General features: G+C 67.2%; 53 protein-coding genes (1 of these 53 running past the window's edge). 28 read left to right on the plus strand and 25 right to left on the minus strand.

All coding sequences use genetic code 11. From position 1 onward, the window contains the following. The 3 genes from AC5I49_RS08460 to AC5I49_RS08470 form a co-directional block, all read left to right on the plus strand. The coding region (locus AC5I49_RS08460; protein WP_495789177.1) for an RHS repeat-associated core domain-containing protein at positions 1-557 on the plus strand (557 nt) is incomplete at its 5' end. A gap of 1 nt (position 558) precedes the next feature. Further along, positions 559-1,032 carry a hypothetical protein gene (locus AC5I49_RS08465; protein WP_155524707.1) on the plus strand — a complete coding sequence of 158 codons (474 nt, stop codon included), beginning with the start codon at positions 559-561 and terminating at the stop codon, positions 1,030-1,032. A gap of 297 nt (positions 1,033-1,329) precedes the next feature. Further along, entirely contained in the window at positions 1,330-2,193 is an 864-nt protein-coding gene (locus tag AC5I49_RS08470; RefSeq protein WP_016452093.1) for a DUF4034 domain-containing protein, read from the plus strand. A gap of 68 nt (positions 2,194-2,261) precedes the next feature. On the opposite strand, the gene AC5I49_RS08475 is transcribed toward AC5I49_RS08470, so the two are convergent. Next, positions 2,262-3,590 (minus strand): sulfatase family protein, encoded by a 1,329-nt coding sequence (locus AC5I49_RS08475; protein ID WP_016452094.1) that lies wholly within the window; start codon positions 3,588-3,590, stop codon positions 2,262-2,264. 85 nt (positions 3,591-3,675) lie between these two features. After that, the gene (locus tag AC5I49_RS08480; protein ID WP_016448605.1) at positions 3,676-4,653 is read right to left on the minus strand and encodes a tripartite tricarboxylate transporter substrate binding protein; all 978 of its coding nucleotides are present in this window, start codon (positions 4,651-4,653) and stop codon (positions 3,676-3,678) included. Positions 4,654-4,755: 102 nt separating this feature from the next. On the opposite strand from AC5I49_RS08480, the gene AC5I49_RS08485 reads away from it, so the two are divergent. Beyond that, on the plus strand, positions 4,756-5,271 hold the full coding sequence (locus AC5I49_RS08485) for a MarR family winged helix-turn-helix transcriptional regulator (protein WP_016452095.1): 516 nt from the start codon (positions 4,756-4,758) through the stop codon (positions 5,269-5,271). A 58-nt stretch (positions 5,272-5,329) separates the two neighbouring features. Beyond that, positions 5,330-6,313, plus strand: coding sequence for an alpha/beta hydrolase (locus tag AC5I49_RS08490; protein WP_016452096.1), 984 nt, complete (start codon positions 5,330-5,332; stop codon positions 6,311-6,313). A 13-nt stretch (positions 6,314-6,326) separates the two neighbouring features. On the opposite strand, the gene aldA is transcribed toward AC5I49_RS08490, so the two are convergent. Genes aldA through AC5I49_RS08510 form a run of 4 tightly spaced genes read right to left on the minus strand, consistent with a single transcriptional unit; the run spans position 6,327 to position 11,110 of the window. Beyond that, on the minus strand, positions 6,327-7,760 hold the full coding sequence (aldA, locus tag AC5I49_RS08495; protein ID WP_495789178.1) for an aldehyde dehydrogenase: 1,434 nt from the start codon (positions 7,758-7,760) through the stop codon (positions 6,327-6,329). A 16-nt stretch (positions 7,761-7,776) separates the two neighbouring features. Continuing rightward, a complete protein-coding gene (locus AC5I49_RS08500) occupies positions 7,777-8,586 on the minus strand; it encodes an HpcH/HpaI aldolase family protein (RefSeq protein ID WP_495789179.1) in 810 nt (269 codons plus the stop codon). A gap of 11 nt (positions 8,587-8,597) precedes the next feature. Then, positions 8,598-9,785, minus strand: a complete 1,188-nt coding sequence (rhmD, locus tag AC5I49_RS08505) for an L-rhamnonate dehydratase (RefSeq protein ID WP_016452099.1) — start codon at positions 9,783-9,785, stop codon at positions 8,598-8,600. 29 nt (positions 9,786-9,814) lie between these two features. Continuing rightward, positions 9,815-11,110: an MFS transporter gene (locus AC5I49_RS08510; protein ID WP_034368750.1), complete on the minus strand. Its 1,296-nt coding sequence runs from the start codon at positions 11,108-11,110 to the stop codon at positions 9,815-9,817. Positions 11,111-11,315: 205 nt separating this feature from the next. On the opposite strand from AC5I49_RS08510, the gene AC5I49_RS08515 reads away from it, so the two are divergent. The 4 genes from AC5I49_RS08515 to AC5I49_RS08530 all read left to right on the plus strand — a co-directional run bounded on the left by AC5I49_RS08515 (position 11,316) and on the right by AC5I49_RS08530 (position 16,151). Continuing rightward, the gene (locus tag AC5I49_RS08515) at positions 11,316-12,335 is read left to right on the plus strand and encodes a LysR family transcriptional regulator (RefSeq protein WP_133074016.1); all 1,020 of its coding nucleotides are present in this window, start codon (positions 11,316-11,318) and stop codon (positions 12,333-12,335) included. A 336-nt stretch (positions 12,336-12,671) separates the two neighbouring features. Then, positions 12,672-14,312: a YifB family Mg chelatase-like AAA ATPase gene (locus AC5I49_RS08520; protein ID WP_495789180.1), complete on the plus strand. Its 1,641-nt coding sequence runs from the start codon at positions 12,672-12,674 to the stop codon at positions 14,310-14,312. A 170-nt stretch (positions 14,313-14,482) separates the two neighbouring features. After that, positions 14,483-14,782, plus strand: coding sequence for a helix-turn-helix domain-containing protein (locus AC5I49_RS08525; RefSeq protein ID WP_016448653.1), 300 nt, complete (start codon positions 14,483-14,485; stop codon positions 14,780-14,782). A 7-nt stretch (positions 14,783-14,789) separates the two neighbouring features. Further along, a complete protein-coding gene (locus tag AC5I49_RS08530) occupies positions 14,790-16,151 on the plus strand; it encodes a HipA domain-containing protein (protein WP_279493899.1) in 1,362 nt (453 codons plus the stop codon). A gap of 3 nt (positions 16,152-16,154) precedes the next feature. On the opposite strand, the gene AC5I49_RS08535 is transcribed toward AC5I49_RS08530, so the two are convergent. Continuing rightward, positions 16,155-17,078 carry a LysR family transcriptional regulator gene (locus AC5I49_RS08535; RefSeq protein ID WP_074921248.1) on the minus strand — a complete coding sequence of 308 codons (924 nt, stop codon included), beginning with the start codon at positions 17,076-17,078 and terminating at the stop codon, positions 16,155-16,157. 102 nt (positions 17,079-17,180) lie between these two features. Between AC5I49_RS08535 and AC5I49_RS08540 the strand changes: the two genes are divergently transcribed. Both AC5I49_RS08540 and AC5I49_RS08545 read left to right on the plus strand, forming a co-directional pair. Then, on the plus strand, positions 17,181-18,383 hold the full coding sequence (locus tag AC5I49_RS08540; protein WP_016448656.1) for a YbfB/YjiJ family MFS transporter: 1,203 nt from the start codon (positions 17,181-17,183) through the stop codon (positions 18,381-18,383). Positions 18,384-18,417: 34 nt separating this feature from the next. Next, a complete protein-coding gene (locus AC5I49_RS08545; RefSeq protein WP_495789181.1) occupies positions 18,418-19,491 on the plus strand; it encodes an NAD(P)H-dependent flavin oxidoreductase in 1,074 nt (357 codons plus the stop codon). Positions 19,492-19,504: 13 nt separating this feature from the next. Here the strand turns inward: AC5I49_RS08545 and metC are convergent, their stop codons facing one another. The 4 genes from metC to AC5I49_RS08565 form a co-directional block, all read right to left on the minus strand. Beyond that, positions 19,505-20,722, minus strand: a complete 1,218-nt coding sequence (metC, locus tag AC5I49_RS08550) for a cystathionine beta-lyase (RefSeq protein ID WP_495789182.1) — start codon at positions 20,720-20,722, stop codon at positions 19,505-19,507. Further along, positions 20,722-21,720 (minus strand): Bug family tripartite tricarboxylate transporter substrate binding protein, encoded by a 999-nt coding sequence (locus AC5I49_RS08555; RefSeq protein WP_495789183.1) that lies wholly within the window; start codon positions 21,718-21,720, stop codon positions 20,722-20,724. Before AC5I49_RS08555 ends, metC begins: the two co-directional genes overlap by 1 nt. 206 nt (positions 21,721-21,926) lie before the next feature. Further along, positions 21,927-23,498: a rhodanese-like domain-containing protein gene (locus tag AC5I49_RS08560; RefSeq protein ID WP_495789184.1), complete on the minus strand. Its 1,572-nt coding sequence runs from the start codon at positions 23,496-23,498 to the stop codon at positions 21,927-21,929. 131 nt (positions 23,499-23,629) lie between these two features. Then, positions 23,630-24,166 carry a cysteine dioxygenase family protein gene (locus AC5I49_RS08565; protein ID WP_046239474.1) on the minus strand — a complete coding sequence of 179 codons (537 nt, stop codon included), beginning with the start codon at positions 24,164-24,166 and terminating at the stop codon, positions 23,630-23,632. 168 nt (positions 24,167-24,334) lie between these two features. Between AC5I49_RS08565 and AC5I49_RS08570 the strand changes: the two genes are divergently transcribed. The 4 genes from AC5I49_RS08570 (at position 24,335) to AC5I49_RS08585 (ending at position 27,664) form a co-directional block, all read left to right on the plus strand. Further along, complete coding sequence (locus AC5I49_RS08570; RefSeq protein ID WP_016448662.1) at positions 24,335-25,195, plus strand: LysR substrate-binding domain-containing protein; 861 nt, start codon at positions 24,335-24,337, stop codon at positions 25,193-25,195. A gap of 140 nt (positions 25,196-25,335) precedes the next feature. Continuing rightward, complete coding sequence (locus AC5I49_RS08575) at positions 25,336-25,662, plus strand: DUF3649 domain-containing protein (protein ID WP_495789185.1); 327 nt, start codon at positions 25,336-25,338, stop codon at positions 25,660-25,662. Beyond that, on the plus strand, positions 25,659-27,386 hold the full coding sequence (locus tag AC5I49_RS08580; protein WP_495789186.1) for a PepSY-associated TM helix domain-containing protein: 1,728 nt from the start codon (positions 25,659-25,661) through the stop codon (positions 27,384-27,386). Before AC5I49_RS08575 ends, AC5I49_RS08580 begins: the two co-directional genes overlap by 4 nt. Further along, a complete protein-coding gene (locus AC5I49_RS08585) occupies positions 27,383-27,664 on the plus strand; it encodes a DUF3325 domain-containing protein (RefSeq protein ID WP_495789187.1) in 282 nt (93 codons plus the stop codon). Before AC5I49_RS08580 ends, AC5I49_RS08585 begins: the two co-directional genes overlap by 4 nt. 17 nt (positions 27,665-27,681) lie before the next feature. Here AC5I49_RS08585 and AC5I49_RS08590 read toward each other — a convergent pair whose 3' ends face one another. Continuing rightward, positions 27,682-28,473 carry an SDR family NAD(P)-dependent oxidoreductase gene (locus AC5I49_RS08590; RefSeq protein WP_495789188.1) on the minus strand — a complete coding sequence of 264 codons (792 nt, stop codon included), beginning with the start codon at positions 28,471-28,473 and terminating at the stop codon, positions 27,682-27,684. Between the two features lie 93 nt (positions 28,474-28,566). On the opposite strand from AC5I49_RS08590, the gene AC5I49_RS08595 reads away from it, so the two are divergent. From AC5I49_RS08595 to AC5I49_RS08610, 4 genes are all read left to right on the plus strand, one after another. Continuing rightward, positions 28,567-29,502: a LysR family transcriptional regulator gene (locus AC5I49_RS08595; RefSeq protein ID WP_495789189.1), complete on the plus strand. Its 936-nt coding sequence runs from the start codon at positions 28,567-28,569 to the stop codon at positions 29,500-29,502. A 261-nt stretch (positions 29,503-29,763) separates the two neighbouring features. Further along, positions 29,764-30,537 carry a ferredoxin--NADP reductase gene (locus AC5I49_RS08600; protein ID WP_016448667.1) on the plus strand — a complete coding sequence of 258 codons (774 nt, stop codon included), beginning with the start codon at positions 29,764-29,766 and terminating at the stop codon, positions 30,535-30,537. A 44-nt stretch (positions 30,538-30,581) separates the two neighbouring features. Continuing rightward, a complete protein-coding gene (locus tag AC5I49_RS08605) occupies positions 30,582-31,388 on the plus strand; it encodes an IclR family transcriptional regulator (protein ID WP_016448668.1) in 807 nt (268 codons plus the stop codon). Positions 31,389-31,533: 145 nt separating this feature from the next. Next, positions 31,534-32,307 carry an SDR family oxidoreductase gene (locus AC5I49_RS08610; RefSeq protein WP_016448669.1) on the plus strand — a complete coding sequence of 258 codons (774 nt, stop codon included), beginning with the start codon at positions 31,534-31,536 and terminating at the stop codon, positions 32,305-32,307. Positions 32,308-32,399: 92 nt separating this feature from the next. Here AC5I49_RS08610 and AC5I49_RS08615 read toward each other — a convergent pair whose 3' ends face one another. The 12 genes from AC5I49_RS08615 to AC5I49_RS08670 form a co-directional block, all read right to left on the minus strand. Then, entirely contained in the window at positions 32,400-32,699 is a 300-nt protein-coding gene (locus AC5I49_RS08615; protein ID WP_013800141.1) for a HigA family addiction module antitoxin, read from the minus strand. 42 nt (positions 32,700-32,741) lie between these two features. Then, entirely contained in the window at positions 32,742-33,023 is a 282-nt protein-coding gene (locus tag AC5I49_RS08620) for a type II toxin-antitoxin system RelE/ParE family toxin (protein WP_209801422.1), read from the minus strand. 129 nt (positions 33,024-33,152) lie between these two features. Further along, the gene (locus tag AC5I49_RS08625; RefSeq protein WP_013800139.1) at positions 33,153-34,328 is read right to left on the minus strand and encodes an ABC transporter substrate-binding protein; all 1,176 of its coding nucleotides are present in this window, start codon (positions 34,326-34,328) and stop codon (positions 33,153-33,155) included. A gap of 55 nt (positions 34,329-34,383) precedes the next feature. After that, entirely contained in the window at positions 34,384-35,091 is a 708-nt protein-coding gene (locus AC5I49_RS08630; RefSeq protein ID WP_043823207.1) for an ABC transporter ATP-binding protein, read from the minus strand. Then, positions 35,078-35,842, minus strand: coding sequence for an ABC transporter ATP-binding protein (locus AC5I49_RS08635; RefSeq protein ID WP_016452146.1), 765 nt, complete (start codon positions 35,840-35,842; stop codon positions 35,078-35,080). The genes AC5I49_RS08630 and AC5I49_RS08635 overlap by 14 nt, the downstream gene beginning before the upstream one ends. Beyond that, the gene (locus AC5I49_RS08640; protein ID WP_047474980.1) at positions 35,829-36,803 is read right to left on the minus strand and encodes a branched-chain amino acid ABC transporter permease; all 975 of its coding nucleotides are present in this window, start codon (positions 36,801-36,803) and stop codon (positions 35,829-35,831) included. Before AC5I49_RS08640 ends, AC5I49_RS08635 begins: the two co-directional genes overlap by 14 nt. Continuing rightward, entirely contained in the window at positions 36,804-37,667 is an 864-nt protein-coding gene (locus AC5I49_RS08645) for a branched-chain amino acid ABC transporter permease (RefSeq protein ID WP_016448674.1), read from the minus strand. 220 nt (positions 37,668-37,887) lie between these two features. Beyond that, entirely contained in the window at positions 37,888-38,826 is a 939-nt protein-coding gene (locus AC5I49_RS08650; RefSeq protein WP_016448675.1) for a LysR family transcriptional regulator, read from the minus strand. Between the two features lie 123 nt (positions 38,827-38,949). After that, positions 38,950-39,936, minus strand: a complete 987-nt coding sequence (locus AC5I49_RS08655; protein ID WP_046238973.1) for a YihY/virulence factor BrkB family protein — start codon at positions 39,934-39,936, stop codon at positions 38,950-38,952. Between the two features lie 70 nt (positions 39,937-40,006). Continuing rightward, positions 40,007-41,572: a galactarate dehydratase gene (garD, locus tag AC5I49_RS08660; protein WP_016448677.1), complete on the minus strand. Its 1,566-nt coding sequence runs from the start codon at positions 41,570-41,572 to the stop codon at positions 40,007-40,009. A gap of 159 nt (positions 41,573-41,731) precedes the next feature. Next, positions 41,732-42,730 (minus strand): Bug family tripartite tricarboxylate transporter substrate binding protein, encoded by a 999-nt coding sequence (locus AC5I49_RS08665; RefSeq protein WP_495789190.1) that lies wholly within the window; start codon positions 42,728-42,730, stop codon positions 41,732-41,734. 47 nt (positions 42,731-42,777) lie between these two features. After that, positions 42,778-44,094, minus strand: coding sequence for a glucarate dehydratase family protein (locus AC5I49_RS08670; protein WP_016452151.1), 1,317 nt, complete (start codon positions 44,092-44,094; stop codon positions 42,778-42,780). 87 nt (positions 44,095-44,181) lie between these two features. Between AC5I49_RS08670 and AC5I49_RS08675 the strand changes: the two genes are divergently transcribed. From AC5I49_RS08675 to AC5I49_RS08710, 8 genes are all read left to right on the plus strand, one after another. Continuing rightward, positions 44,182-44,970, plus strand: coding sequence for a FadR/GntR family transcriptional regulator (locus tag AC5I49_RS08675; protein WP_034366548.1), 789 nt, complete (start codon positions 44,182-44,184; stop codon positions 44,968-44,970). Between the two features lie 165 nt (positions 44,971-45,135). Then, positions 45,136-46,113, plus strand: a complete 978-nt coding sequence (locus tag AC5I49_RS08680) for a Bug family tripartite tricarboxylate transporter substrate binding protein (RefSeq protein ID WP_026062356.1) — start codon at positions 45,136-45,138, stop codon at positions 46,111-46,113. Between the two features lie 46 nt (positions 46,114-46,159). After that, the gene (gene kdgD / locus AC5I49_RS08685) at positions 46,160-47,071 is read left to right on the plus strand and encodes a 5-dehydro-4-deoxyglucarate dehydratase (protein WP_495789191.1); all 912 of its coding nucleotides are present in this window, start codon (positions 46,160-46,162) and stop codon (positions 47,069-47,071) included. 57 nt (positions 47,072-47,128) lie between these two features. Beyond that, the gene (locus tag AC5I49_RS08690; protein ID WP_047218561.1) at positions 47,129-48,088 is read left to right on the plus strand and encodes a Bug family tripartite tricarboxylate transporter substrate binding protein; all 960 of its coding nucleotides are present in this window, start codon (positions 47,129-47,131) and stop codon (positions 48,086-48,088) included. A 120-nt stretch (positions 48,089-48,208) separates the two neighbouring features. After that, the gene (locus AC5I49_RS08695) at positions 48,209-49,198 is read left to right on the plus strand and encodes a 2-hydroxyacid dehydrogenase (protein WP_495789192.1); all 990 of its coding nucleotides are present in this window, start codon (positions 48,209-48,211) and stop codon (positions 49,196-49,198) included. A gap of 44 nt (positions 49,199-49,242) precedes the next feature. Then, complete coding sequence (locus AC5I49_RS08700) at positions 49,243-50,580, plus strand: enolase C-terminal domain-like protein (RefSeq protein WP_495789193.1); 1,338 nt, start codon at positions 49,243-49,245, stop codon at positions 50,578-50,580. Between the two features lie 36 nt (positions 50,581-50,616). After that, the gene (locus AC5I49_RS08705; protein WP_012202186.1) at positions 50,617-52,065 is read left to right on the plus strand and encodes an aldehyde dehydrogenase family protein; all 1,449 of its coding nucleotides are present in this window, start codon (positions 50,617-50,619) and stop codon (positions 52,063-52,065) included. Positions 52,066-52,291: 226 nt separating this feature from the next. Beyond that, positions 52,292-52,768: a hypothetical protein gene (locus AC5I49_RS08710; protein ID WP_155524845.1), complete on the plus strand. Its 477-nt coding sequence runs from the start codon at positions 52,292-52,294 to the stop codon at positions 52,766-52,768. 924 nt (positions 52,769-53,692) lie between these two features. Here the strand turns inward: AC5I49_RS08710 and AC5I49_RS08715 are convergent. Continuing rightward, a complete protein-coding gene (locus tag AC5I49_RS08715; protein WP_495789194.1) occupies positions 53,693-54,007 on the minus strand; it encodes a hypothetical protein in 315 nt (104 codons plus the stop codon). A gap of 774 nt (positions 54,008-54,781) precedes the next feature. Here AC5I49_RS08715 and AC5I49_RS08720 point away from each other — a divergent pair. Continuing rightward, positions 54,782-55,052, plus strand: partial view of a pseudouridine synthase gene (locus AC5I49_RS08720; protein ID WP_495789195.1) — the 5' portion only. 353 nt of this gene lie beyond the right edge of the window; only the first 271 of its 624 coding nucleotides appear in the window; its start codon is at positions 54,782-54,784; the stop codon falls past the right edge of the window.

Here is a 55,052-nt window from a genome sequence, read left to right on the forward strand (position 1 = left end):
GGGAAACGGGGCTGTATTACAACCGGCATCGGTATTACGATCCGGTGGTGGGGAGCTATATCAATCAGGATCCGATTGGGTTAGCGGGGGGATCTCATAATACTTCATACCCAAAATCACCAACTATCGCTATGGACCCTCTCGGTCTTTTTGATATTGCAGGAGGCGCTTTAGATTTGTGGGGTGTTGTTTCCGGAAGGAAATCCGCAAAAAAGAGATCGTGTAAATGTGATGCAATTTTAAAGAGAAAGCAGGCATATGAAGAGTTGGTAGCAAAACTCTCGCGAGGTACCCCGATGAGTGAATGGGATAACGAGGCACTAAGATATTTAGACAAACAAAGAAAAATAGATGCACTCACGGCCGCAGAGATCGGGTTTGAGTTTGGCTCAGACGCATTGATCGCTGCGGGAACTTCTGGTGGATTATCGGGAGCGAAAGCTGTTGCCGCGGAATACGGCGCAATGGTTAGCGCCACACCCAAAGGTTATGACAATTCAGCTCATGCAGCAGGGCGAGGGAATTGGACCATTTCAACATCTGATGAATGTGAATAAAATGAAAAAATATATTGCTGGTATTTTGCTGACTTCTTTCACGGTCACGGGTGCTATATATTTCTTTTACTCAAATACCAAAACCTCCGAATTCTGCATACCCAATAGCAAAAAATGCATAACCGTAAAAGGCAAATGGACTCTGCCTACTCAATTCGCAGGCAAAGAATCACTACTTATTGTGAGCACACCATTTTTCAGCAAAAAGAATAGAAAAACTCTCGATATATATTTTCCTGCAGGAGAATTTGGCGGGCTTCTTGAAAGAAAAGACGCATTGATTGACTACAAATCCTATGACTGGGGAAGAGTTATGCAGTTCAATTTAAAAAACGAAGCCGTAAAAAATTTTAATTCAAGCGGCTTCTTTGAAGGAAAATTTTATGTGAAAGACAAACACGTAGTATTATCGTGCAACAACAATGACTGCTTGAACGATATAGTCTCTATTCACAATCCGAAATTGACAAAATAATTAATCAGCCTGCCTTCGCTGAACAAGCCCCAAGCATTCCAGGATGAACATGCTAATGCCGCATGAACCTCAGTCATACAGTTGCCCAGCAAAAATTGCTTATCCATAACATACGCAATTGAATTTCTGAATAATTTATTTACCATACTGGTCGATAATTAATCGCATGGAGCCTGATGCTCACCATTCGATGCCGAATTTATCTTGATGGATATATTGTCTTGAGAAAGACAAATATATCTAACATTGATTTTGAAAATTTTTGAATAACACATTCCATTTCCAAGAGGGACGCACATGGCCTCCAACCCCACCCAAACCCTGATCCGCATCCTGCTCGCCACCCTGTCTCTCTCCGCAGCCACTGCCACCTATGCCGCGCAGTGCCCGCTGATTCCCGATGGCAATGCCACTCTGGAAGAGTCCGAGAGGGCTGCACTGCTCAGCGAGTTCAAGTTCGAGGCGCTGGACAAGGAACTGGCCCGCAAGCACAAGAAGAATCTTTCTTCCTCGGGCGGGGACTTGTTGACCATGCGGGATCTGCTGGGACTGCAGCAACTGAGCCTGCAGGAAGAGAACGTGATGCGCATGTGGGCGGATCAGCAGCCCAAGTCGTTCTTTGCCCAGCTCAATGCGGGCCTCTATTACGGCAACAAGGCATTTGGCGCGCGTGGTGAGGCGCCGGCTTCCAGCGTGACGGGCAGCCAGTGGAACAGTGTCAAGCAGCTCAGCGCGAAGGCCCAGCCGTATCTGCAAAAGGCCATGGCGCTGGATGCCCGCTCGGCCTTGCCGCAGACGATGCTGATTGGATTGGCCGCGATGGAAAACCAGGTGGGTGGACGTACTGCGGCGCAGTGGCTGCAGGCGGCCGATCAGGCCGATCCCAAGAACCTGGCCGCCCGCGTCAATGCCCTCAATTACCTGAGCCCGCGCTGGGGCGGGTCCTTGGAGGGCCTGGACCAAATGGTGTCACAGGCCGTGAAGTCGCTGCCATCGGCCAGCGCCGGCTATCTCCAATACAACCTGGTGCTTGCCAAGGCCAGCCATTACGAAGTCGTCGACAAGGACAAGAGCAAGGCCCAGGCCCTCTACAAACAGGCCAAGGACATGTGCGACAACTCGGAGGCCGCACGGGCGGGCATGGTCAGGACGTACCAGTAATCAGGAAACAAGGCAGTCCCAAAGGCCTGCCTTGTTTTATCGCCCACAGCCTGCGGGCACACACACCCTCAAAACGTCGCCGAAGGCAGATCCTGCCGACTGAACACCAGCGACACCTTGGCTTCTTCCGGAATGGGCGGCAGTGAAGCATCCCATTGCTGCCAGGCCGCGCGTAGCTCGGCCAGGCGCTGGGGCTCGCGGTCGCGCAGGTTGGCGCGTTCGCGCGGGTCCTGGGCCACGTTGAACAGGTATTCCACGCCTTCGATCTGCAGGTATTTCCAGTCGCCGCGCACCAGGGCGCGCTGGGCGCGGTGCTTCATGCGCCAGCACAGGTCGCGCTCGGGGTTCCAGGTACCGTCTTCCATCAGGGGCAGCAGGCTGACGCCGTCCAGCGGGTAGTCGGCGTGGCCGTCCACGCCCGCGGCGGCCAGGAAGGTGGCCGACCAGTCCATGGTCAGGTTGGGCGTGTCGCTGACGGCGCCTGCCGGCATGCGCTCGGGCCAGCGCGCCACCAGGGGCACACGGATGCCGCCTTCGAGCAGGTCCATCTTCTGGCCGATGAAGGGCCAGTTGTTGGAGAAGCGTTCGCCGCCGTTGTCGCTGGTGAAGACGATGAGCGTGTTCTCGGCCATGCCCTTTTTCTCGAGCGCATCCAGCACCCAGCCAATGCCTTCGTCCATGTGGTGGATCATGCGCTGGTAGGTCTCGATGGTGCCGCCGTCGGTGTGCTTGCCGAAGCCGCCGATGCGCCGCGATTCCGCCAGGTCGTCGCGCGTGAGCCAGGGCCAGTGCGGAGCGCTGTAGTGCAGGGACAGGTAGAAGGGCTTGTCGGCCGTCTGGCGCTCGACGAAGTCCACGGCGCGGCGGCTCAGCAAGTCGGTGAGATAGCCCTCTTCCTCGTGCGGCTCCTCGTTGATCCAGAAGTCGGGGCGGCCACGCGGGTCGCAGTGGGCGAAGTAGTCGGCGCCGCCTGCGTGAAAGCCGTAGAACTCCTCGTAGCCCGACATGCGCGGGCCGAAATGCGGCGGGTAGCCCAGGTGCCATTTGCCGACCAGGGCGGTGGCGTAGCCGGCGTCGCGCAGCAGCGAGGCCACGGTGGGATGGTCGGGCGGCAGGCCCAGCACCTTGTCGCCGTGGACGCTGGCGATCGGCTCCTCGGCCGCGCCGCGCAGGCGGTACTGCCAGCGGCCCGTGGCCAGGGCAAAGCGTGTGGGCGAGCACACGGCCGAGTTGGAATAGCCGCGCGTGAAGCGCATGCCCTGCGCGGCCATGGCGTCCAGGCGAGGCGAGACATCGGTGGCGCGGCTGTGCGCATCGCGCGCGCCCGTGCAGCCGAGGTCGGCATAGCCGAGGTCATCGGCCAGGATGAAGATCAGATTGGGGCGCTGGGTTGCCATGGGAGCCAGGAGACAGTGGATGCGTTGGGAAAGGGAGTATCGCCAAAACGGCGGTGCCTCAGGGCCACAGGCCCTGGTGGCGGCTTCAGTCGTTGGTCAGGTGGATGCGCTTGACCAGGGCGGCCCACTGCGCGGACTGTCCCTTGGCACGCGCCTGGGCCTCGGCCACGGTGGAGCCGACCATCTCGATGTCCAGGGCCTTGGCGCGTTCCTTTTGCTCGGGTGCGCGGATGGCCTCGTTCATGGCGTCGACAAAGCGCTTTTGCACGGCAGGCGGCACGCCCTTGGGTGCGGCCAGCAGGATCCAGAAGGTGCCGTCGAACTCGGGAAAGCCCGACTCGGCAATGGTCGGCAGCTCGGGCGCCAGCGCCGAGCGCGTCTTGCCCGAGGTGGCCAGGGCGATCAGCTTGCCGCTCTGGACCTGGGGCAAGACCGTGGGGCCGGCCAGGAAGCCGCAGTCCACCTGGCCGCCCAGCAGGTCCTGCATGGCCGGCGCGGGGCCCTTGTAGGGCACATGGACCATCTTGGCGCCCGAGGTAGCCAGCAGCGATTCCATGACCAGGTGGCCCGGCGAGCCCGCGCCGCCCGAGGCATAGGTCAGCTCGCGCGTCTTGCTGGCGGCCACCATATCCTTGACGGACTTGAAGCCCGTGCCCGGGCCGCAGACCAGGGTCTGCGAGAAGCGCGCGGCCACGACCAGGGTTTCCAGCGCGTCGGCCTTGTAGCCCATGTTCTTGTAGACATGGGGGTTGACGGTGAGCACGGGGTCCATGGCCCACAGCCAGGTGTAGCCATCGGGCGCGGAGCGCGCGACCTCGGCCGCGCCGATGTTGCCGTTGGCGCCCGGCTTGTTGTCCACGACCACGGCCTGGCCCAGCGCCGCCTGCATGGCGGCGGCCACGGGGCGCAGCGAGATGTCGGACGGGCCGGCCGGCGGATTGGGCACGACGATGCGGATGGGCTTGGCCTTGGGCCATTCCTGGGCCAGGGCGGGCGCCGCGCACAGGCCGGCGGCGACCAAAGCCAGGGCGGCACGCGCCAGGGCTGCGAGGGGGCTGGGCATACTTGTCTCCTTGTCGTTGTCTTGCGGCCAATGTACGCAGGCCGCCGACAATGCATCTAATCCATCATCCCTAGCGTAAACCCGAAACCGGCCCGCGAGTCCATGACCGACCTCCACCGCTGGCGCCACCCCGCCGTGCTCGACGACATGTTCCTCTACCACCTGGCGCGGCTGCAGGCGGCCGCTGGCAGCCGCGTGGTGCGCCTGTGCGAGGGCCGCTACGGCATCACGCGGCGCGAGTGGCGCATGCTCTGCCTGCTGGCCGAGGCCGGGCAGCTGCAGCCCTCGCAGCTGGCCGAGCAGGCGCAGCTGGACCGCACGCGCACCTCGCGCGCGGTCACGGCGCTGCTGGCCAAGGGCCTGGTGTGGAAAGAGAGCCAGGTGGGCGATGCGCGCCGCGCACTGCTGCGCCTGAGCGACACGGGCCGCGCCCTGCATGCCGAGCTGTTCCCGCAGGTGCAGGCCATCAACCGCGAGCTCATGGACGCCGTGCCCGAGCCCGAGCTGCAGGCCATGGCCAGCGCCTTTGCGCGCATCCGCGCCCGGGCGCGGGAGCTGGAGGCCAGCAGCCCGCCGCCCAAGGCGCCGCGCAACCGCAAGCGCACGGCCTCGACCTGACAGGGCCGACAGACAAGCATGCTCCAATGGCACGCAGATCAACTCTGCGGCCTTTCCCATGAAAGCTCTACTCCTCGGCCTGGCGGCCGCCATCTGCGCAAGCACCACCATGGCCGCACCGGCCACGGCCGTCCTTGGCGAAAAGCCGCTGCAGGCAACGGGTCCACTTGACCCACTGCGGGGTGTTCTGCTGATGCCGAGCCAAAGCGCGCCGCCGGTCGTACTGATCGTCCCCGGCTCAGGCCCCACCGACCGCAACGGCAACAGCCCGTTCGGCCTCAAAGCCTCGACCTACCAACTGCTCGCACAGGAACTGGCCACCCAGGGCATTGCCACCGTACGCATCGACAAACGTGGCATGTTCGAAAGCTACAAGGCCGTGGAGGACCCCAATGCCGTGACCATCCAGGCCTATGCCGAAGATGTGCACCACTGGGTGGACGCCATCCGCAGCGAGACCGGTGCCCAATGCGTCTGGGTGCTGGGACACAGTGAAGGTGGACTGGTCGCTCTGGAGGCTGGTCAGGGCCGCTCCGATATCTGCGGACTGATATTGGTAGCAGCTCCTGGTCGCCCAATGGGGCAGACGCTTCGGGAACAGCTCAAGGAAGACCCCGCCAATGCACCGATCCTGGACCAGGCGTTACCGGTCATCGATGCTCTGGAAGCAGGCAGGCGCGTGGATACCCGCCAGATGGACAGGCCGCTCAACACCATGTTCCATGCCAGCGTACAAGGCTTTCTCATCAACACCTTCGCGCTGGACCCCGCTCGCCTGATAGCGGGCTATTCCAAACCCGTGCTCATCATTCAAGGTGAGCGCGACCTGCAGATCAAGCCAAAGGATGCTCAGCGTCTGGCCAAGGCTGCACCGAACGCCAAGCTTGTGCTGTTGCCCGCCACCAACCATGTGCTCAAGAAGGTGGAGACCAACGATCGCGCTGCCAATCTTGCAACCTATGACAAGGAGGGGCTGCCGCTAGTGCCCGGGGTTTCCAGCACCATTGCCCGGTTCATAACGTCAGCCACCGTGAAGCGATAGGCGAGCCGTTGGCTCACCCCTGCAGGTACACCACGTGCGTGTGCGTGTACTCGTACAGGCCGTGCTTGCCATCAGCCCCGCCCACGCCCGACTTGCGCACGCCCGCATGGAAGCCCTGCATGGCCTCGAAGTTCTCGCGGTTGATGTAGGTCTCGCCGAAGTCGATCTCGCGCATGGCCTGCATGGCCTTGGACAGGTCGCGCGTGTAAAGCGACGAGGTCAGCCCGTATTCGCAATCATTGGCCAGGGCGATGGCCTCGTCCAGGTCCTCCACCACCTGGATGGGCAGCACGGGGCCGAAGATTTCCTTGCGCATGATCTCCATGCCGGCATGGCAGCCGGCCAGCACCGTGGGCTGGAAGTGAAAGCCCGCGCCCAGGTCTGCGGCCTGCCCGCCCGTGACCAGTTGCGCGCCGTCGGCGATGGCCTGGCGCACCTTGGCCTGCACGCTGTCCAGGCCCTTTTGGTTGATCAGCGGGCCCATTTCCACGTCGGGCCGCGCAATCGGGTCGCCGTAGCGCGTGGCTGCCATGGCCTGGGCGATGCGGGCCGTGAACTCGTCAGCCACCTGGCGCTGCACGTAGACGCGTTCGGCGCAGTTGCAGACCTGGCCGGTGTTGATGATGCGCGAGTCGCGGATGGCGCGCACGGCCAGGTCCAGGTCGGCATCGGCCAGCACGATGGCCGGGGCCTTGCCGCCCAACTCCAGGTTGAGCTTGGTGATGTGGGGCGCGGCGGCAGCGGCGATGTGCTCGCCCGTGGCCACGCTGCCCGTGAAGCTGACCATGTCCACGCCCGCATGGCCGGCCAGCGCAGCGCCCGTGCCGCCCTGGCCATAAACCACGTTGAACACGCCGGCCGGCAACTCGCACTGGGCCAGCAGCTCGGTGAAGGCGTGGCAGTTGATGGGCGTTTCCTCGCTGGGCTTGATGACGATGGTGTTCCCAGTGAGCAGGGCCGGCGCCATCTTGCGGGCGATCAGGAAGAAGGGAAAGTTCCAGGGCAGGATGCCCGCGACCACGCCCAGCGGCTTGCGCAGCAAAAAGATCTGCTCGTTGGCCCGGTCGCTGGTGATGACCTCGCCCTCGATGCGGCGTGCCCATTCGGCCATGTAGTCCAGGTAGTCGGCGGTGAAGTTCACCTCCACCTCGGCCAGGCCCAGGGTCTTGCCCTGCTCCTCGGTGATGGTGCGCGCAATGCGCGCGGCGTTGTCGCGGATGCGGGCCGCCACGCGGCGCAGGTACTGCGCGCGCTCCACGGCCGGGCGGCGCGCCCAGGCCTTGTGGGCGCCACGCGCGGCGGCGATGGCGCGGTCCACATCGGCCTGGCTGGACAGGGGCGAGCGCGCCAGCACCGCGCCCGTGGCGGGGTTGGTCACCTCATGCAGTTCGGCGCTGTCGGTGAAGCTGCCGGCGATGAAATTGCGCAGCACGGTAGGGGATGCCATGGAGTTCTCCTTGGGTTCAGTAGGTGCGGGATGCAGGGGCCGCCTGGTCCGTGGCTTGCGTGGCGCGATAGCGACCCAGGTTGGCCAGCGCGGCCTGGCGCAGCAGGCTGATGTCTATGCCCACGGCGATGAAGCGGCAGCCCCAGTCCGCATAGCGGCGCGCATCCTCATCGCGCGGCGCGAGGATGCCGCAGGCCTTGCCGGCGGCCAGCGTGGCCTCGACGGTGCGGCGTATGGCGTCCTGCACCTCGCCCTGGCTGGCGTCGCCCGCATGGCCCATGCCCGTGGACAGGTCGGCGGGGCCGATGAAGACGGCGTCCACGCCATCGACGGCCGCAATCTCGGCGGCATTGGCCACGCCCCGGGGCGACTCGATCTGCACGATCAGGCACAGCTGTTCATGCGCCGTGCGGATGTAGTCGGGCACGGCATCCCAGCGCGTGGCCCGCGTCAGGCCGCCGCCCACGCCGCGCACGCCATGGGGCGGGTAGCGCATGGCGTGCACGAGTTCGCGCGCCTGCTCAGCCGTCTCCACCATGGGCACCATCAGCGTCTGCACGCCCACGTCCAGCAGTTGCTTGATGAGCACGGTGTCGCCCTGCACGGCGCGCACCACCGGGTGCGTGGCGTAGGGCGCCACGGCCTGCAGCTGGCCCAGCAGCGTGGGCACGGTGTTGGGGGCATGCTCGCCATCGACCAGCATCCAGTCGTAGCCCGTGGTGGCGATGATCTCGGCCGCATAGGGCGTGGCAAAGCCGGCCCAGATGCCGTACAGCGGCTCGGCGCGCCGCAGCGCGGCCTTGAAGGGGTTGTCAGGCAGTTGCATGGCGGACTCCTTCAGTGCGTGTACGGGCGGTGCAGGGCGCACTCGGGATTGAGCTCCACGCCGAAGCCAGGCCTGTCCAGCGCCGACAGGCGCATGCGGCCGTTGACGGGCACGGGCTCGCCCAGCAGCTGCGGATGGAACATGGGCACGACCTCGTCGGCCTTGGGGGCCATCATCAGGAACTCGGCAAACGGGCTGTTGTGGCGCGTGGCCACGAAGTGGTAGCTGTAGACGCTGGAGCCATGCGGGATGACCAGGGCCTGGTGGGCATCGGCCAGGGCCGAGATCTTGAGCAGCTCGGTGATGCCGCCGCACCAGCCCACGTCGGGCTGGATGATGTCGCAGCAGCCCATCTCCAGCAGCTGGCGAAAGCCCCAGCGCGTGGCCTCGTGCTCGCCCGTGGTCACCAGCATGCCGGTGGGCACGTTCTTGCGCAGGGCCGCGTAGCCCCAGTAATCGTCGGGCGGCAGGGCCTCCTCGATCCACTTGAGGCCATGGGCCTGCGCACCCTGGGCCAGGCGCGTGGCGTAGTTCACATCCAGGCTCATCCAGCAGTCCAGCATGAGCCAGAAGTCCGGGCCCACGCGCTCGCGCATGGTGGCCAGCTCCTGCAGGTTGCGGCGCAGCCCTTCCTCGCCCTCGGCCGGGCCGTGGTGCAGCGGCATCTTGCCGCCGATGAAGCCCATCTTCTGCGCCAGGTCGGGCCGCGCGCCCGTGGCGTAGAACTGCAGCTCATCGCGCACGGCGCCGCCCAGCAGCTGGTGCACGGGCTCGCCGCGCACCTTGCCCAGCAGGTCCCACAGCGCCAGGTCCACGCCCGAGATGGTGTTGATGACGATGCCCTTGCGGCCGTAGTACAGGGTGGACAGGTACATCTGGTCCCAGATGCGCTCGATGTCGGTGACCCGGGCGCCTTCGAGGAAACGCGCCAGGTGCTTTTCGACGATGTAGGCCGCAGGCTCGCCGCCCGTGGTCACGGCAAAGCCCACGCGTCCGGCGCTGTCCTCGATCTCCACCACCAGCGTGCCCAGCACGTTGATGCCGAAGCTGCGGCGGCTTTGCCGGTACTCGGGGTACTTGGCCATGGGCGTGGCGATGTGGTCGTCGATCCAGTGGCCGTCGGACTGGTCGTGGTAGTCGGCGCCGCCGCCCTTGAGCGTGAAGGCGCGCACCTGCTTGATGGTGGGGATCTGTGTCATGGGATGGTTGTGCTCCGTGTGCAAGTGGTTCAGGCGGCCGACGGTGCGGCCAGGGCCGGCGCCAGGCGTGCGCGCACGCCCAGCACCAGGGCCGCAGCCAGCAGCGTGGTGCCGGCCAGCAGGTACAGGCCGGCCGCCGGGGAGTGGAAAAAGCCCTCGGCCCAGTTCTTGACGATGGGGGCGATGAAACCGCCCACGGCGCCGAGGGAGTTGATGAAGGCGATGCCGCCAGCGGCCGCAGCGCCGGCCAGCGTGTTGGCAGGAAAGGTCCAGAACACGGGCTGCACGGCGATGAAACCGGCCGCCGCCAGGCACAGCGCGGCCACACCCAGCAGGGGGCTGGAGAAACTCACCGATGCAGCCATGCCCACGGCAGCCATCACCAGCGTCAGGCTGGCGATGCCGCGCGGCTGGCCTGTTCGCTCGGCATGGCCCGGAATCCACCAGGCGGCCAGCAGCGCGCACAGCCAGGGAATGGCCGAGACCACGCCCACCAGCAGGCCCACCTTGGTGCCCAGCAGGCCCGCCACCTGGCTGGGCAGGTAGAACACCACGCCATAGACGCTGGCCTGGATCAGCAGGTAGATCAGCGCCAGGTAGAGCACGCGCGGCTGGCACAGCGCGGCCAGCAGGCTGTGGCCGTGGCCGCCCTTGGCGCGCTCTTCGCTGTCGAGGATGTCCTGCAGCAGCGCCTTGTCCTCGCGGCTGAGCCAGGTGGCGTCGGCGGGGCGGTTGTCCAGGTGGAAATACGCCCAGATGCCCACGGCCACGGCCATCAGCCCCTCCACCGCGAACAGCCACTGCCAGCCGTGCCAGCCGCCGATGCCGTCCAGCTCCAGCAGCAGGCCCGATAGCGGGCTGCCGAAGATGAAGGCCAGCGGCGCGCCGAAGTAGAAAAAGCCCATGGCCTGCGCGCGGTGCGCTGCCGGGAACCAGTAGGTCAGGTACAGGATGACGCCGGGGAAGAACCCCGCCTCGGCCACGCCCAGCAAAAAGCGCAGCACGTAGAACGTGGTCTGGTCGTGGGCGAACATCATGGCCGCCGACACCAGGCCCCAGGTGACCATGATCCGGCACATCCACATGCGTGCACCCACGCGGTGCATGATCAGGTTGCTGGGCACCTCCAGCAGCGCATAGCCCGCGAAGAACACGCCCGCGCCAAAGGCGAAGGCCGCATCGCTGATGCCGGTATCGGCCTGGAAGGCCACCTTGGCAAAGCCCACGTTGGCCCGGTCCAGGAAGGCCATGATGTACATGAGCAGCAAAAAGGGCAGCAGGCGCCAGGAGATCCTGGCGAGCAGGGGAGCGGGGAGTTTTTTCATGACTTTCCTTGCAGGCAATGAGAGGCCGTCACGCCCGGTCGTCCGGAGCGCTGAAGGCGTGCTTTGGTGAAGGTGCGAGCGCGGCCGCGGCGTTGGTGCCGGCCGCGTCGGCGCGTCATGAAACAGGCGATGGGCTGTGCATGTCTTGTCTCCTGGATTGGGTCTGTTTTTTCTTGTCGCAGGGCCAATGTACGGCGCATGATCGATGCTCAACAAATCGAATTTCGGTCACATCCGATACCTTGCGCTTATGCCTGACAAGCCGCCCGAATCCACCCCGCCCGTGCTGCACCGCAGCCTGCTCAACCGTCTGCGCTACAAGCACCTGCACATGCTGGTGGCGCTGGGATCGAGCCTGAACCTGCACCGCGCATCGCTGAGCCTGGCCATGTCCCAGCCTGCGGCCACGCGCATGCTGCGCGAGATCGAGGACATGTTCGGCTGCCAGCTCTTCGAGCGCCTGCCGCGCGGCATGCGGCCCACGGCGCTGGGCGCGCAGCTGGTGCGGTTTGCCGAGGCCTCGCTCAACAGCCTGGACCGCTGCGCCGAGGACCTGGCCGCGCGCCGCCAGGGCGGCTACGGCTACCTGTCCATCGGCACCATCATGGGCGCCGCACCCGACCTGGTGATGACGGCCGTGGCCCGCATGAAGGCGCAAAGCCCGCAGTTGCGCCTGCGCATCATGGGCGACACCAGCGACCAGATCCTGCGCCTGCTGGACCAGCGGCGCATCGACCTGGCCATTGCACGGCGCAGCCCCACGGCAGACAGCAGCGGCTACGGCTTCGAGGAACTGGGCAACGAGCGGCTGCTGCTCGTCGTGCGCAGCGGCCATGCGCTGGCGCGCCGGCGCAAGCTCGACTGGGAGGAACTGGTGCGCGACTGGCCCTGGATCCTGCAGCCGGCCACCAGCCCTGCGCGCATCGCGCTCGACCAGCTGCTGCAGCGCCTGGAGCTGCCCGCGCCGGCCGACATCATCGAATGCAGCTCGGTGTACTCCATGCAGCAACTGGTGCAGCTGACCGATGCCGTGATGCTGCTGTCCGAATCCGCGCTCAAGGACTATCTGCGCATGGGCCTGGTCAGGGCGCTGCCGGTCTGCATCGACGTGCCCATGGCGCCCTTCGGCATCCTCACCCGCACCGATGACGCGCCCACGCAGGAGCAGCAGCGCTTCATCGCGCTGCTGCGTGCGCAGGCCCGGGGGCTGGCTCGGGCCGGCTGAGCCAGCACCGCTCGCGTTTCGACCTGCAATCTCGCATGGCGCAGGGGAACGGCCGTTGCCGGGCCTGCTCGGCGGCCTGCCGTCACGCGGCCCGGGCTTCAACACCGGCGTGCAGTTCATGGGCTACTACACGGCCGTGCTGAGCGTTCCGGCGCTGGTGAAGCTGTTCTGATTTTTGCGCTGCAAGGGTCAGAACATTCTGAGATTTGGGTTCAGCGCCGCGCCCGCCGTCCACAAGGCCCAAGGCCGTTGCCATACTGGGTCACCGAGGCCGCCGCACCGCTGGCGGCTTCTTCCTTTGTGTGGCTTTGTGTCTGTCGTTCCTGCGAGGTGCCCATGGGTCTGGCCCTGGTTCAAAGTCGTGCGCTGCTGGGGCTGGCCGCCCCGCGTGTCACTGTGGAAGTGCATCTGGCCAACGGCCTGCCGTCGTTCACGCTGGTGGGTCTGGCCGATGTCGAGGTCAAGGAAGCGCGTGAACGCGTGCGCTCGGCACTGCTGAACTCCGGGCTGGAGTTCCCGAGCAACAAACGCATCATCGTCAACCTGGCACCCGCCGACCTGCCCAAGGATTCGGGGCGCTTCGACCTGCCCATTGCGCTGGGCATTCTCGCGGCCAGCGGCCAGATCAATGGCGATGCGCTGGCCGACTACGAATTCGCGGGCGAGCTGTCGCTGTCGGGCGCGCTGCGGCCCGTGCGCGGCGCGCTGGCCACGGCCCTGGCCCTGCACCGCCAGCAGGACGGCGCCCGCCTGGTGCTGCCGCCGGGCAGCGCGCAGGAGGCGGCCTTCGTGCCGTCGGCCCAGGTGTTCTGCGCGCACCACCTGCTGGACGTGGTGCGCCGCTTCATCACACGCTCGGCCAATGCCCTGGTGCAGGCGGAGCAGGACACGGACGATGCCTGCTGCAGCGACGAAAGCGAGGACACCGAAGAGACCGACGAAACCGACGCCTTGCCGGCAGCAGGCGACACCCAGACATGCCCCGGCCCGGGCTGGCATGCGGTGCAGCCGCAGCCCGCCGTCGCCGTGCGCAGCAGCCTGGACCTGGCCGAGGTGCGTGGCCAGGCACAGGCGCGGCGCGCGCTGGAGATTGCGGCGGCCGGAGGCCACGGCCTGCTGCTGGTGGGGCCGCCGGGTTCGGGCAAGTCCATGCTGGCCCAGCGCTTTGCCGACCTGCTGCCGCCCATGAGCGACGACGAGGCGCTGGAAGCCGCCGCCATCGCCAGCCTGGCCGGCCGCTTCACGCCCGAGCGCTGGCGCCAGCGCCCCACGGCCAGTCCGCATCACACGGCCAGCGCCGTGGCCCTGGTCGGAGGAGGTTCGCCGCCGCGCCCTGGCGAGATCTCGCAGTCCCATCACGGAGTACTGTTTCTGGACGAATTCCCCGAGTTCGCACGCAGCGCGCTGGAGGCGCTGCGCGAGCCGCTGGAGACCGGCCAGATCACCATCGCCAGAGCCGCCCAGCGCTGCGAATTCCCCGCGCGCTTCCAGCTCGTCGCGGCCATGAATCCCTGCCCCTGCGGCCATTGGGGATCGACGGTGCAGCGCTGCCGCTGCACGCCCGACAAGGTGGCGCGCTACCAGGCGCGCATCAGCGGCCCGCTGCTGGATCGCATCGACCTGCATGTGGAAGTCGGTGCCCTGCCCCCGCAGGAGCTGCTGGCCGCGCGCTCTGGCGAGGCCAGCGACACCGTGCGCGAGCGCGTGGTCCAGGCCCGCGCGCTGGCCCTGCAGCGCCAGGGTAGTGCCAACCACCAGCTCCAGGGCCAGGCCCTGGACGACCACCTGGGCCTGTCGCCCGAGGCCCTGGCCTTCGCCCACAAGGCCGCCGCACGCCTGGGCTGGTCGGCCCGCAGCACCCACCGCGCGCTCAAGGTGGCGCGCACCATTGCCGACTTGGCCGGCAGCGCGGCTGTGGAGACCGGGCATGTGGCGGAGGCCATGCAGTATCGGAGGGTGTTGCGGTTGCCTTCATGAGGATCTGCATTGGACGCGGTTGCATGGTTGTCGGAATTATTTCTGATATTCCGAAATTTTCTCCTGAATGAAACGAAGTACTCCTGAATTTCGGAATATTGGAAATTGTTTTGAAAATTCCCTAAGAAATCCTAGAATTTCGGAATATCAGAAATAAAGCCAATTCATCCATGCCGTCTTCCACGCCCATGAACGGCCCGCAGCAGGATCCCCTGCAGCCCGGGGCCGTGGTCATCGCTGACCTGTCCAGGCTCGGCGCCCAGATCCGTGCCATGCGCAAGGCCCAGCACCTGCGCATCGATGACACGGCAGCCCTGTGCGGCGTGTCGCTGGATCTGCTCTCCCGTCTGGAGAACGGCAAGGGCGGCGTGGGCTCCGACAAGCTGCTGGCCGTACTCGACGGGCTGGGTCTCGCCATGGTCATCGCGCCCAAGCAGGACGCCCTGATGGCACGACTTCCACGGGCCTGAAGCGCACATGGCCACGCCGCCGTCGCTTTCGCTTTCGCTTTCGCTGTGGAACGATGTCGGCACGCACGTGGCCGATGTGACCCATGACCCGCACAACGATCTTTGGGGACTGCGGTATGCGCCTGCATGGCTGGAGCATGAACGGCCTTTCTACTTGGCGCCCTGCCTGCCGCTGGCCGCTCCCGAAGGGGGCTACGACTCGCGCTCCATCCGGCGTTTCATCGAGAACCTGCTGCCTGAAGGCGCGGCGCTGGATGTGGTGGCCAGAAGTCAGGGCATAGGCAAGGGCAACATCTTCGGTCTGATACGCGCCCTCGGCGCCGAGACCACCGGGGCTTTCCGGTTTCAGGCCGACGGCAGCAAGCCCGATCCCCAGGCCGCCAATGCCGCTCGCCCCATATCGACAGCGGAACTCTCCCAACGCATTGCAGACCGAGAGACACGCCCTTTCATCGAGTGGGATGGCAAAGTGCGCATGTCGGTGGCCGGCTACCAGGACAAGCTGCCCGTGCACGTGGAAGGCGAGAGCGTGCAGGAGGGCACCATCTTCCTTCCCGACAACGTTCCGTCCACCCACATCCTCAAACCCCAGCCGCGCGACAGCGCGGTGCCGCACATGGTGGTGAACGAGCATTTCTGCATGCGCCTGGCAGCGGCCATGCGCTTGCCTGCAGCCGAGGTGCAGATGCTGCACGTACCACAGCCGGTGCTGGCAGTCAGGCGCTTTGACCGCGTGCGGCAGGCGCCGCAAAGGCGGGTCCTGCGCACCCACATCATCGATGCATGCCAAGCGGGCGATCTGCCCGTCAGCTACAAGTACGAGCACCACGTAGGCAGCGTGGGCGATGCCCGGCTATACCGCGACGGCATGAGCTTTCCCCGGCTGTTCGGTCTACTGGAGCACTCGGTGGCGAAGGCTGCAGACAAGCTGGCAATGATCCGATGGGCGCTGTTCCAGATACTGATCGGCAATGGCGACGCACATGGCAAGAACTTCTCCTTCCACGTGCTGCCGCAGGGCCTGGCGACCGCACCCTGGTACGACCTCGTCAGCGTGGCCCAGTATCCCGATGTGTCCCAGGAACTGGCGATGGCCTTCGGCGACTGCTTTGCGCTGGAGGAACTCACACCCTTCGAGTTTGCGCATTTCGCGCACCTGTGTGCGATAGACCGCAGGCTGCTCGCACGTGAAGCCCAGCGCATGGCCAGGGCAGCTCCTGGTGCGGCGGCCAAGGTTCTGCGCGAATCGCCTTACACGCCAGAAGAACACGTCTTCGCCCAGCGCATCGCCGCCTATGCGACCACCCAGGCCCAAAGACTGGTGGACATCGCCCAAAAGGCAGCAGCCTTGCCTTCCGACCTGTTCTGAGTCTCAGGCAGACGCTGCCGGGACGGCTTCCATGCCCAGGGCCTCTTCGCCTTGCACACCCTCGATCCCCAACACCTCCACGCACGCATGCAGCGCAGGCGACCAGCCCTGGCGCGCGGGCACGACGAACCAGGTTTCCACGCGGGCGACTTCCTGGGCGAGTGCGCCGGGCAGGGCCGTGATGTGCACGCCGAAGCGGTGCTGCTGGGCCTGGACCACGCTGCGCGGCAGCAGGCCGTAGCCCATGCCGGCGGCCACGCAGCCGAGGATGGCGTCCAGCGATCCCATTTCCATGATGCGTGCCGCCACGCCGCGCGCGGCCAGCAGCAGCTCGATGCGCTGGCGGTAGCTGCAGCCCTGGCGGAAGGCCAGGAAGGGCACGGCGCTGAGCTGGGCGGCATCGGGAAAGCGCGGCAGCGCGAATGCGGTGACCAGCACCAGTTCCTCCTCGAAAACCTTCCAGCCCTGCAGCCGCGACTGGGGCGGCATGCCCGAGACGAAGGCGCAGTCCAGCCGCCCTGCCAGCAGGTCAGCCAGCAGCTCGGCCGTGGTGGCCGTGCGCAGCTCCAGGTCCAGGCCGGGCCGGGCCTGGTGCAGGCGCGCCAGCAGCGGCGGCAGGCGCAGCGCGGCCGTGGTTTCCATGGAGCCTATGCGCAGCGCGCCGGCGGCCCGGGCGCTGCCCTGCAGCAGGGCCAGCGCCTCGTCATGGTCGGCCAGCATGCGCCGCGCGTATTGCTCCAGCAGGCGGCCGGCAGGCGTGGCGTGCACGGGAGCGCTGCGCTCCAGCAGTTGCACGCCGGCCTCGTCCTCGAGCTTTTTCACATGGGCCGTCACGTTGGACTGCACGGTGTGCAGTTGCTGCGCGGCAGCGCCGAAGCTGCCGCTGTCGCAGACGGCCAGGAACATGCGCAGGGACTTCAGTTGCATCGCGGCTCCAGTGGCATTCATCTTCAATCGAGATCGACGCCATCATTTTGAATCATTGGACATGATGACTCCGGCGGCTTAAGGTATGCCCATCCTCCCCGCATGGCGCCCACTCCCGTGATCCAACGCAACGAAACTTCCCTGCTGCTGACCGGCTTCATGGCCACGCTCAGCGGCGTCGGCCTGGCGCGCTTTGCCTACACGGCGCTGATGCCGCAGATGGTGCATGCCGGCTGGTTCAGCGGCGAGCAGGTGGCCTACCTGGGTGCGGCCAACCTGCTGGGCTATCTGATCGGGGCGCTGGCCGCCGCGCCGCTGGCCGAACGCCTGGGCGCGCTGCGCGTGCTGCTGTGGTGCTGGGTGGCCCTGGCGCTGAGCTTTGCGGCCTGTGCCTGGCCTCTGCCCATGCCCTGGTTCTTTGCTTGGCGCTGCATCTCGGGCATTGGCGGCGCCATCCTGATGGTGCTGGGCCCCTCGGTGGCCCTGGCGGCCACCCCCCTGCAGCGGCGTGCGGCCCTGGGGCCGCTGATGTTCTGCGGCATAGGCGCCGGCGCCCTGCTGTCGGCCACGCTGATACCGCTGCTGGCGCGCCAGAGCCTGGGCGCCGTCTGGTGGGCGCTGGCGGCGGTCTGCGCCTGGGCCGGCTGGCTGGGCTGGCGCCATGTGCGGCGGCTGCCGGTGCCTGCGCCCATCGCCATCACGCCCCATGCCCGGCCCGTGCCCGCCGCGCCCCTGTGGACGCTGCCCGTGGTGCTGGTGATGCTGGCCTATATGACGGATGCCTTCGGCTTTGTGCCGCACACGGTGTTCTGGGTGGACTACCTGGCGCGCGAGTTGCAGTTGGGCGATGCCTATGCCTCCACGCAGTGGGCCGTGTTCGGCCTGGGCGCCATTGCCGGGCCGCTGGTGGCCTCGCTGTGCGCCACGCGCTTTGGCTGGTGGGGCACGACCACGGGCGCCTATGCGGTCAAGACCCTGGCCATTGCCATGCCGCTGTTCTGGGTGGGATTTGCGGGGCATGCGACCTCGTCCTTCCTGGTGGGCGCGCTGTCGCCGGGCATGGCGGCCATCACCTCGGGCTACCTGATGCAGCTGATCGGCCCCGTGCAGCACAAGCGCATGTGGGGCTATGCCACGGCGGCCTTTGCGCTGATGCAGGCCGTGTCGGGGTATTTCATGGCCTGGAGCTATGCGGGCCTGGGCTCGTACCAGCGCCTGTTCGTCATCGGCAGCGTGTCGCTGCTGCTGGGCACGCTGATGATCGCCGCCAGCCGCGCCAGCGCACGCCGGCAGGCCGCCGCATGAGTGCGCGGATTCGAGGCAGGAAACAAGGAGTCGTATGAGCACCGCAAAGACCGCGTGGATGGCCCGCCTGGGCATGCGCCATCCCATCATCCAGGCCCCCATGGCCGGCACGTCCACGCCCGCGCTGGCGGCCGCCGTCACCGAGGCCGGCGGCCTGGGCTCGCTGGGCATTGGCGCCAGCGGCACGGAGCAGGCACGCCAGCAGATCGTGCAGACGCGCGCGCTGACTTCGGGCGCCTTCAACGTCAACCTGTTCTGCCACCGGCCGGCCCGGGCCGATGCGCAGCGCGAGGCCGCCTGGCTGGCCCATCTGGCGCCCGAGTTCGCGCGCTTCGGCGCCGCGCCGCCTGCCACGCTCAACGAGATCTACGCCACCGCCGTCGGCAACGCGGCGCTGCAGGCCATGCTGCTGCAGGAGCGGCCCGCCGTGGTGAGCTTTCATTTCGGGCTGCCTGAGCAGGGCTTCATCGACGCGCTGCGCGCGGCCGGCGTCGTGACCCTGGCCAGCGCCACGTCGCTGGACGAGGCGCGCCAGGTGGAGCAGGCCGGTGTCGATGCCATCGTGGCCCAGGGCGTGGAGGCCGGGGGGCACCGCGGAACGTTCGATCCCGCGCAGGACCGCATGATGGGCACCTTCGCCCTGGTGCGCGTGCTGGCCCGCAACACGGCCCTGCCGGTGATCGCGGCCGGCGGCATCATGGATGGCGAAGGCATTGCGGCCGCGCTGGGCCTGGGCGCCTGCGCGGCGCAGCTGGGCACGGCCTTCATCCTCTGCCCTGAATCGTCCGCCAGCCCGGCCTACCGTGCCGAGCTGCGCAGCGAACGCGCCCACCACACAGGCATCACCGCCGCCATCTCGGGCCGGCCGGCGCGCGGCATGGTCAACCGGCTGCATGCGCTGGGCGCCAGCCATGGCCAGCCCCTGCCCGACTATCCGCGCGTCTACGACGCAGGCAAGGCGCTGCACCAGGCGGCCTCGGCGCAGGGCAGCTCCGACTACGCAGCCCACTGGGCCGGCCAGGGTGCGCCGCTGGCGCGCGAGATGCCGGCCGCTGCGCTGGTGCAGACGCTGGCCGGCGAGCTGGCGAGCGCTCAGGCAGGCCGCTAGAGCGTGTTATCCACTAAAGTGCCGCCAGCCCCTGCTCCAGATCGGCGATGAGGTCGCGCGGCGACTCCAGACCGATGTGCAGGCGCACCACGGGCCCGCGCGCACTCCAGTCGGTGACGCTGCGCGCCTGCGCCATGTGCGCGGCCGTCGCCAGGCTCTCGTAGCCGCCCCAGGAGGCGCCGATGCCGAAGAGGCGCAGGCCGTCGATGAAGCGGTCCACGGCGGCCTCGGCGGTGCCGGGCTGCAGCTCCAGCGACACCAGGCCGTTGGTGCCCTGGCAGTCGCGCAGCCACAGCGCATGGCCGGGGTGCGTGGGCAGCGCGGGGCAGAACACGGTGGCCACGGCCGGGTGCTGCTGCAGCCAGTGCGCCACCTCCAGCGCATGCGCCTCGTGCATCTGCAGCCGTGCGGCCAGCGAGCGCATGCCGCGCAGCACCAGCCAGGCATCGTCGGGGCTGACCGCCATGCCGAAGGCATCGCAGCGCGCGGCCAGCGGCTCCCAGGCGGCCTCGGTGGTGGCCACGGTGCCCATCATCACGTCGGAGTGGCCAGCCAGGTACTTGGTGGCTGCCATCACCGAGACATCGGCCCCCAGCGCCAGCGGCCGGTACTGGCAGCCCGATCCCCAGGTGTTGTCGGCCACGACCAGGGCGCCGCGCGCATGGGCCATGGCCGCCAGCGCGGGCAGGTCGCACATCTCGTAGACCAGCGATCCCGGGCATTCGGCATAGACCATGCGGGTGTTGGGACGCATGCGCGCCTGGGCGTCGCTGCCATCGGCCGCGAAGAAGTCGTACTCGATGCCGTAGGGCCGCAGCCATTGGCCGGCCAGGTGGCGCACAGGCTGGTAGGCGCTGTCGGTCAGCAGCACATGGTCGCCGGGGCGCAGGTAGCTGAGCAGGGCCATGCCGATGGCCGCCAGGCCGGTAGGCAGCAGCCGCGTGCGGTGGGCGCCTTCCAGCTCGCTGACGGCATCTTCCAGCGCAAAGCCGGTGGGTGTGCCGCGCGCGCCGTAGCTGAAGATGCGCTCGCCGGCGCGGCGCTCGCGCATCTCGCGCTGCTGTGCCGTGCTCTCGAACAGCACGGTGCTGGCGCGCACCAGGGGCGGGTTGACGGCCGTGCCGCCCGCATAGGTCGGGCGCTTGCCCGCATGCAGCAGCCGGGTCTGCAGGTCCAGCGCGGGGGCGCCAGAGGCCGATGATCCAGGCACGGGGGCGTGTTCGGCAGCCATCAGTCGATCTTCGCGCCCGAGAGCTTGACCACGCGCGACCAGCGCTCCATGTCCTGGCGCAGCTGGGCGGCAAAGGCTTCGGGCGTGCTGGCCACGACTTCGCTGCCGCCATCGACGACCAGCTTGGTCACTTCCGGCAGTTGCAGGGTGCGCACGATGGCGTCGTGCAAGAAAGCCACGCGCTCGGGCGGCGTGCCGGCGGGAGCGAAGAAGCCGTACCAGTCCTCGAAGCGCGCATTGCGCAGGCCCAGTTCCTCCAGCGTGGGCACCTTGCCGAACACGCCGATGCGGCGCGGGCTGGTGACGGCCAGCGCACGCACCTGGCCCGCCTGGATCATGCCGGCCACGGACGAGGTGGAGGTGATCAGCACATCGACCTGCTGGCCCAGCAGATCGTTGATGGCCGGCCCCGCGCCCTTGTAGGGCACATGGGTCATGGGCACGCCGTTTTCCTTGGACAGCACCACGCCCACCAGGTGCGACAGCGTGCCGTTGCCGGGCGTGGCATAGGTGACGCGGCCCGGCTCGCCCTTGCTGCGCGCCACCAGGTCGGCAAAGCTCTTGAGGGGCGAGGCCGAGGCGACCACGATGGCCAGCGGCGCCGCGTTGATCTGCGTGATGGGCACGAAGTTCTTGAGCGGATCGAAGCCCGGCGCGCTGTAGAGCGCGGGGTTCACCGCCATCAGCGAGACCTGGCCCGTGAGCACGGTGTAGCCATCGGGCTTGGCCTCGGCCACGGCCTTGGCGCCGATGTTGCCGCCTGCACCGCCCCGGTTTTCCACCACGGAGGGCTGGCCCGTGGCCTCGGTCAGCCGCGTGGTGACCCAGCGCGTGCTGGCGTCGTTGCCGCCGCCCGGCGGGAAGGGCGAGATGAAGCGGATCGGCTGGGCCGGATAGCCGTTGCGTGCGGCCAGCGGCTCGGCAGTGGCCTGCGAGAGCATGGCCAGGGCCGCGAGGCTGGCGGCCAGCATCCTGGCCAGGTTGAGGGTTGCGAACATGTCTTGTCTCCTGTCGTTATGTGATCTGATTTATGTCGCTCTACGGCAAGTCAGCGATATATGGCGCTGCCTTTGCAACTGACGTGACTTTGGCCAGGGGCACCAAGCAAGGGCCTACGCCGGCCGCGCCGCCCCCGCAGCGAGGGTGCCGTCCCCCTCCCGCGCAGCGAGAGAGGGGGAAGCGGCGAAGCCGCTCAGGGGGAGCTTCATGCACTCGGCAGGCGGAAGGCGGCCAGTTCCTGGGCATCGAGCTGCGGCACCAGGCCCGTCTCCCAGGCCAGGTAGCGGCGTGCCGCTTGCTTGTTGCCGTCGTGGCGGTCGTGCACGAAGAACAGGTAGTCGATGCACTCGGCGTCGGTGGGGCTGTCGGGCGTGGCCTCGACGGGCAGGCCGGCCTGCTGCCATGCGGCCAGGCCGCCTTCGAGCAGCAGCGGCGCGGCGCCCTGCAGTTCCAGTGCTGCCCATTGCGCCATGCCGGGCTCGTCGGCCACCAGCACGATCTGGCGCGTCTCGCCGGCCAGATCGCTGGCCAAGCACGGGCGGATGGACCAGCGGGCTCCGGCGATGTGGCCTGCGCGGTACTTCATGCCCGCGCGCAGATCGACCACGGCCACCTCGCCCTGGCGCATGCGTTCGTGCAGGGCCTGCGCCGTGATGCCTGCCAGTGCGGGGACCTGGGGCGGCTGGGCCGGTGCCAGGTCCAGGCCGCTGTGCAGGCCTCCCCGCAGCACGCAGGCGTCATGGCCGAGCTGGCGCAGCCAGCTGGCCACCACGGGGGCGCGCACGCCATCGCTGTCGAACAGCACCAGGCGCGCACCGCGCACGCCCACGTACTGGTCGCCGGCCTGCATGAGCTGGCCGCCGGGCGTGTGCTGGGCGCCGGGCAGCGAACCGGCCTTGAATTCCTCGGGCGTGCGCACATCGCACAGGAACAGCGTGCGCGCAGCATCCTGGCTCCAGGCGCGCACGGTGTCGGCATCGACCTCGGGCACGTCGAAGCGTTCGGCCAGGGCGCGGGCCTGTGCTTGCAGCGCGCTGCTGGCCGAGTCGTCGCCATAGCGCTGCGTGCCGCCATGCTCCAGCGGCAGGTCGGCCAGGTACCAGCCCTGGGTGCCGTTTTCCAGCGCGTAGACGGGGTTGGGAATGCCCAGGTTGATCAAGGTCTGCGCGCCGATGATGGAGCGCGTGCGGCCCGCGCAATTGACCACGATGGGCGTGGCCGCATCGGGCACCAGGCGGCTCACGCGCAGCGCCAGCTCGCCATTGGGGCAGCAGATGGCGCCGGGGATGTTCATCTTGTGGAACTCGGAGACGGGCCGGCCGTCCAGCACCACCAGGGGCAGGCCCGCCGCCTGGCGCGCCGCCAGCTGCTGGGCCGTGATGCGCGGCGTGCCGTAGGCGTGCTCGGCCAGTTCGCCAAAGGTCTTGGAGGGCAGGTTCACGCCGGCGAACAGCGTGTAGCCTGCCGCGCTCCAGGCCTGGGTGCCGCCTTCCAGCACAGACACCTGGGTGTAGCCCAGGGCTTCGAGGCGGCGCGCGGCGCGCCCGGCCACGCCCGCGCTGGCATCGCCCTCGCCACCGTCGTAGGTGACGACGCGCACCTGCCTGCGTGGCACCAGGCGGGGCACATCCAGCTCCAGCCGGCTGTAGGGCAGGGGCGTGGCGTAGAACAGGTGCGACTCGCCGTACTGGCCGTGCTCGCGCACGTCGAGCAGCGCGATCTCCTGGCCGTCGTGCAGCCAGGATTTGAGGGTGTGGGCGTCAATGGATGCGGTCATTGCATGCGGTCCGGGAAAAAGATCGGCAAGGAATTTCGGGCAAAGCCGTGCCACGCGCGCCCCGTGGGGCGCGCTGCGGCATGGACAGGGAAAAGGCAGGAAGCGGGAGGTAGCGGCCGGAAGGCCGGGGCTCAGCGGCGCGTCTGCACGCCGATGGCCATGGTCTGGCAGGTGCCGGCGGCCAGGTCGTAGCTGGTGCGCTCGTTGAGCGTCTCCAGCGCGCGGCCGTACATGTGCAGGTGGCGGATGACCTGCTCGCCCTGGATCTCCACGGAGTGGATGTCCTCGGGCATGAGGGCGATGCCCTGGCCTGGCGCCACCACCACGAGATCCGTCTCGCGCAGCGTGCCCTTGCCGGGGACGGAGCCGTCGTCGGTGCGCTCGTAGACGCGGTTGTGCTCCGTGCCTTCCACGGCGGCAATGCAGGCCCAGGTCGTGTGGTTGTGCGGCACGATGCGCTTGCCCGGGCGCATGACGTTGAGGTACAGCGCATAGCTCTGGTCGGCGTCCTCGGCGATCAGGTAGCGCGCCTGGTGCTCGCCCTCTTCGGGCGCGGCGTAGTCGGCCTGCTGCCAGAAGTCTCGGCGCGCGGCCAGGCCCAGCAGCTGCTGGAGCACGGCGTCCAGGCTGGCGCGCGTGGCAGCGCCTTCGCCAATGGCCTGCTTCATGTGGTCGATGGCCGCTGTCACGGCGGCGCTGCGCTGTTCGGTGATGGTGGTGGTGGTGGTGGTGGTGTTCAAAGGGGACTCCTTGTCGTCGTTGAAGCCCACTGTAGTGAGGCGTCCGGCCCGCAACAATCCACGCACCCTCAACAAATACTTCAATAAAATTGAAGTATGGAGACGCTTGACCTGGACCTGCTGCGCACCCTGGCCGCCATTGCCAGCCACGACAGCTTTGCCGCCGCCGCCGTGCAGATGGGCCGCACGCAATCGGCCATCACCCAGCAGATGCAGCGGCTGGAGGAGAAGATCGGCCACGCGCTGTTCGAGAAGCAGGGCCGGCAAAAACGCCTCACCGACCACGGCCAGCGCCTGCTGGGCTATGCGCGCCACATGCTGGCCATCCACGACGAGGCGCTGCGCAACCTGCAGCACCGCCAGGTGCAGGGCCTGGTGCGCATTGGCGCACCGCACGACGCGGCCGACAACATGCTGCCGCCCGTGCTGCAGGAGATCGCGCTGAACTTTCCGGGCATGCAGATCGACATCCATGTGGGGCGCAGCCCGTTCCTGATGGAGTCGCTCAAGCAGGGCGAGCTGGACCTGGCCATCTCCAACCGCGAGGACGAAGGCTTCGAGGGCTTTGCCCTGCGCTCCACACCCACGGTGTGGCTGTGCGGCGCGGGCTATGCCCATGACCCGGGCAAGCCCGTGCCCCTGGTCATGGCCGACGGGCCCAGCATCTTCCGCCGCCTGGGCTGCGACGCGCTGGATGCGGCCGGCATCGCCTGGACACCGCGCCACACCTGCACCAGCCTGGTCGGCATACGCGCAGCGCTGCGCGCCGGCCTGGGCGTGACGGCGCGCGGCGTGGAGCAACTCGACCCGGGCCTGCGCGTGCTGGGCGCGGGCGACGGCATGCCGCCGCTGCCGGACCTGGTCTACCGCCTGTACATCCGCAGCCATGTGATCAGCCCCGTCACGCGCCAGATCTTCGAGAACCTGCAGGCACGCATGCGGCTGCCGGCCGGCTGAGGGACAGCGTTGGGGAGGCGGAGGGACGGCAGGCGTGCAGCTTGCCAGCGTTGCTTGTAATGGGACTTATTCTCAAATAACATCCGCGCCACCGCCGCCTCCTCTGCCGGTGTTTTTCGAGCCTTTCCAGGCACTGCGCCATGCCATCTCCCACTCTTGCCCGCACCCATGACTGGTTCCGTGACTGGTTCCGTGACTACGGGCCGCTGATCTCCCGCATCCTCGCCGCGATTTTTGGCGGCTACGCCGTGGCGGCGCTGGCCAGCGTGGCCGTTATGGCCCTGCCCGCAGACCGCACGCAGGCGGCGATCTCGGGCACCTTGCTGAGCTTTGCCGTCTACGCGGGCGCGGTGATCTGGGTGTTTGCCGTGCGCAGCGCCACGCGCGCCTGGGCCGGCCTGCTGGTCGCCGCCCTGGTGCTGGCGCCTGCCGCGTGGTGGACCTGGGGCAAGGGGCTGGGCGCATGAACACGAGCACCACGAACACCCCGGACACCACGAACACGGCCGGCAAGTCTGCCAAGCCCGGGAAAGCCGCCAAGGCGCCCGGCATCCGCCAGACCATGTCCGACCTGCACACCTGGGTCGGCCTGCTGCTGGGCTGGTTCCTCTACGCCATGTTCCTCACGGGCACGGTGAGCTATTTCAGGAACGAGATCACGCAGTGGATGCAGCCCGAGCAGCCGCACCAGAGCCAGGCGAGCGAGCCCGCGCTCGTGGCCCAGCGGATCGGCGACGCCATGGCGCATGTGGCGCCGCAAAGCCCGCAATGGCTGATCAACCTGCCCGATGCGCGCAGCACGGTGGCCACGGTGTTCTGGAGCCCGCCGCAGACCGAAAAGGGCACCAGGCGCCGCTTCGAGAACGGCCGCTTCGACCCGGCCACCGGCACGCGCCTCGAAGGCCCGGTGCGCGAGACGCGCGGCGGCGAGTTCTTCTACCGCTTCCACTTCCAGTTCCACTACATGCCCGTGCTCTGGGGCCGCTATCTGGCGGGGCTGTGCGCCATGTTCATGCTGGTGGCCATCGTCAGCGGGGTGATCACGCACAAGAAGATCTTTGCCGACTTCTTCACCTTCCGCTGGGGCAAGGGCCAGCGCTCCTGGCTGGACGCGCACAACGCGCTGTCCGTGCTGGGCCTGCCCTTTCACCTGATGATCACGTACACCGGCCTGGTGACGCTGGCCCTGATGTACATGCCCTGGGCCAGCCTGGCCACCACCATGACGCCCGAGCAGCGCGTGGTGGCAGGCCAGCAGCTCAGCGCCTTCGTTCCGGCTGGCAAGCCCTCGGGGCAGGCCGCGCCCCTGGCACCGCTGGCCGACATGGTGCGCCAGGCCGAGCAGCGCTGGGGCGCGGGCCAGGTGGAGCGCCTGAACGTCAACCTGCCCGGCGATGCCAAGGCCAGCGTGGTCGTGGTGCGCGGCGACAACGGCCGCGTCTCCATCAGCCCGCAGTTCATGACGTTCGACGGCGTCAGCGGCCAGCTGCTGCAGGCCCAGGACAGCGTGGGCACCGCCGCCGAGACGCGCGGCGTGCTCTATGCGCTGCACATGGGCCGCTTCGGCGACCTGCCCACGCGCTGGCTGTACTTCATCGTCAGCCTTGCGGGCACGGCCATGGTGGGAACAGGACTGGTGCTGTGGAACGTGAAGCGGCGCAGCAAGCTGCCCGACCCGGAAAGGCCGCATTTCGGCTTCCGGCTCGTGGAACGGCTGAACATCGCCACCATCGCCGGCCTGTCCATCGGCATGGCCGGCATGCTCTGGGCCAACCGCCTGCTGCCGGTGGAGATGGCGCAGCGCGCCGAGTGGGAGGTGCATGCCATGTTCATCGCCTGGGGGGCCACCCTGTTCTGGGCGATGGGCCGGCCCGCCAGGCGGGCCTGGATCGAGTTGCTGTGGGCCGGCGCCGCCGTTCTGGCCCTGCTGCCCGTGGTCAACGCGCTGACCACGGATCGCGGCCTCTTGGCCAGCCTGCGCGCGGGCGACTGGGTATTCGCGGGCATGGACCTCATGCTGCTGGCCCTGGCCGCACTGCATGCCCATCTGGCCCTGCGCACCCAGCGCCACCAGCCCAAGGCCAAACCGGTGCGCGCCGCCCGGCCCGCGCCCAAGTCAGCCACCACTACAGCAGCCGCCACGGCAGTGGCCGCCACAGCAGCGGCCGCCGCAGCGGAGACCAGCGCATGAGCATGGCCCATCTGTTCTGTCAGCTGCTGGCCCTGGGCGCCTTCGCCTGCCTGGCCCTGGCCATGGACCGCCACCAGAGCGACCTGTTCGGCAAGGAACTTCCATCTGCCCACACACGGCGCCTGCGCGCGGCCGGCGGGGTGCTGCTGGCGCTGTCGCTGTGGGCGGCGCTGCAGGTGGAGCCCTGGTCGCTGGGGCTGGTGGCCTGGTTCGGCCACATCAGCGCAGCCGCCGCCATCGTGCTGCTGTCCATGGTGGCGCGCGAGCGCCTGCGCTGACGCCCCTCCTGGCGCCTTCAGAGAAACATGCCGCCCGAGGCCTCGATGCGCTGACCCTGCACCCAGCCCATGCCGGGCTGCAGCAGGGCGGCCATCACGGGGCCGATGTCGTCGGGCTGGCCCACGCGGCCCAGCGCCGTCTGGCTGGCCAGGGCGGCGCCCATCTGCGCATCGTCGCGCACACGGCCGCCGCCAAAATCCGTGGCAATCGCCCCCGGCGCCACCGTGTTGACGCGAATGCCGCGCGCCCCCAGCTCGCGCGCCAGGTAGCGCGTCAGCACCTCCACGCCGCCCTTCATGGCCGCATAGGCCGCATAACCGGGCTGGGTGAAGCGCGTGAGCCCGCTGGACAGGTGGATGATGCTGCCGCCGTCGCGCAGCAGGGGCAGCAGGTGCTGGCTCAGGAAGAACGGCGCCTTCAGGTGGATGGCGACCAATTCATCGAACTGCGCCTCGGTGGTAGCCGCGAAGGGTGCATTGATGCCGATGCCGGCGTTGTGCACCAGCGCATCGAGGCGGTCGGCCTGCCAGGTCTCGGCCAGGACCCTGCGCACGCGGGCCGCAAAGTCCGCAAAGCCCGCGCTGCGCGCCACGTCCAGCTGCAGGGCGGCGGCCCGCCCGCCCAGCGCCTCGATGGCGGCCACGGCGGCCTGGGCCTGGTCGGCACGCTCGCGGTAGGTCAGCACCACGTCCAGGCCCTGGCGCGCCAGGTGCTCGGCCGTATTGCGGCCCAGGCCGCGGCTGCCGCCCGTGACGAGGACGATGCGGCGGGCGGCAGGGGAAGAAGCGGTCGAAGGAGAAGCTGTCATGGCGGACCTCGTTAGGTGGTTTGCAATGACAGCGACTGTATTGAAGGTCTATTTTTGGATAAATTGGCTGTTTCTGATTTATTTGTTCGTCCCATGCAAACAATCAAGCTTCTGGAGCAGATGCAGATCTTCAGCCGCGTGGCCGAGATGGCCAGCTTCACGCGTGCGGCCGACAGCATGGGTTTGCCCAAGGCCAGCGTCTCCCAGGCCGTGCAGCAGCTGGAGGCGCGGCTGGGCACGCGGCTGCTGCACCGGACCACGCGGCGCGTGCAGCTCACCCAGGACGGCCAGGCCTGCTACGAACGCTGCCAGGACCTGCTGGCCGACGTGGACGAATTCCAGGGCCAGTTCCAGCAGGCCGGCGACGCACCGCTGCAAGGCAAGGTGCGGCTGGACATGACCACCGGCCTGGCGCGCCATGTGGTCATGCCCTTGCTGCCGCAACTGCTGCAAAGCCATCCTGCGCTGGAGCTGGAACTGAGCTGCACCGAGCGTCGCGTGGACCTGGTGCGCGAAGGCTTTGATTGCGTGCTGCGCCTGGGCCCCGTGGACGAGCCCGGGCTGGTCGCCCGCCCGCTGGGCCTGGTGGCGCTGGCCACCTGCGCCAGCCCCGGCTATGTCCAGGCCCACGGGCTGCCCGCCACGCTGCAGGATCTGGGAGGTCACCGGCTGGTGCACTACCAGCGCACGCTGGGCGCGCGGCCGCTGGGCTTCGATTACGAAGAGGACGGCCAGGCACTCAGCCTGCCCATGGCGGGCGCGCTCACCGTGAACAACGCCGAGGCCTATCTCTCGGCCTGCCAGGCCGGCCTGGGCCTGATCCAGGTCCCGCGCCTGGCCGTGCAGCCGCTGCTGGACGCAGGGGAACTAGTCGAGGTGCTGCCCCGCCATCCGCCCCCGCCCATGCCCTTGCACCTGGTCTATGCCCACCGCCGCCAATTGCCACGCCGCGTGCGCGTGCTCATGGACTGGCTGGCACAGGCCATACAGCCCTGGACACTCGACGCTGGCCTGCCCGAAAAGCAATAGGCGATGGCCCGCTGGACTCGGCCAGCGTCATTTTGCTTATCACTAATCCGTATCAAGACAAAGGTTCGCGCCTGCCCCTTTTGACGCCATTTACCGGACAATAGCGACCTTGCCCCGGTCACCGGCCGCCACGAAGCAGCGGCAACGCGCACACCGCGCCTGCCCCCTGCGCTTCCCGCCACCGCGTGCCTGCATGGCACTGACCTCTCATTGCAACGTCCCGGCGGGCACTGTCCGCCCCGAATTCACCGTATTGCCAACATGAGTGCTTTTCTTGAAGAACGCGTGCTGTCCGTCCACCACTGGACCGACCGCCTTTTCTCCTTCACCACCACCCGTGACACTGCGCTGCGCTTTTCCAACGGCCATTTCACGATGATCGGCCTGAAGGTCGACGGCAAGAACCTGCTGCGCGCCTACTCCATTGCCAGCCCCAATTACGAGGAGCACCTGGAGTTCCTGTCCATCAAGGTGCCCGACGGCCCGCTGACCTCGCGCCTGCAGAACATCAAGGTGGGCGACACCATCATCGTCGGCAAGAAGCCCACGGGCACGCTGCTGATCGACTACCTGCTGCCCGGCAAGAACCTGTACCTGATCGGCACCGGCACGGGCCTGGCCCCCTGGCTGGCCGTGGCGCGCGACCCCGAGACCTACGAGCGCTACGAGAAGGTGGTCGTGGTGCACGGCGTGCGCCATGCCAACGAGCTGGCCTACCAGGAGCTGTTCGAGAAGGAACTGCCCGAGCACGAGTTCCTCGGCGAGATCGTCAAGGACAAGCTCATCTACTACCCCACGGTGACGCGCGAGCCCTTCCGCAACCAGGGCCGCATCTCCAACCAGATCACGGCCGGAACCTTCCCGCAGAACATCGGCCTGCCCGAGCTCAACCCCGAGACCGACCGCGTCATGCTGTGCGGCAGCCCCGCCATGCTGAACGAACTCAAGGAGCTGCTGGAGCACCGCGGCTTCAAGGAAGGCAACACCACCACGCCCGGCGACTTCGTGGTCGAGCGCGCCTTCGTCGAGAAGTAAAGCCCACGACACCCCGTGGCGGGGCGGCTGCCGATAATCGGCGCATGCCGCCCTCCTCCCTTCCTTCAGCCCCGCCAGGCGACGAAGACCGCAACTTCATCGTCGCACTGGCGCGCGGGCTGGACGTGCTGTCGTGCTTTCGCTCCGGTGAGAAGCTGCTGGGCAACCAGGACATCGCCAGGCGCTGCGGACTGCCCAAGTCCACGGTCTCGCGCCTGACGCACACGCTGACCACGCTGGGTTACCTCATCCATGTGCCCGAAGAGGGCAAATACCGCCTGGGCACGGCCACGCTGGCGCTGGGCAGCGCCATGCTCTCGCGCCTGGACGTGCGCCAGATCGCGCGCCCGCTGATGCGCAAGCTGGCGGCCGCCACCGATGCCGAGGTGGCCCTGGCCACGCGCGACCGGCACAACATGGTCTACATCGAGCACTGCCCCAGCGCGCGCTTCATGCACCGCGACCTGGACATGGGCTCGCGCATTCCCCTGGCCACCACGGCCGTGGGCCGTGCCTGGCTGGCCGCCAGCCCCGCGTCCGAGCGCCAGCGCGCGCTGGACTATCTGCAGTCTCACGCGCCCGAGCAATGGGCCGCCGCACAGGCCCAGTTGCCGCTGTGGCCGGAGGCAGGCAACCAGCCCCAGCCCTGGCTGTCGCGCTCGTTCGGCGACTGGCAGCCCGAGGTCAACGCCATCGCCCTGGCCTTCTCGCCGGGGCGCGGCCTGCCGCTGATGGCCGTCAGCCTGGGCGGGCCCTCGCGCTTCGTCACGGCCGACGCACTGCGCCAGGACGGCGTGCCCGCGCTGCAGCGCATGGTGCGGCGGCTGCAGCAGGACATCGACAGGGCCTGAACGCCTGTCCCGCAGGTGCCCGCGCGGTACCGCTCAGCACGGCGCAGCACGGCAAAGTAGCCAAGACGACAGCGTGCACGGTGCCGGCGCCCTAGCATGCAGGTGTTGCTCAACCACCAGAAACCCAAGCCAGGAGACATACAGCATGAGCGTGAAAGCATTGTTCGACCTCACGGGCAAGACCGCCCTGATCACCGGAGGCTCGCGCGGCCTGGGCCTGCAGATGGCCGAGGCGCTGGGCGAGATGGGCGCCCGGCTCGCCATCACGGCGCGCAAGTCCGACGAGCTGGCCGAAGCCAAGGCCCACCTGCAGGGCCTGGGCTACCAGGTCGAGACCTTCACCAACGACCTGCAGAAGTTCGACACCATCCCCGCCCTGGTCGAGGACGTGCTGGCGCGCTGCGGCGACATCGACATCCTCGTCAACAACGCGGGCGCCACCTGGGGCGCCAAGGCCGAGGAATACCCGGACGAGGCCTGGAACAAGGTCATGAACCTCAACGTCTCCGCGCCCTTCTTCCTCACCCGCGAAGTGGCCAGGCGCGTGATGATCCCCAAGGGCCGGGGCAACGTGATCATCACGGCCTCGGTCGCCGCCTTCAAGGGCACGCCGCCCGGCATGAACACCGTGGCCTACAACACCTCCAAGGCGGCCGCCGTGCACCTGGCGCGCACCCTGGCCTCGGAGTGGGGCCACTACGGCATCCGCGTCAACTCCATCTGCCCGGGCTTTTTCCCCAGCAAGCTGGCCAACGGCCTCATCGACAAGCTCGGCGACCAGCTCATCGCCCGCGCCCCGCTGCGACGCATCGGCGGCGAGGAGGACCTCAAGGGCGCCGTGGTCTACCTGGCGTCCGATGCATCGCGGCACATGACGGGGCAGGCGTTGGTGCTGGATGGTGGAGCGAGCTTGTTGTAAACAACGCAGCCCTGCAATGAGAAAGGCCCCTGTACCGCGGTGCAGGGGCCTTTCTTACGTGAGCCGCTGCGCAGCGACTCAGCATGTCTTCTTCAAGCCTGCAGAGCAAAGGGCTCGATGGACTCCAGGTCGTCGCCTATGGCCTCGCGCGCGATATCGGCGTCGTACTGGCTTTGCAGATTCATCCAGAACTCCACGGACGTGCCAAAGAAGCGCGCCAGGCGCAGCGCCGTATCCGCCGTGATGGAGCGGCCGTTCTTGACGATGGCCGCGATGCGTGTCTGCGGGACATGGATGGCCTGGGCCAGGCGGTATTGCGTCAGGCCCATGGGCTCCAGGAATTCAGTGGCCAGGATTTCGCCTGGCGTGGGGAGGTTCAAAGGTTTGTTCATGGTCAGCACTCCTGCGCCAGATCCAGGATCAACGCTTTCGCTTCAGTGGTAATCGACGATCTCCAGCTCACTCGGGCCTTCATGGGTCCACACAAAGCACACGCGCCACTGGTCATTGATGCGGATGCTGTGCTGCCCCTTGCGATATCCGTGCAGCGCCTCCAGCCGGTTTCCGGGCGGGACCCTCAAGTCCTGAAGCACATGAGCGGCATGCAGCATCCGAAGCTTGCGCAGCGCAACCACTTCAATGCTGCTCCACCGACGCACCCGCCTCTGCTGGAACAGTTGCTCGGTGTCGGGGCACTTGAATGACTGGATCGTCATGGAAGCAAATAATAACGTGCCGCGTCAGTAACGTCAAACGCAAGTACCGGACAACTGAGTCCACAAGAAAGCGCCTGGGCCAGATCAAGCTGGCACCAGGCGCTTTCGGTCGAAAAACTGAGCGGCGCTCTACTTGTTCGCCACCGTCATCACCGCCTCGATCTTGCCATCGCGCACAGCGGCGCCGCGCTCCGTGGTCAACGTGCCGCCACGCTCATCCACGCCCTTGACGCCGCCGGGGTTCACGTCGGGGCGCAGGGATTTGTAGGCTTCGTCCAGCTTGGCGTGGATGGCCTTGGTGTCCGAGGCCGAGCCGGCCAGCTGCATGGCCTTGACGGTGGCGTGCACGGCCGTGTAGTTCCACTGCGCCTCCGAGCCGGGGATGCGGCCCGGGTAGACCTTGCCGAAGCGTTCGACGAAGGCCTTGTTCTCGGGCTTGGTGTCCTCGGAGACGGGCATGACGCCGATGGCGCCTTCCAGCGGCGCATAGCCGCCGACCACGCGGGCCATTTCGTCGAGCTTGGCCTGGTCCATGACCACGAAGCCGCCCTTGAAGCCCAGCTCGCGAGCCTGCTTGACGACCAGGGCCGTGGGCTCGGAGGCTCCGCCCACAAAGAGCACGTCGGGCTTCTCGGCCAGGGCCTTGCTCACGCCGCTGTAGAAATCGGTGGCGCGGTTGTAGCTCATGGCGTTCTCGGCCACCACGGTGCCGCCCAGCTTTTCCCAGCCGGGCTTGAAGGCGGCGACCCAGGCCTTGGCGTAGTCGTGGTCGGCGCCCACCAGGGCCACCTTCTTGCCGAAGCGGCCCATCACGTACTTGGAGAACGGGTCGATATACGAGGTGAACTCGGGCGGGATGCGCAGGGTCAGCTTGTTGCCCCGGTTGGTGATCTGCGGCACCGAGCTGTAGGCCAGCACGATGAAGTTGCTGCGCTCGTTGGTGGTCTGCAGCGCGAAGATGCCGCCCGAATGCGGCACCAGGATGGCCGCCGTCTTGTGCTGCTGCACCAGGCGCTGGGCGTTGATCGCGGTCTCGGACGGGTTGTACTTGTCGTCCAGCGGAACGATCTCGATCTTGACCTTCTTGCCACCGATCTCGGGCGCTGCGGCATTGATCTCGGAGACGGCCATCTGCATGCCGTCGAGCACGTTCTTGCCGTACTGGGCAGCGCCGCCCGACAGCGGGCCGGAGTAGCCGATCTTGACGACTTCCTGGGCCAGCGCAGGGCCGGCGGCGGCCACGGCGGCGCAGGCCAGGGCCAGCGTGCCCACCCTGCGGCGGGTCAATGGTGCGAATGCTGTCATGTCTGTCTCCTTGGATCGTTGGTGGTGGTGGCTTGGGTAGAGGCAAGAGGCGGCGTCATGCACCGATGTAGGCTTTTCGGATGGAGTCGTCAGCCAGCAGCTCGGCCGGCTTGCCCTCGCGCACGATGCGGCCGCTTTCCATCACATAGGCGCGGTGCGCGATCTTCAGCGCCGCATAGGCGTTCTGCTCGGCCAGCAGCACGGTGGTGCCGGCCGCGTTGATGCGCTGTATGGCCTCGAACATCTGCTTGATGACCAGGGGCGCCAGGCCCAGCGAGGGCTCGTCCAGCAGCAGGGCCTGGGGCCGGCCCATCATGGCGCGGCCGATGGCCACCATCTGCTGCTGGCCGCCCGACAGCGAGCCGGCCGGGTCATGCTGCTTCTCGCGCAGGATGGGAAACAGCTCCATCACCTCCTGCAGCGTCTTCTGGCTGGGACCGGGGTCGCGGCGGTGCACGTAGGCGCCCAGCTGCAGGTTGCGCAGCACCGACATCTGGGGGAACAGCTTGCGCCCTTCGGGGCACTGAACCACGCCGGACTGCACGATGGCCGAGGGCTTGCTGCCAGCCAGCTCCTTGCCATTCCAGACGATGGAGCCGCCCGCGGCCTTGTGGATGCCGCTGGCCGTGAGGAACAGCGAACTCTTGCCTGCGCCGTTGGCGCCCAGCAGCACCACCAGCTCGCCCCGGTCGGCATGCAGGCTGACCCCGTCCAGCGCCAGGAAGCTGCCGTAGCGCAGCGACACGTTCTCAAACTTCAGCATGCTCGCTCCCCAGGTAGGCATCGATGACGGCGGGGTTGCGGCGTATTTCCTCGGGCGTGCCCTCGGCGATCTTCTCGCCGTAGCTGAGCACCAGGATCTTGTCGGCCAGGCTCATGATCATGCCCATCTTGTGCTCGATCAGCGCCACCGTGATGCCGTGGCGCACCAGCTTGCGGATCAGCTCGGCCAGGCCCTCGGTCTCCTCGGGGTTGACGCCGCCGGCGGGCTCGTCGAGCAGCATCAGCTTGGGGTCGGTGGCCAGGGCCAGCGCGAAGGCCACGCGCTTGCGCTCCTCCTGCGTGATGTCGCCCGCGATGCGGCCGGCCACATGCGACAGGCCCACGAAGTCCAGCGCGTCGCGCGCCTTTTCGCGGCACACGCGCTCTTCCTCGCGCAGGCGGCTGGAGCCGCGCAGCACATCCCATAGCCCTGAGCGCGTGCGCAGCCGGTGGCCCACGATAAGGTTGTCCAACACCGTGGCGCGGTCGAACAGCGCCGTGGTCTGGAAGGTGCGCGCCACGCCCAGTTTCGCCACCTGGTCGGTGCGCAGCGAGGTCACGTCCTGGCCATTGAAGGTGATGGTGCCCGAGGTGGGCTTGTGCACGCAGCTGATCAGGTTGAAGAACGTGGTCTTGCCGGCGCCGTTGGGGCCGATGATGGCGTTGATGCGGCCTTCCTCGATCACGGTGCTGACATCGCTCACGGCGGCCAGTCCGCCGAACCGCTTGGTCAGGTGGTCAATCTTGAGCATGCGGCTTGCCCTCCTTGGCATTGCGGCGCGCGCGCCAGGCGGTGACGCTGCCCACCACGCCGTAGGGCATGAAGATCACCAGCATCACGAGAATGGGGCCGAAGACGATGAAGCGGTACTCCTGCAGGAACTGCAGGTACTGCGTGATCCAGGGCATGCCGATGGCGCCCAGCAGCGGGCCCAGCACCGTGCCCATGCCGCCGACCATGGCGAAGATCATCATGTCGAAGGTGTGGTGCACGCCCGCCATGTCCGGCCCGATGAAGCGCACGAAGCCCGCATACAGGCCGCCCGCCACGCCCGCGTAGACCACGCTCAGCATGAAGGCCAGCACCTTGTTGCGCATGAGGTTGATGCCCAGGGCCTCGGCCAGCTCGTCGCTGTTGCGGATGGCCACGAAGGTGCGGCCCAGCAGCGACCGGACGATGCGCCGCATCACCCAGACCGAGGCCACGAGGAAGGCCAGCACCAGGTAGTACAGCGCCAGCGGCGACTCGAAGCTCAGCGCGCCCAGGGCCTCGGGCGCGGGGATGCCCATGATGCCCACCGTGCCGTGGGTCAGGCCCTCCCACTTCTCGATGACGAGGAACATGATGTAGCCCACGCACAGCGTGAAGATGGAGAAGTAGTGGCCCTTGAGCCGCAGCGAGACGATGCCGATCAGGTAGCCCAGCACCGCGCACACCACGCCCGACATCACCAGCCCGCCCCAGAACGGCCAGCCATGGTCCACCGTGAGGATGCCCACGGTATAGGCGCCCGCGGCCATGAAGCCCGCATGCGCCAGATTGAGCTGGCCCGTGTAGCCCGTGATCAGGTTCAGGCCCAGCGTGGCGATGGCGAAGATGTAGGCCGTGCTCATCACCGTGAGGTGGTAGTCGTTGCCCGCCAGCCAGGGAAAGGCGATGCCGGCGGCCAGCAGCAGGCCCCAGGCGATGCGGGAGTCGATGAATCCGTTCATTCAATGACTCCTCTTGGCGAACAGGCCCTGAGGGCGCAGCGACAGGATCACCACCAGCAGCACGAAGGCGATGATGTCCTTGTAGTCGGTGGAGATGTAGTAGGCGCCGAAGCTCTCGGCGAAGCCGATGATCAGCCCGCCCAGCACGGCGCCCGGGATGCTGCCCATGCCGCCCAGGATGATGATCACGAAGGCCTTGGTGATGACCAGGTGACCCATGGCCGGATAGACCAGGTTGATGGGCGCATACAGCGTGGCCGCCACGGCCGCGAGCACGCCTGAGATGGCAAAGGTCAGCATGGATACGCGGTTGGCGTCGATGCCCACCATCGATGCGCCCTCGCGGTTCTGGGCCATGGCGATGATGGTCGAGCCCGTGGTGGTGCGCGTCAGGAACAGGTGCAGCGCCACCATCAGCGCAAAGGCCGCGACTATGATCAGCAGGCGCTGCGCAGGCGCCGTGATTCCGCCCATCTCCACGATGGAGGTATAGGGCGTGGGCATGCGCTGGAAGTCCGCGCCCCACAGCGCCTGGGCTCCGGCCTCCAGGAACAGCAGCAGCCCGATGGAGGCGATCTTGGGATGCAGGGGCGAGGCCTTGCGCAGCGGATGGAAGATCAGCCGCTCGCTGACGATGCCCAGCACCGCCACCGCCACCGCCGCCACCAGCATGGCCGCCCAGTAGCCCCAGCTCCAGGCCACCATGGCCTGGAAGGCCACGAAGGCGCCGATCATGTAGAAGCCCCCGTGCGCGAAGTTGGGCACGTGCAGGATGCCGTAGACCAGGGTCAGGCCCAGGGCCACGAGGCCATAGATGCCGCCCAGGGTCAGTCCATTGAGCACTTGCTGCAGGAAGACGTCCATCACCGCCTCCCGCCTGCCGCCGCCGGTGGCCGCCACCGGACCAGGGTCTGTTCTCGCATTGCCTTGCCTCCTTGTTTGCTGTGAACCAGCTTAGGAGGCGGTGCCGTGCACCATCAACCCGAAGATTCCGCACAGCGGAATTCACCTGGGAAACCCCGAGGCGCAAACCGCTGCGGCAGTAACCTAGATGACAGGCGCAGGCCGGCAGGAGCGGGGAACGCTAGATGGACAGCGCCGGCAGGTTCTCGGGCAGGCCCTGCATGGAGCGCTGCGTGTGCTCGGCCACGAAGTCCAGGAAGCTGCGCACGCGCGCCGGCATGAACTTGCGCGTGGGCAGGGTGGCGTAGAGCGTGAATCGGCCCGTGGTCCATTCGGGCAGCACATGGCGCAGCCGGCCCGAGCGCAGGTGGCGCGCGATCAGGTCCAGCGGCTGGGTGCTGATGCCCGCGCCGTCCAGCGTGGCGCGCAGCAGCGTGCCCGTGTGGTTGGCCACCAGCACGGGGCGCACGGCCACCTCGACCTCGCCCGCGTTGCCGTCGAGCCGGCGCATGCGCAGCATGTCGGAGCGGCCCTGGATGCGCCGGCGCAGCAGGCACTGGTGGCCGGCCAGGTCCTCGGGCACGACAGGCACGCCATGGGCGTCCAGATACTCGGGCGCGGCGCAGGCCAGGCCGCAGGTGGTGACGATGGGCCGGGCCACCACGTTGCCGTCGTAGCCCTCCTCGGCATTGACGAAGGTGATGTCGTATTCGCCCACGGCCGCCTCGCTGGCCGACTCCACGAAGACCTCGATGCAGATGCGCGGATGCAGGCGGTGGAAGTCCGCCACCAGCGGCGCCAGCACATGCTCGGCGAACACGGGCGGCGTGAGCACGCGCACGGCGCCAGACAGCTCCAGCGTGTGCGCCTGGGCCAGGCTGAAGGCGTCCTCCACATCGGCCAGGATGCCACGCACGCGCTCCAGGTAGGCCTCGCCAGCCTCGGTCAGCGAGACGCTTCGCGTGGTGCGCTGCAGCAGCCGCGTGCCCAGGTGCTGCTCCAGGTCGGCCACCAGGCGCGTGACCGTGGGCACGGACATGTCCAGGCGCCGCGCCGCCGCCGAAAACCCGGCCTCGTCGGCCACGGTCTGGAATACCCGCATGGTCTGCAATCGGTCCATCTTGTCCTTGGCCCCCGGCCTTGGTGCCAGGGGACTTTGCTGCATTGTTCCATTGCCCAAACGCCTGCGCCGCGGCTTTGCGGGCCGCGGCGCAGGCGTTCATCTTCGTCGAAATGCGGGAACTCAGCCCTTGCCGCCCGGAGTGTCCCCGGCGCTGGCCGCCTCGGCGGGCGGCGCCCAGCGGATGGGGTGGGTGAAGCGCACGCCGGCATCGCTGAAGGCCTTGGCCGTGGCGGCCGACAGCAGCAGGATGGCCGAGGAAAAGTAGATCCACATCAGCAGCACCACCAGCGAGCCCGCCGCGCCATAGGCCGAGACCACGGCCGCCGTGGCCAGGTACCAGGCCAGGGCCTGCTTGCCCAGCGTGAACAGCAGGGCGCCGATGATGGCACCGAAGATCAGATAGCGCAGCCGGGGCTTGGGGCCGCCGCCTATGCGCATCAGCCCCACAAAGAGCAGCACGGTGATGCCGAAAGACACGCACTCGTTGATCAGGCTGACCAGCGGCCCCAGCGGCTGCATCTGCAGCTTGGTGCCGGCCCAGTTGGTGATCAGCTGGATGGCCGTGGACAGGGCCATGGACACCAGCAGCAAGAAGCCCAGCGCCAGCACATAGGTCAGGCCGCGCAGCCGCAGCGCGGCCATGCGCCACCACACGGCCTTGGGCGGCGGCGGCTCGCCGTTGGAGGTCCAGAGCCTTTCCAGCGCGGACTGCAGCTCCACGAAGACACCGGTGGCGCCCGACATCAGCAGGATGAAGCCGAACAGCGAAGCCAGCCGCCCCTCGTCGGGCCGCTGGGCGCTTTCCAGCGCGCCGCGCACCACCTGGGCGCCGCGCTCGCCGATCACGTCCTGCACCTGGTCGATGAGCTGGTGCTCCACATAGCTGCGGTCCACCCACCAGCCCAGCACGCCGACCAGCAGCAGCAGCAGCGGGGCCAGGCTCAGGATGCCGTAGAAGGACATGGCGGCGCTCATGCGCAGGCCATCGGCGTCCAGCCACAGCTGCACGGCGTTCCACATGGCGCGCAGCGGGTTCAGTTCCAGCAGCCGGTCCAGGCGTGCGGACCAGGACGAGGCGGGGGGAGTTTCCGGGGTATCTGAGGGCATGGCCCCCATTGTGCGCAGCGGCGCACCGGCGCCCTGTCAGCCTGTGCCGACAGGGGCCTGTGCGCGCGGCTCAGGTCACGGGCGCTGGATTGAACAGCACCAGGGCGTTGTGCAGCTTCCACTGCTCGGCCCAGGTCTTCCTGCGGCCGCTGGCCACGTCCAGCATCAGGCGGAACATCTCCCAGCCCACGTCCTCGATGCTGGCCTGGCCCTCGGCGATGCGGCCCGCGTTCACATCCATCAGGTCATGCCAGCGCCGCGCCAGGTCGCTGCGCGTGGCCACCTTGATCACGGGCACCTGGGCCAGGCCGTAGGGCGTGCCCCGGCCCGTGGTGAACACATGCAGGTTCATGCCGGCGGCCAGCTGCAGCGTGCCGCAGATGAAGTCGCTGGCCGGCGTGGCTGCATAGACCAGGCCGCTTTGGATGCCCCGGTCGGCCAGACGCTGGCCCGGCGACAGCACGCCGGTGATGGGCGCCGTGCCGCTCTTGATGATGGAGCCCATGGCCTTCTCGACGATGTTGGACAGGCCGCCCTTCTTGTTGCCCGGCGTGGTGTTGGCGCTGCGGTCCACGCGGCCCTTGTCCAGGTAGGCGTCGTACCAGGCCATCTCCTCGATCATGGCCTGGGCCACCTCGGGGCTGGAGGCGCGCGAGGTGAGCTGGTCGATGCCGTCGCGCACCTCGGTCACCTCGCTGAACATCACGGTGGCGCCTGCGCGCACCAGCAAATCGGTGCAAAAGCCCACGGCCGGATTGGCCGTGACTCCGCTGAACGCATCGCTGCCGCCGCACTGCACGCCCACCACCAGGGCGCTGGCCGGCACGGTCTCGCGCCGGCGCGCGTTCAGCCGCTCCAGATGCACCCTGGCGCGGCCCATGATGGAGTCCACCATGGACATGAAGCCCACATGCGCCTCGTCCTGCAGGCAGACCACGTCCAGCGCGGGCTCGCGCTCATCGACGATGGGAAACGACCCCGGCGGCAGCAGCCGCTCGGGCTGCAGCTTCTCGCAGCCCAGGCTCACCACCATCACCTCGCCGCCGAAATTCGGGTTGTGGCTGATGTTGCGCAGCGTGCGCTGCGGAACCTCGGCGCCCACGGCATCGATGGCCACGCCGCAGCCATAGCTGTGCTCCAGGCCCACCACATCGTCCACGTTCGGATAGCGCGGCAGCAGCTCGGCCTTGATGCGGCCCACCGCGAAATCCAGCACCCCGGCCACGCACTGCACCGTGGTGGTGATGGCCAGGATGTTGCGCGTGCCCACCGTGCCATCGGCATTGCGGTAGCCCTCGAAGGTGTAGCCCGTCAGCGGCGGCAGCGCGGGCGGCTGCACCGTAGCAATCGGCAACCCCTCAAGAGACAGCGCCCCCGGCATGCGCAGCAGCCGCTCATGCACCCAGCTGCCCGCGGCAATGGCCTGCAGCGCATAGCCGATCACCACGTTGTAGCGGCGCACCTCGCCGCCCTCGGCAATGTCCACCAGCGCCACCTTGTGCGCCTGCGGCACCTTGTCGACCAGCACCAGCCCCCCGGGCATCACCGTGCCCGCAGGCAAACCCCCGTCATTGGCCACGATGGCCACGTTGTCGGCCGGATGCATGCGGATGGAAAGAGGAAGTGGGGTACTCATGGCAATGTCTCAATTTTCTAGGGGCCTGTCGCAATCGGAGTGGGCCCTCGCAACCGTCACGTCCCAACTCAGGAACGCCGAGCAAGAGCCGCCTCGCGGCGAAGGCGTTGTCCCCCTCCGCGAAGCGAGAAGGGGGAAGGCGCGAAGCGCCTCAGGGGGTCACTCTGCTTTTATTCCAGCAGCCTTGATCACCTTCCCCCACTTGACCACCTCGGCCTTCTGGAACTCGCCCAGCTCGGCCGGTGTCATCTGCGAAGGCAGCATGCCGAAGTTCTTCAGGCGCGCCTGCACCTCGGGCGTGGCCACGATCTTCATGATCTCCGCATGCAGCCGCTCCACGATGGGGCCCGGCGTGCCTGCGGGCGCGAACACGGCCTGCCAGGAGCCCATGTCGAAGCCCTTCTCGCCGGCCTCGGCGATGGTGGGCACATCGGGCAGGGATTCCAGGCGCTTGGAGCTGGTCACGGCGATGGGACGCAGCTTGCCGGCCTGCACATGGGGGCCGACGACCAGGGCGGTGTCGAACATCATGTCCACCTGGCCGCCGATCACGTCCTGCACGGCCGGGCCGCTGCCCTTGTAGGGCACGTGGGTGAACTTCACGCCCGTCTGGTAGCCCAGCAGCTCCAGCGCCATGTGGTTGGAGGTGCCGCTGCCCGGCGAGGCCGAGGTCAGGCCGCCCGCCGCTGCCTTGGCCTTGCTGGCGGCCAGCACGTCGGCCAGCGTCCTGTAGGGGCTGGAGGCCGGCACCACCAGCACCAGCGGGCCCGAGCCCAGCATGGCCACCGGCGTGAAGGACTTGACCGGGTCGTAGTCCAGCTTGGCGTACAGGCTCACATTGATGGCGTGCGAGCTGATGGTGCCGCCCAGGATGGTGTAGCCATCGGCCGGTGCGCGCGCCGCAATGGCCGAGCCCACGCTGCCGCCCGCGCCGCCCTTGTTCTCGATCACCACGGGCGTGCCCAGGGCCTTGCTCAGCGGCTGGGCGATCACGCGCGCCAGCGTATCGGTATTGCCGCCGGGCGGGAACGGCACCAGGTAGGTGATGGGCTTGCCCGTGGGCCAGTTGCCCTGCGCTGCGGCCGGCATGGAGGCCAGGGCCGTGCCCAGCAGCAGGGCGCTGGCGAGGGAATGTTGGATGAGTGTGCGGCGTTGCATGGTGCTTGTCTCCGGGTATGCGTCGTTGGAATCGTGTGAAAGCGGGTTCAGAAGCGCGGCTGGTGGCCGGTGAACGCGGGGTCGTACTTGCGCATCTGCCCCAGGTCGTCGCGGTTGCGGATGCCGCAGTGCAGGTAGTTGTCGTGCAGGCGGGCCAGGGCCTCGCGGTCCAGCCGCACACCCAGGCCGGGCGCCGTGGGCACGCGCAGGCTGCCCTGCTCGAACTGCAGCCGGCCGCCCTCGACCACTTCCTCGTCCTGCCAGGGGTAGTGCGTATCGCAGGCATAGGTCAGCAGGGGCACGCTGGCGCACAGGTGCGTCATGGCCACCAGGCTGATGCCCAGGTGGGAATTGCTGTGCATGGACAGGCCCAGGTCGAAGGTGCGGCACAGCGTGGACAGGCGCTGCGTGGCGCGCAGCCCGCCCCAGTAGTGGTGGTCGCTGAGCACGATCTTCACGGGGCAGCCCATGTCGGCATTGCGGCGGAACTCGGCAAAGTCCGTGACCACCATGTTGGTGGCCAGCGGCACATCGCACTCGCGTGCCACGGCCGCCATGCCGTCCAGGCCGGGCGCCGGGTCCTCGTAGTACTCGAGCACGCCCTGCAGCTGCTGCACGATCTTCAGGCTGGTCTCCACCGTCCAGTTGCCATTGGGATCGATGCGCAGCGGCGTGCCCGGAAAGGCATCGGCCAGCGCCAGGATGCCGGCCGCCTCCTGCTCGGGCGGCAGCGCGCCGGCCTTGAGCTTGATGCTCTGGAAGCCGTACTGCGCAATCATGCGCCGCGCCTGCTCCACCAGCTGCTGCGGCGCCAGGGCCTCGCCCCAGGCGTCGGGCGAAGAATCTGGTCCATAGGGCCTGTCGATGTGCTCGGCGTACTTGTAGAACAGGTAGGCCGAGAACGGCACGCTGTCGCGCGCCGCCCCGCCCAGCAGGTCCACGATGGGCGCCCCGGCCATCTGGCCCTGCAGATCCAGCATGGCGACCTCGAAGGCGCTGACCACCTTGGCCACGGTCTTGGACACATGTGTGCCCGGCGCCAGCGACACCTGCTGGCCCAGGAACTCCGACGCCGTCAGCGCAGGCGGCGCCACCAGGGCCGCGACGCGGGCCTCCATCTCGTTGAGCGCCCAGGGCGACAGCCCCACCAGCGCGGGCGCGGCCTTGGCCAGCGCATCGAGCATGGGCTGGTCGCCGTAGCTTTCGTTGATGCCGACCAGGCCCGAGGCCGTCTCGATCTCGATGATGGAGCGCAGCGCCCAGGGCTCGTGGATGCCGGCCGCATTGAGCAGCGGCGGATCACGGAAGGCAATGGGCGTGATGCGGACGTGGCGGATCGCGTGGGTCGCTTGGGAGGTGCTCATCTGGACTGCGGACGGGGTCGGAAAATCGGAAAAATCTGCGAAAGCGTTGACGTCTTGTGATACGTTGTCGTACAACTTGGAGCGATTATGATCAGCACCATGGAAAGTTCGGCAAAGGGATTTCCCGCATCACCCCCAACGATCGAGCTTCCCCTGCGAGGAAAGTCCGGTCGCAGCGGCCGCAATCTGGCCGCCCTGCTGTTCGACGAGTTCGCGAGCAAGATCCGCAACGGCCTGCTGGCCGAAGGCGAGAAGCTGCCCACGGAATCGTCGCTGGTGCAGACCTACGAAGTCAGCCGCACCGTGGTGCGCGAGGCGCTGTCGCGCCTGCAGGCCTCGGGCCTGGTGGAGACACGCCACGGCATAGGCACCTTCGTGCGCGCCGCCCAGCCCGCATCCACGCTGATGCTCAATGCCGACGAGCTGACGGCCGCCGTGGACGTGATGGCCGTGCTGGAGCTGCGCATCAGCCTGGAGACCGAAAGCGCCGGCCTGGCCGCGCTGCGCCGCAGCCCCGAGCAGCTGCAGGGCATACGCACGGCGCTGCAGGCCTTCGAGATCGCCTTTGCGCGCGGCGAGGACACGGTGGCCCATGACCTGGCCTTCCACACCCAGATCGCCGAGGCCACGGGCAACCGCTACTTCGGCGACATCCTGCGCCACTTCGGCGCTCAGCTGATTCCGCGCACGCGCATCGCCTCCATCCACCAGCCCCAGCGCGACCCCGACTACCTGCGCCGCGTCAACCGCGAGCATGAGGAAATCCTCGCCGCCATCGAGCGCCAGGACGCCGACTCGGCCCGCGCGGCCATGCGCATCCACCTGACCAACAGCCGCGAACGCCTGCGCCTGGCGCAAAAGACCAGCGCCGCCTGACGCCTTCTGGGCATCCTGGACCGCCCTGCGCCCTGCGGGACGGATGGCGCCGGCACAGGAATTCAGACAACCAAGGGAAAACCCTTTATCACGGCATGCATGTCTCGGTTGAAAATTCGCTTCAGTTGTACGACAACTGACAACACAAAACCCGGAGACAAGAGCATGACCCTGAGCCGAAAGCAATTCCTGCGCGCCGCTGGCGCCACCGCCCTCGTGGCCACCGGCGCCGGCGCGCTGGCCCAGAGCAACTGGCCCACGCGGCCGCTGCGCCTGGTGGTGCCCTACCCGCCGGGCGGCAGCTCGGACATCATTGCGCGCGCCATCGGCCCGCTGCTGTCGGCGGAACTCAAGCAGCCCGTGGTCATCGAGAACAAGCCTGGCGCCAACGGCAACCTGGGCGCCGACATGGTGGCCAAGGCCCAGCCCGACGGCCACACGCTGATGCTGTGCGACCTGGGTGCGCTGGCCATCTCGCCCTCGCTCTACACCAAGCTGTCCTTCGACCTGTCCCGGGACCTGCGCGGCACCGCCATGCTGGCCTACTCGCCCCACCTGCTGGTGGTCCATCCTTCGGTGCCAGCCAACAACCTGCAGGAGCTGGTGGCGCTGTCCAAGAAGGAAGACCTGAGCTTTGCCGTCACCGCCACGGGCAGCGCCCCGCACCTGGCCGGCGTGGAACTGGCGCGCGCCACGGGCGCCCGCTGGGAATACGTGCCCTACAAGGGCGGCGTGCAGTCCATACAGGACACGGTGGCAGGCCAGACCCAGGTGCTGATGAACGGCATGCTGGCCACCTATCCCCATGTGCAAAGCGGCAAGCTCAAGCTGCTGGGCCTGTCCAAGGGCACGCGCATGCCGCTGGCCGCCAACGTGCCCACCATCGCCGAGCAGGGCGTACCCGGCTTCGAGACCGGCACCTGGCAAGGCGTGGTCGTTCCCGCCAAGACGCCCGAGGCCGTGGTCCAGCGCCTGCATGAGGCCCTGATCACCGCCATCCGCTCGCCCGAGGTGCGCGCCCGCCTCACGGGCCAGGGCGCCGAGGTCGTGACCATGAACCCCGCCGAGACCGCGCGCTTCCTGGCCACCGAACGCCAGCGCTGGCAAAAAGTGGTTCAGACAGCCGGTTTGAAGCTCGACTGATTCCACCCCTTTTTCTTTCTTCCCCACCCTTGTTCCCGAGAGCACCATGACCCCCCAAGACCTCAAAGACGTGATGAGTTCCGGCCTGCTGTCCTTCCCCGTGACGGACTTCGACAGCAACGGCAACTTCAATGCCAAGGGCTATGCGGCCCGCCTCGAATGGCTGGCCCCCTACGGCGCCAGCGCGCTGTTCGCGGCTGGCGGCACGGGCGAGTACTTCTCGCTGTACGGCGAGGAATACGGCCAGATTATCAAGACCGCCGTGGACACCTGCCGCGGCAAGGTGCCCATCATCGCGGGCGCCGGCGGCCCCACGCGCACGGCCATCGCACACGCCCAGGAGGCCGAGCGCCTGGGCGCCCACGGCGTCCTGCTGCTGCCCCACTACCTGACCGAAGCCGGCCAGGAAGGCCTGATCGCCCATGTGGAGCAGGTCTGCAAGAGCGTGAAGTTCGGCGTCATCGTCTACAACCGCGACCGCACCCGCTTCACGCCCGAATCGCTGGCCATCCTGGCCGAGCGCTGCCCCAACCTGGTGGGCTTCAAGGACGGCATGGGCAACATCGAGACCATGTCCTCCATCTTCATGACGATGGGCGACCGCCTCGCCTACCTGGGCGGCCTGCCCACGGCCGAGGTCTATGCGGCCGCCTACAAGGCCCTGGGCACGCCGGTGTACTCCTCGGCCGTCTTCAACTTCATCCCCAGGACGGCGATGGCGTTCTACGAAGCCGTGCGCACCGACGACATGGCCACGCAGCACAAGCTGCTCAAGGAATTCTTCATGCCCTACCTGAAGATCCGCAACCGCGTCGAAGGCTACGGCGTGAGCATCATCAAGGCCGGCGCCAAGCTGGTGGGCCACGACGCCGGCCCCGTGCGCGCCCCGCTGACGGACCTCAAGCCCTCCGAGCTGGAAGAGCTCAAGGCCCTGATCGACAAGCTCGGCCCCCAATAAGCCACAAGACCGGGCGCAGGGGCCAGTCCGGCCCTTGCGCCCCCAGGAGACAAGAACATGAAAAAGATTCTGATCGCGCTGGGTGCCGCACTGGCCCTCACGGCGCAGGCGGCCGGCAGCTTCCCGGACAAGGCCGTCAACATCATCGTGCCCTTCCCGGCTGGCGGCTCCACCGACACCGTGGCCCGCGCCATGGCCCTGAGCATGGGCGAGCAGCTGGGCAAGCCCTTCGTAGTGGAAAACCGCCCCGGCGCCACGGGCACCATCGGCGCAGGCGCCGTCAAGCGCGCACCGGCCGATGGCTACACCCTGCTGGTGGCCTCGCTGGGCCCCTTCGTGGTCACGCCGCACCTGGTCAAGAACGTGCCCTATGACGCAGGCAAGGACTTCGACTACATCACCATCCCCGTGCAGGCGCCCAACGTGCTCGTGGCCAGCCCCGCGCAGAAGGCCCGCACCGTGGCCGAGGTCATCGCCGCGCTCAAGGCCAACCCCGGCAAGATCAGTTTCGCGAGTTCGGGCAACGGCTCCTCGGACCATCTGTCGGCCGAGCTGTTCTGGCAGCAAAGCGGCACCGAAGGCATGCACGTTCCCTACAAGGGCGGCGCCCCGGCCATCACCGACCTGATCGGCGGCCAGGTGGACTTCTCGTTCCAGAACGTCAACGCCGTGCTGCCCCATCTGCGCAGCGGCAAGCTGCATGCGATCGCCGTGACCGGCAGCCAGCGCTCGCCCGTGCTGCCCGATGTGCCCACGCTGGCCGAGGCCGGCGTCAAGGGCGCCGAGGTCTATTCCTGGCAAGGACTGGCCGCACCCAAGGGCCTGCCCGCCGATGTGAAGGCCAAGCTGGCCAAGGCCGCCATCGCCTCCGTGCAGCAGCCCGACATCCGCAAGCGCTTCGTGGAGCAGGGCCTGGAGATCGTGGGCAACACGCCCGAGGAATTCACGCGCTACCAGGCCCAGGAATCGGAGCGCTGGAGGCAGCTCATCCAGACAAGAAAGATCACCGCTGATTGAGCTGGAAACAACGAGCCGGCCCCGGGGCCTTTGCCCGCCGGCCTTTGCCCGCTGGCCTGCGCACCGCAGGCCCTTTTCACCGGGGCTTGCAGCCCCTGCAAGTTCCAAGGATTCCAAGGCATGGCGACCTCCCGTCCACGCGTTCTCCAGTTCGGCAAGATGCCGCTGCCCCAGCTCGATGCCGAGCTGGCCCAGGCCTATGAGGTGACGCTGCTGTCCGAGCAGCCCGACCGCGAGCGCTTTCTCGCCGAGCACGGCGCGCAGTTCGAATACCTGGTCACCTCGGCCGCCATGGGCGTGCCCGCGAGCGTGGTGCAGGCCCTGCCCCAGCTGCGCTTCGTGAGCAGCTTCGGCGTGGGCTTTGACGCGCTGGACCGCGAGTCCCTGCTGCGCCAGGGCGTCCGCGTGGGCTACACGCCCGGCGTGCTCGACGACTGCGTGGCCGACATGGCCTTCGCCCTGCTGCTGGACGCCGCGCGGGGCCTGAGCGAATCCGACCGCTTCGTGCGCCGGGGCGACTGGAGGCAGGGCCGCTTCGGCATCCGCACGCGCGCCAGCGGCAAGCGCCTGGGCATCTTCGGCATGGGCCGCATCGGCTCCACCGTGGCGCGCCGCGCGGTCGGTTTCGACATGGAGGTGGCCTATCACAACCGCCGCCCGGTCGAGGGATCACCCCACCTCTACCAGCCCTCGCTGCTGGAGCTGGCGTGCTGGGCCGACTTCCTCGTCATCACGGCCGCAGGCGGCGACGGCACGCAGCACCTGGTCAACGCCGAGGTGCTGGACGCTCTGGGCCCGCAGGGCTTTCTGGTCAACGTGGCGCGCGGCAGCGTGGTCGACGAGGCCGCACTGGTCCAGGCCCTGCAGCAGGGCCGCATCGCGGGCGCGGGCCTGGATGTGTTCGAGGACGAGCCCCGCCCCCATGCCGAGCTGCTGTCGCTGGACAACGTGGTGCTTGCGCCCCACATCGCCAGCGGCACGCATGAAACCCGCCGCGCCATGGCCGACCTCGTGCTGCGCAACCTGGCGCAGTTCATCGCCACGGACCGGCCCGAGGCCGAAGTGCCCTGGTCGGTCGCGCAGCAGCCGGCCACCGCCGCCACCGCATAGCCCTTTTTTTCCCAGAGACCGATCCAACGATCCAAGAGCACGCCATGTCCTCCACCCCGACCATCACCGAGATCGAAGTCATTCCCGTCGCCGGCCGCGACGGCATGCTCATGAACCTCAGCGGCGCGCATGCGCCCTACTTCACGCGCAACATCGTGCTCATCCACGACAGCGCGGGCCACACCGGTGTGGGCGAAGTGCCTGGCGGCGAAGGCATACGCCAGGCGCTGGAGGACAGCAAGGCGCTGCTCATCGGCCAGTCCGTGGGCAACCACCTCAAGCTGCTGCAAAACGTGCAGCAGGCCCTGGCCGGCCGCGACACGGGCGGGCGTGGCCTGCAGACCTTCGATCTGCGCATTGCCGTGCATGCCGTCACCGCCGTGGAATCGGCCCTGCTGGACCTGCTGGGCCAGCACCTGGGCGTGCCCGTGGCGGCCCTGCTGGGCGAAGGCCAGCAGCGCGACCGCGTGGAGATGCTGGGCTACCTGTTCTTCACCGGCCCCACCGACAGGACCGACCTGCCCTACGTCCAGCCCGGCGAAGACCAAAGCGGCAGCGACGACTGGACGCAGGTGCGCCACATGACCGCCATGGACCCGGCCGCCATCGTGCGCCAGGCCGAGGCGGCGCATGCGCGCTACGGCTTCAACGACTTCAAGCTCAAGGGCGGCGTGCTGGCCGGCGAGCAGGAAGTGGAGGCCGTCACCGCGCTGGCCAGGCGCTTTCCGCAGGCGCGCGTCACGCTGGACCCCAACGGCGGCTGGCTGCTCAAGGACGCCATCCGCCTCATGCGCGACATGCACGGCGTGCTCGCCTATGCCGAAGACCCCTGCGGCGCCGAGAACGGCTTCTCGGGCCGCGAAGTCATGGCCGAATTCCGCCGCGCCACCGGCCTGCCCACGGCCACCAACATGATCGCCACCGACTGGCGCCAGATGGTGCATGCGCTGTCGCTGCAGTCCGTGGACATCCCGCTGGCCGACCCGCATTTCTGGACCATGGCCGGCTCCGTGCGCGTGGGCCAGACCTGCCGCGACTGGGGCCTGACCTGGGGCTCGCACTCCAACAACCACTTCGACATCTCGCTGGCCATGTTCACCCACGTGGCCGCCGCCGTGCCCGGCAAGGTCACGGCCATCGACACGCACTGGATCTGGCAGGACGGCCAGTACCTCACCCAGAACCCGCTGCAGATCCGGGGCGGCTTCGTCGAAGTGCCCAAGACCCCGGGCCTGGGCGTCACCGTGGACCGCGCCGCGCTGCAGCGCGCCAACGCCCTGTACCTGGAGCACGGCCTGGGAGCGCGCAATGACGCCATGGCCATGCAGTACCTGATTCCCGGCTGGACCTTCGACAACAAGCGCCCCTGCATGGTCCGCTGACCCCTTCCTTCCGTTACCCCTTTCCCGGAGCACCTCATGTCCCGCTACGACAACCTCATCAACGGCCAATGGAAGGCCGCCGACGGCTACAGCGCCAACACCAACCCCAGCGACCTGTCCGATGTGATCGGCGAGTACGCCCAGGGCAATGCCGCCGATGTGGAAGCCGCCATCGCCGCGGCGGCCGCGGCCTTTCCCGCCTGGAGCACCTCGGGCATCCAGGCCCGCCACGACGCCCTGGACAGGATCGGCAACGAAATCCTGGCCCGCAAGGAAGAGCTGGGCGACCTGCTGGCGCGTGAGGAAGGCAAGACCCGCCCCGAAGCCATTGGCGAAGTCGGCCGCGCAGGCCAGATCTTCAAGTTCTTCGCGGGTGAATGCCTGCGCCTGGCCGGCGAAACCCTGCCCTCCGTGCGCCCCGGCATCGGCGTGGAAATCACGCGCGAGCCCGTCGGCGTGGTGGGCCTGATCACGCCGTGGAACTTCCCCATCGCCATTCCCGCCTGGAAGATCGCCCCGGCCCTGGCCTTCGGCAACTGCGTAGTTCTGAAGCCCGCCGACCTGGTGCCCGGCAGCGCCTGGGCGCTGGCCGACATCATTCACCGCTCGGGCATTCCGGCCGGTGTCTTCAACCTCGTCATGGGCCCGGGCCGTGTCATCGGTGATGCCCTGGTGCGCCATAGCGACGTGGCCGCCATCAGCTTCACCGGCTCCGTCGGCGTGGGCCGCGGCATTGCCCGCGCCTGCGTGGAAAGCGGCAAGAAGGTGCAGCTGGAGATGGGCGGCAAGAACCCGCAGATCGTGCTGGACGACGCCGACCTCACCCAGGCCGTGGAGCTGTCCGCGCAAAGCGGCTTCTACTCCACGGGCCAGCGCTGCACGGCATCGAGCCGCCTCATCGTCACCGACAGGATCTACCCCGCCTTCATCGAGGCCCTGCAGGCCCGCATGGCCAGGATCAAGGTGGGCGACGCCCGCGCCGCAGGCACCGACATGGGCCCCGTGGTCAGCCAGGCCCAGCTGGAGCAGGACCTGAGCTACGTGGAAATCGCCAAGGCCGAAGGCGCCGTGCTGGCTGCCGGCGGCGCAGCCGCCGCCTGCCACACCGGCAGCGGCAACAAGGGCTACTACATGGCGCCCACCCTGTTCGTGGACACCGCCGCCGCCATGCGCATCAACCGCGAGGAAGTCTTCGGCCCCGTGGCCAGCGTCATCCGCGTCAAGGACTACGAAGAAGCCCTGGCCGTAGCCAACGACACGCCCTTTGGCCTGGCCGCAGGCATTGCCACCACCAGCCTCAAGCACGCCACCCACTTCAAGCGCCACAGCCAGGCCGGCATGGTCATGGTCAACCTGCCCACGGCCGGCGTGGACTACCACGTGCCCTTCGGCGGCCGCAAGGGCAGCAGCTACGGCCCGCGCGAACAGGGCCGCTATGCGCAGGAGTTCTATACGACGGTGAAGACCGCCTACACGCTGGCCTGAGGCAGGCCCCAAAGCAGCCGCCAGGACCTGGCGACTGCTTTCATCCCTGACGCCATCCGCAACAAAACGATGCGAATGGCGTTTTTTCATTCGTCGTTGCGCCCACAGTCAAATCCCGTGCGCGAAAGTGCAAACCGCCCCTTCCATTGCACCAGGGCCTTGCATAGCATCTTCCTCAACGTGAGAGCCGGCTTCAGCCGGCCGGCGTCCATACCCGAGGGAGACCATGGCAACAACTGCAAGAATTTCCGGCCCCGTGGGGCGGGCGGCAATGAATCATCCCAAAGACGTGTTCACTGTCCAGCAATTGCTCAACGGACATATGCAGCGCGATCCCTGCCGCAAACTGCTAAAAGCTCTTTCAACATGTACAACAGCCTGCGTTGCCACCGTACTGAGCGCATGCAGCAACCCCGAGGAATACACACCTACAGGGCAATGGGAGGCAACAGAAGATTTGTACGTCTACACTACAAACGACCATCCCTTGACGATCGCCTTTACTATAAAAAAGGGTGAAATTTGCGCAATAAGCAAAAAACCCACCATCAGAAAAGACTTGGGTTATCTACAGGTCTTATGTGCCCAGGGAAGCGGATGGGAAATAACGGGAAAATTCAAGAGACTGGGCAACCAGGATGATTCGCATGAATCTTTATCGAAAAACAAGACAACCATTTATGCAACATTAACTATAAGTTAATCATCAGATATGGCAAGCACAATAATTACCTGCAGTGTGGGAGGAGGGAAAGAATCCTTCAACATCTCCGATAAGAATACCCTCAACCGGCTAATGCTCAAACTATGCCAACTCTACGTGCAATCCACGCAGGCGGCAGATGAAGCTACCCAATACTGGGCCGATGTTGCAACGCAATCGCAGAGCCCTTTGGCCCCGCTAGCACACGTACCAGGAGCATTCGCTGCGCTGTGGACCCCTGAGGTTGCACCTACCACAGCAGCAGTATTGAGTACGGCTGGATATGGCTTTGCAGCGCTGCCAAGAAGTTTGACACACTTCACCACCAAGGCAGGCGCTGCAGGCATCGCTGGTACAGGCGTCATCAATTCCAGCAAATTTGGTCTGAATGGGCTCTTCGGACCCGGCGTATACATGGCAAGACTCGGTCGCCCGCTGAACTTAATGATCAAAGAACCCGCTAAAATCCCCATCTATCTACCAACACCTGCCGGCACCGTACGTATCCTGCCTTATGTTGTGTACGTCCGATGGGGTTTCAGTGGCGTGAAGGCACCCTAATGAAAATTCCTCGCTTTTCGATCATTTTTGGTTGGTGTGCCGTAATATTCGCCTGGACTTGCTGGGTTCTGGCCTACATACAATCTAGCTGGTGGTGGCTGGTAGTTTCGTTGATTCCATATCTGATCTACCAAACATTCCTAAACAAGGATGGACAGGCCGGTGGCGAATAGGGGGACTGCCGCTGGTTTACGGAACAATATCCCATGACAGGAATTCTCTGGGTCATCAAAAGTCTCAGTGAATCACGGTCTGTGCACACACCCATGCAGACTACATACATCTAGATTCACAAATCTTAGAAGTGATTTACCGAAACCCGGGGCGCAATGCCTCGGCAGGCCTGTCACAAGAAAGCCTGAATCAGCGCTGAAACGCCGCCGCAGCAGCCGCCATTCGCCGCAGATACGCCGGGTCTTCCTGCAGGCAATGCACGTGGTTGACCTCGTCCTCCACCAGTTCCTCCATCCGCTGCGCAGCCCCGCAAATGTCCTGCAGCGCATTGGCCACCACCTCCAGATTGCGGTAGCCCTCGGGCCGCTCCAGCCAGGCCAGCGCCAGCTGGCCCAGCGAGTACACCTCGCTGCTGCCCTGCAGCGTCAGCCGGCCGATTTCGGTCACGGCATGGCTCAACTGCTGCGGCGTGGGCTGGGTCAGGGTTGTGGAAGCGGTACTCATGGCGCCACCCTTCCCATGGCAGATGCGCGAGAGTGAGGCGCTTGGGTGGCAGAGGGGAATGCAAAAGAAGAAATGCCGTGCATGGTTTCGTACTCCTTCGTGAGAACAAAAACCACCGGCCCGTGTTCTTACGCACAGACAGGTGGACGGGATGTTAAGAACACGAACGAAGCCGTGCGGACGCCCTTGCGGGTAGCCCCATCCCGTCCGTAACCGCAGGAACGCAGGCTTGCGCCCACGCTCCGGAAATCAGACGTGACAAGGCCTCCTTGACGGCGAGGCCGCACCGCTTCGTTTTGGGTGTTCTTACGCACCGGCCCCGGAACAGGGGGCTACCGCGATGATAGAGGCTTTCAAGAGGGCAAGCGCCCCAGCACTCCAGGCCGAGCGCAGCGAAGGCCCGCACCCACTCCCCGTATGTCAGCGCCTGCGCCGTGGCGGTTGCGGGGTTGCAGTCCTGCCGCAGGACAGGACTGCTTCGTCATCTGACTCGCCGTGATTGTTTGAACGTAGCGCGCAGCGCGAAGTGAGTTTCACGGCGAACCCCGCAACCGCCACGACGCAGGTTGCCCCGCAGCGAAGCGAAGGGGTCGCGGACATCCGGGTCGCCTTCTTTGATCTGACCTTTCTTGGCGAATCAAGAAAGGGCAGTCGGCTGCCGGGCCGAGACCCGGCCTCGAAAAACAACCACCCGGCAGGGGCAAAAAATCATCCCGACCCGTGCACATCGCCGACCTGCCTGAAGCGCCCACACCAACGACAATCACTAGGCCCATGCACCCCAGAAACCGCCCCCCTCCACGCCCGGCCCTGCGCGCGCGCCCCGCCTTCGCCGACCGGCCCGACACCGGCCCCTCACGCCTGCTGTGCCTCAACAAGCCCTACGGTGTACTCAGCCAGTTCACCCCCGAGGGCCGCTGGCGTGGCCTCAAGGAATACATCGACGTGCCGGGCGTGCATGCGGCAGGCCGGCTCGACGCCGACAGCGAAGGACTGCTGCTGCTGACCAATGACGGCCCGCTGCAGGCGCGCATCGCCGATCCGC

Source organism: Delftia sp. (genome assembly GCF_059499305.1).

Excerpts from the sequence above, each read along its gene's own strand:
- AC5I49_RS08465 (WP_155524707.1), top strand. The coding sequence starts at position 559 with ATGAAAAAATATATTGCTGGTATTTTGCTGACTTCTTTCACGGTCACG.
- AC5I49_RS08470 (WP_016452093.1), top strand. The coding sequence starts at position 1,330 with ATGGCCTCCAACCCCACCCAAACCCTGATCCGCATCCTGCTCGCCACC.
- AC5I49_RS08475 (WP_016452094.1), bottom strand. The coding sequence starts at position 3,590 with ATGGCAACCCAGCGCCCCAATCTGATCTTCATCCTGGCCGATGACCTC.
- AC5I49_RS08480 (WP_016448605.1), bottom strand. The coding sequence starts at position 4,653 with ATGCCCAGCCCCCTCGCAGCCCTGGCGCGTGCCGCCCTGGCTTTGGTC.
- AC5I49_RS08485 (WP_016452095.1), top strand. The coding sequence starts at position 4,756 with ATGACCGACCTCCACCGCTGGCGCCACCCCGCCGTGCTCGACGACATG.
- AC5I49_RS08490 (WP_016452096.1), top strand. The coding sequence starts at position 5,330 with ATGAAAGCTCTACTCCTCGGCCTGGCGGCCGCCATCTGCGCAAGCACC.
- aldA (WP_495789178.1), bottom strand. The coding sequence starts at position 7,760 with ATGGCATCCCCTACCGTGCTGCGCAATTTCATCGCCGGCAGCTTCACC.
- AC5I49_RS08500 (WP_495789179.1), bottom strand. The coding sequence starts at position 8,586 with ATGCAACTGCCTGACAACCCCTTCAAGGCCGCGCTGCGGCGCGCCGAG.
- rhmD (WP_016452099.1), bottom strand. The coding sequence starts at position 9,785 with ATGACACAGATCCCCACCATCAAGCAGGTGCGCGCCTTCACGCTCAAG.
- AC5I49_RS08510 (WP_034368750.1), bottom strand. The coding sequence starts at position 11,110 with ATGAAAAAACTCCCCGCTCCCCTGCTCGCCAGGATCTCCTGGCGCCTG.
- AC5I49_RS08515 (WP_133074016.1), top strand. The coding sequence starts at position 11,316 with ATGCTCAACAAATCGAATTTCGGTCACATCCGATACCTTGCGCTTATG.
- AC5I49_RS08520 (WP_495789180.1), top strand. The coding sequence starts at position 12,672 with ATGGGTCTGGCCCTGGTTCAAAGTCGTGCGCTGCTGGGGCTGGCCGCC.
- AC5I49_RS08525 (WP_016448653.1), top strand. The coding sequence starts at position 14,483 with ATGCCGTCTTCCACGCCCATGAACGGCCCGCAGCAGGATCCCCTGCAG.
- AC5I49_RS08530 (WP_279493899.1), top strand. The coding sequence starts at position 14,790 with ATGGCCACGCCGCCGTCGCTTTCGCTTTCGCTTTCGCTGTGGAACGAT.
- AC5I49_RS08535 (WP_074921248.1), bottom strand. The coding sequence starts at position 17,078 with ATGCAACTGAAGTCCCTGCGCATGTTCCTGGCCGTCTGCGACAGCGGC.
- AC5I49_RS08540 (WP_016448656.1), top strand. The coding sequence starts at position 17,181 with ATGGCGCCCACTCCCGTGATCCAACGCAACGAAACTTCCCTGCTGCTG.
- AC5I49_RS08545 (WP_495789181.1), top strand. The coding sequence starts at position 18,418 with ATGAGCACCGCAAAGACCGCGTGGATGGCCCGCCTGGGCATGCGCCAT.
- metC (WP_495789182.1), bottom strand. The coding sequence starts at position 20,722 with ATGGCTGCCGAACACGCCCCCGTGCCTGGATCATCGGCCTCTGGCGCC.
- AC5I49_RS08555 (WP_495789183.1), bottom strand. The coding sequence starts at position 21,720 with ATGTTCGCAACCCTCAACCTGGCCAGGATGCTGGCCGCCAGCCTCGCG.
- AC5I49_RS08560 (WP_495789184.1), bottom strand. The coding sequence starts at position 23,498 with ATGACCGCATCCATTGACGCCCACACCCTCAAATCCTGGCTGCACGAC.
- AC5I49_RS08565 (WP_046239474.1), bottom strand. The coding sequence starts at position 24,166 with ATGAAGCAGGCCATTGGCGAAGGCGCTGCCACGCGCGCCAGCCTGGAC.
- AC5I49_RS08570 (WP_016448662.1), top strand. The coding sequence starts at position 24,335 with ATGGAGACGCTTGACCTGGACCTGCTGCGCACCCTGGCCGCCATTGCC.
- AC5I49_RS08575 (WP_495789185.1), top strand. The coding sequence starts at position 25,336 with ATGCCATCTCCCACTCTTGCCCGCACCCATGACTGGTTCCGTGACTGG.
- AC5I49_RS08580 (WP_495789186.1), top strand. The coding sequence starts at position 25,659 with ATGAACACGAGCACCACGAACACCCCGGACACCACGAACACGGCCGGC.
- AC5I49_RS08585 (WP_495789187.1), top strand. The coding sequence starts at position 27,383 with ATGAGCATGGCCCATCTGTTCTGTCAGCTGCTGGCCCTGGGCGCCTTC.
- AC5I49_RS08590 (WP_495789188.1), bottom strand. The coding sequence starts at position 28,473 with ATGACAGCTTCTCCTTCGACCGCTTCTTCCCCTGCCGCCCGCCGCATC.
- AC5I49_RS08595 (WP_495789189.1), top strand. The coding sequence starts at position 28,567 with ATGCAAACAATCAAGCTTCTGGAGCAGATGCAGATCTTCAGCCGCGTG.
- AC5I49_RS08600 (WP_016448667.1), top strand. The coding sequence starts at position 29,764 with ATGAGTGCTTTTCTTGAAGAACGCGTGCTGTCCGTCCACCACTGGACC.
- AC5I49_RS08605 (WP_016448668.1), top strand. The coding sequence starts at position 30,582 with ATGCCGCCCTCCTCCCTTCCTTCAGCCCCGCCAGGCGACGAAGACCGC.
- AC5I49_RS08610 (WP_016448669.1), top strand. The coding sequence starts at position 31,534 with ATGAGCGTGAAAGCATTGTTCGACCTCACGGGCAAGACCGCCCTGATC.
- AC5I49_RS08615 (WP_013800141.1), bottom strand. The coding sequence starts at position 32,699 with ATGAACAAACCTTTGAACCTCCCCACGCCAGGCGAAATCCTGGCCACT.
- AC5I49_RS08620 (WP_209801422.1), bottom strand. The coding sequence starts at position 33,023 with ATGACGATCCAGTCATTCAAGTGCCCCGACACCGAGCAACTGTTCCAG.
- AC5I49_RS08625 (WP_013800139.1), bottom strand. The coding sequence starts at position 34,328 with ATGACAGCATTCGCACCATTGACCCGCCGCAGGGTGGGCACGCTGGCC.
- AC5I49_RS08630 (WP_043823207.1), bottom strand. The coding sequence starts at position 35,091 with ATGCTGAAGTTTGAGAACGTGTCGCTGCGCTACGGCAGCTTCCTGGCG.
- AC5I49_RS08635 (WP_016452146.1), bottom strand. The coding sequence starts at position 35,842 with ATGCTCAAGATTGACCACCTGACCAAGCGGTTCGGCGGACTGGCCGCC.
- AC5I49_RS08640 (WP_047474980.1), bottom strand. The coding sequence starts at position 36,803 with ATGAACGGATTCATCGACTCCCGCATCGCCTGGGGCCTGCTGCTGGCC.
- AC5I49_RS08645 (WP_016448674.1), bottom strand. The coding sequence starts at position 37,667 with ATGGACGTCTTCCTGCAGCAAGTGCTCAATGGACTGACCCTGGGCGGC.
- AC5I49_RS08650 (WP_016448675.1), bottom strand. The coding sequence starts at position 38,826 with ATGGACCGATTGCAGACCATGCGGGTATTCCAGACCGTGGCCGACGAG.
- AC5I49_RS08655 (WP_046238973.1), bottom strand. The coding sequence starts at position 39,936 with ATGCCCTCAGATACCCCGGAAACTCCCCCCGCCTCGTCCTGGTCCGCA.
- garD (WP_016448677.1), bottom strand. The coding sequence starts at position 41,572 with ATGAGTACCCCACTTCCTCTTTCCATCCGCATGCATCCGGCCGACAAC.
- AC5I49_RS08665 (WP_495789190.1), bottom strand. The coding sequence starts at position 42,730 with ATGCAACGCCGCACACTCATCCAACATTCCCTCGCCAGCGCCCTGCTG.
- AC5I49_RS08670 (WP_016452151.1), bottom strand. The coding sequence starts at position 44,094 with ATGAGCACCTCCCAAGCGACCCACGCGATCCGCCACGTCCGCATCACG.
- AC5I49_RS08675 (WP_034366548.1), top strand. The coding sequence starts at position 44,182 with ATGATCAGCACCATGGAAAGTTCGGCAAAGGGATTTCCCGCATCACCC.
- AC5I49_RS08680 (WP_026062356.1), top strand. The coding sequence starts at position 45,136 with ATGACCCTGAGCCGAAAGCAATTCCTGCGCGCCGCTGGCGCCACCGCC.
- kdgD (WP_495789191.1), top strand. The coding sequence starts at position 46,160 with ATGACCCCCCAAGACCTCAAAGACGTGATGAGTTCCGGCCTGCTGTCC.
- AC5I49_RS08690 (WP_047218561.1), top strand. The coding sequence starts at position 47,129 with ATGAAAAAGATTCTGATCGCGCTGGGTGCCGCACTGGCCCTCACGGCG.
- AC5I49_RS08695 (WP_495789192.1), top strand. The coding sequence starts at position 48,209 with ATGGCGACCTCCCGTCCACGCGTTCTCCAGTTCGGCAAGATGCCGCTG.
- AC5I49_RS08700 (WP_495789193.1), top strand. The coding sequence starts at position 49,243 with ATGTCCTCCACCCCGACCATCACCGAGATCGAAGTCATTCCCGTCGCC.
- AC5I49_RS08705 (WP_012202186.1), top strand. The coding sequence starts at position 50,617 with ATGTCCCGCTACGACAACCTCATCAACGGCCAATGGAAGGCCGCCGAC.
- AC5I49_RS08710 (WP_155524845.1), top strand. The coding sequence starts at position 52,292 with ATGGCAACAACTGCAAGAATTTCCGGCCCCGTGGGGCGGGCGGCAATG.
- AC5I49_RS08715 (WP_495789194.1), bottom strand. The coding sequence starts at position 54,007 with ATGAGTACCGCTTCCACAACCCTGACCCAGCCCACGCCGCAGCAGTTG.